This window comes from Actinomadura sp. B10D3, from assembly GCF_039871695.1.
Classification (GTDB): Bacteria; Actinomycetota; Actinomycetes; order Streptosporangiales; family Streptosporangiaceae; genus Spirillospora; species Spirillospora madurae.
In genome coordinates, this window is record NZ_JBDPLY010000045.1 from 1 (window position 1) to 46,969 (window position 46,969).

51 protein-coding genes and 1 riboswitch are annotated in these 46,969 nt (G+C 70.1%); of the genes, 13 read left to right on the plus strand and 38 right to left on the minus strand.

Annotated elements, in window-relative coordinates:
• Positions 1-509 precede the first annotated feature (509 nt).
• From ABGB11_RS39680 to ABGB11_RS39745, 14 genes are all read right to left on the minus strand, one after another.
• Entirely contained in the window at positions 510-857 is a 348-nt protein-coding gene (locus ABGB11_RS39680; protein ID WP_347640702.1) for a hypothetical protein, read from the minus strand.
• 68 nt (positions 858-925) lie between these two features.
• Positions 926-1,516 carry a phospholipid scramblase-related protein gene (locus ABGB11_RS39685; RefSeq protein WP_347640704.1) on the minus strand — a complete coding sequence of 197 codons (591 nt, stop codon included), beginning with the start codon at positions 1,514-1,516 and terminating at the stop codon, positions 926-928.
• Between the two features lie 74 nt (positions 1,517-1,590).
• The gene (locus ABGB11_RS39690; RefSeq protein ID WP_347640706.1) at positions 1,591-2,175 is read right to left on the minus strand and encodes a phospholipid scramblase-related protein; all 585 of its coding nucleotides are present in this window, start codon (positions 2,173-2,175) and stop codon (positions 1,591-1,593) included.
• 94 nt (positions 2,176-2,269) lie between these two features.
• Positions 2,270-3,901, minus strand: a complete 1,632-nt coding sequence (gene groL / locus ABGB11_RS39695) for a chaperonin GroEL (protein ID WP_347640707.1) — start codon at positions 3,899-3,901, stop codon at positions 2,270-2,272.
• 174 nt (positions 3,902-4,075) lie between these two features.
• Positions 4,076-5,665 (minus strand): tyrosine-type recombinase/integrase, encoded by a 1,590-nt coding sequence (locus ABGB11_RS39700; protein ID WP_347640708.1) that lies wholly within the window; start codon positions 5,663-5,665, stop codon positions 4,076-4,078.
• Positions 5,662-5,862 (minus strand): helix-turn-helix domain-containing protein, encoded by a 201-nt coding sequence (locus tag ABGB11_RS39705; protein ID WP_347640709.1) that lies wholly within the window; start codon positions 5,860-5,862, stop codon positions 5,662-5,664. Before ABGB11_RS39705 ends, ABGB11_RS39700 begins: the two co-directional genes overlap by 4 nt.
• Positions 5,859-7,562 (minus strand): replication initiator, encoded by a 1,704-nt coding sequence (locus ABGB11_RS39710; RefSeq protein WP_347640711.1) that lies wholly within the window; start codon positions 7,560-7,562, stop codon positions 5,859-5,861. Before ABGB11_RS39710 ends, ABGB11_RS39705 begins: the two co-directional genes overlap by 4 nt.
• Positions 7,559-9,025, minus strand: a complete 1,467-nt coding sequence (locus tag ABGB11_RS39715; protein ID WP_347640712.1) for an FtsK/SpoIIIE domain-containing protein — start codon at positions 9,023-9,025, stop codon at positions 7,559-7,561. The genes ABGB11_RS39710 and ABGB11_RS39715 overlap by 4 nt, the downstream gene beginning before the upstream one ends.
• Before the next feature lie 81 nt (positions 9,026-9,106).
• Positions 9,107-9,400 (minus strand): hypothetical protein, encoded by a 294-nt coding sequence (locus tag ABGB11_RS39720; RefSeq protein WP_347640713.1) that lies wholly within the window; start codon positions 9,398-9,400, stop codon positions 9,107-9,109.
• Positions 9,400-9,693 (minus strand): hypothetical protein, encoded by a 294-nt coding sequence (locus tag ABGB11_RS39725; protein WP_347640714.1) that lies wholly within the window; start codon positions 9,691-9,693, stop codon positions 9,400-9,402. The genes ABGB11_RS39720 and ABGB11_RS39725 overlap by 1 nt, the downstream gene beginning before the upstream one ends.
• Positions 9,693-10,118 (minus strand): plasmid replication, integration and excision activator, encoded by a 426-nt coding sequence (locus ABGB11_RS39730; protein WP_347640715.1) that lies wholly within the window; start codon positions 10,116-10,118, stop codon positions 9,693-9,695. Before ABGB11_RS39730 ends, ABGB11_RS39725 begins: the two co-directional genes overlap by 1 nt.
• A 144-nt stretch (positions 10,119-10,262) precedes the next feature.
• Positions 10,263-10,994 carry a GntR family transcriptional regulator gene (locus ABGB11_RS39735; RefSeq protein WP_347640717.1) on the minus strand — a complete coding sequence of 244 codons (732 nt, stop codon included), beginning with the start codon at positions 10,992-10,994 and terminating at the stop codon, positions 10,263-10,265.
• A 130-nt stretch (positions 10,995-11,124) separates the two neighbouring features.
• Positions 11,125-11,343 (minus strand): hypothetical protein, encoded by a 219-nt coding sequence (locus tag ABGB11_RS39740; protein WP_347640718.1) that lies wholly within the window; start codon positions 11,341-11,343, stop codon positions 11,125-11,127.
• A complete protein-coding gene (locus ABGB11_RS39745; RefSeq protein WP_347640720.1) occupies positions 11,343-11,744 on the minus strand; it encodes a hypothetical protein in 402 nt (133 codons plus the stop codon). Before ABGB11_RS39745 ends, ABGB11_RS39740 begins: the two co-directional genes overlap by 1 nt.
• A 491-nt stretch (positions 11,745-12,235) precedes the next feature.
• Between ABGB11_RS39745 and ABGB11_RS39750 the strand changes: the two genes are divergently transcribed.
• Both ABGB11_RS39750 and ABGB11_RS39755 read left to right on the plus strand, forming a co-directional pair.
• Positions 12,236-13,546: a helix-turn-helix transcriptional regulator gene (locus tag ABGB11_RS39750; RefSeq protein WP_347640721.1), complete on the plus strand. Its 1,311-nt coding sequence runs from the start codon at positions 12,236-12,238 to the stop codon at positions 13,544-13,546.
• Entirely contained in the window at positions 13,543-14,193 is a 651-nt protein-coding gene (locus ABGB11_RS39755) for a 2'-5' RNA ligase family protein (protein WP_347640722.1), read from the plus strand. Before ABGB11_RS39750 ends, ABGB11_RS39755 begins: the two co-directional genes overlap by 4 nt.
• A 17-nt stretch (positions 14,194-14,210) precedes the next feature.
• Here the strand turns inward: ABGB11_RS39755 and ABGB11_RS39760 are convergent, their stop codons facing one another.
• Positions 14,211-14,831, minus strand: a complete 621-nt coding sequence (locus ABGB11_RS39760) for a hypothetical protein (protein ID WP_347640724.1) — start codon at positions 14,829-14,831, stop codon at positions 14,211-14,213.
• Between the two features lie 825 nt (positions 14,832-15,656).
• Here ABGB11_RS39760 and ABGB11_RS39765 point away from each other — a divergent pair.
• From ABGB11_RS39765 to ABGB11_RS39775, 3 genes are all read left to right on the plus strand, one after another.
• Entirely contained in the window at positions 15,657-16,067 is a 411-nt protein-coding gene (locus ABGB11_RS39765; protein ID WP_347640725.1) for a RidA family protein, read from the plus strand.
• 541 nt (positions 16,068-16,608) lie between these two features.
• Positions 16,609-16,926, plus strand: coding sequence for a hypothetical protein (locus tag ABGB11_RS39770; protein WP_347640726.1), 318 nt, complete (start codon positions 16,609-16,611; stop codon positions 16,924-16,926).
• Positions 16,927-17,014: 88 nt separating this feature from the next.
• Positions 17,015-17,296, plus strand: a complete 282-nt coding sequence (locus ABGB11_RS39775; protein ID WP_347640727.1) for an SDR family oxidoreductase — start codon at positions 17,015-17,017, stop codon at positions 17,294-17,296.
• A 64-nt stretch (positions 17,297-17,360) separates the two neighbouring features.
• Here ABGB11_RS39775 and ABGB11_RS39780 read toward each other — a convergent pair whose 3' ends face one another.
• From ABGB11_RS39780 to ABGB11_RS39800, 5 genes are all read right to left on the minus strand, one after another.
• A complete protein-coding gene (locus ABGB11_RS39780; protein ID WP_347640728.1) occupies positions 17,361-17,753 on the minus strand; it encodes an SgcJ/EcaC family oxidoreductase in 393 nt (130 codons plus the stop codon).
• 300 nt (positions 17,754-18,053) lie between these two features.
• Positions 18,054-18,503, minus strand: coding sequence for a hypothetical protein (locus ABGB11_RS39785; protein ID WP_347640729.1), 450 nt, complete (start codon positions 18,501-18,503; stop codon positions 18,054-18,056).
• Positions 18,504-18,554: 51 nt separating this feature from the next.
• On the minus strand, positions 18,555-18,833 hold the full coding sequence (locus ABGB11_RS39790; RefSeq protein WP_347640730.1) for a MoaD/ThiS family protein: 279 nt from the start codon (positions 18,831-18,833) through the stop codon (positions 18,555-18,557).
• A gap of 15 nt (positions 18,834-18,848) precedes the next feature.
• Positions 18,849-20,093, minus strand: coding sequence for a threonine synthase (gene thrC, locus ABGB11_RS39795; protein WP_347640731.1), 1,245 nt, complete (start codon positions 20,091-20,093; stop codon positions 18,849-18,851).
• A 16-nt stretch (positions 20,094-20,109) separates the two neighbouring features.
• Positions 20,110-20,251, minus strand: a riboswitch (SAM riboswitch).
• Between the two features lie 98 nt (positions 20,252-20,349).
• Entirely contained in the window at positions 20,350-21,309 is a 960-nt protein-coding gene (locus ABGB11_RS39800; RefSeq protein WP_347640732.1) for a cation diffusion facilitator family transporter, read from the minus strand.
• Between the two features lie 110 nt (positions 21,310-21,419).
• Between ABGB11_RS39800 and ABGB11_RS39805 the strand changes: the two genes are divergently transcribed.
• Positions 21,420-22,922 carry a trehalose-6-phosphate synthase gene (locus ABGB11_RS39805; protein WP_347640733.1) on the plus strand — a complete coding sequence of 501 codons (1,503 nt, stop codon included), beginning with the start codon at positions 21,420-21,422 and terminating at the stop codon, positions 22,920-22,922.
• Between the two features lie 47 nt (positions 22,923-22,969).
• Here ABGB11_RS39805 and ABGB11_RS39810 read toward each other — a convergent pair whose 3' ends face one another.
• The gene (locus ABGB11_RS39810; protein WP_347640734.1) at positions 22,970-23,995 is read right to left on the minus strand and encodes a sulfotransferase; all 1,026 of its coding nucleotides are present in this window, start codon (positions 23,993-23,995) and stop codon (positions 22,970-22,972) included.
• 90 nt (positions 23,996-24,085) lie between these two features.
• Positions 24,086-24,637, minus strand: coding sequence for an RNA polymerase sigma factor (locus tag ABGB11_RS39815; RefSeq protein WP_021596209.1), 552 nt, complete (start codon positions 24,635-24,637; stop codon positions 24,086-24,088).
• Between ABGB11_RS39815 and ABGB11_RS39820 the strand changes: the two genes are divergently transcribed.
• Both ABGB11_RS39820 and ABGB11_RS39825 read left to right on the plus strand, forming a co-directional pair.
• Complete coding sequence (locus tag ABGB11_RS39820; protein ID WP_347640736.1) at positions 24,631-26,709, plus strand: serine/threonine-protein kinase; 2,079 nt, start codon at positions 24,631-24,633, stop codon at positions 26,707-26,709. The genes ABGB11_RS39815 and ABGB11_RS39820 overlap by 7 nt on opposite strands.
• 635 nt (positions 26,710-27,344) lie before the next feature.
• Entirely contained in the window at positions 27,345-27,788 is a 444-nt protein-coding gene (locus tag ABGB11_RS39825) for a PadR family transcriptional regulator (protein WP_347640737.1), read from the plus strand.
• Positions 27,789-27,795: 7 nt separating this feature from the next.
• On the opposite strand, the gene ABGB11_RS39830 is transcribed toward ABGB11_RS39825, so the two are convergent.
• The 3 genes from ABGB11_RS39830 to ABGB11_RS39840 form a co-directional block, all read right to left on the minus strand.
• On the minus strand, positions 27,796-28,833 hold the full coding sequence (locus tag ABGB11_RS39830; protein ID WP_347640738.1) for a hypothetical protein: 1,038 nt from the start codon (positions 28,831-28,833) through the stop codon (positions 27,796-27,798).
• A 209-nt stretch (positions 28,834-29,042) separates the two neighbouring features.
• Positions 29,043-29,876 (minus strand): trehalose-phosphatase, encoded by an 834-nt coding sequence (otsB, locus tag ABGB11_RS39835; protein WP_347640739.1) that lies wholly within the window; start codon positions 29,874-29,876, stop codon positions 29,043-29,045.
• Between the two features lie 19 nt (positions 29,877-29,895).
• On the minus strand, positions 29,896-30,192 hold the full coding sequence (locus tag ABGB11_RS39840) for a DUF3263 domain-containing protein (RefSeq protein ID WP_347640764.1): 297 nt from the start codon (positions 30,190-30,192) through the stop codon (positions 29,896-29,898).
• A 374-nt stretch (positions 30,193-30,566) separates the two neighbouring features.
• On the opposite strand from ABGB11_RS39840, the gene ABGB11_RS39845 reads away from it, so the two are divergent.
• A complete protein-coding gene (locus ABGB11_RS39845) occupies positions 30,567-31,166 on the plus strand; it encodes a MarR family winged helix-turn-helix transcriptional regulator (protein ID WP_347640741.1) in 600 nt (199 codons plus the stop codon).
• Between the two features lie 8 nt (positions 31,167-31,174).
• On the opposite strand, the gene ABGB11_RS39850 is transcribed toward ABGB11_RS39845, so the two are convergent.
• The 4 genes from ABGB11_RS39850 to ABGB11_RS39865 form a co-directional block, all read right to left on the minus strand.
• Positions 31,175-31,462 carry an SHOCT domain-containing protein gene (locus tag ABGB11_RS39850; RefSeq protein ID WP_218163944.1) on the minus strand — a complete coding sequence of 96 codons (288 nt, stop codon included), beginning with the start codon at positions 31,460-31,462 and terminating at the stop codon, positions 31,175-31,177.
• A 118-nt stretch (positions 31,463-31,580) separates the two neighbouring features.
• The gene (locus ABGB11_RS39855) at positions 31,581-33,692 is read right to left on the minus strand and encodes a S8 family serine peptidase (RefSeq protein WP_347640743.1); all 2,112 of its coding nucleotides are present in this window, start codon (positions 33,690-33,692) and stop codon (positions 31,581-31,583) included.
• A gap of 298 nt (positions 33,693-33,990) precedes the next feature.
• Positions 33,991-34,275: a GlsB/YeaQ/YmgE family stress response membrane protein gene (locus ABGB11_RS39860; protein WP_347640745.1), complete on the minus strand. Its 285-nt coding sequence runs from the start codon at positions 34,273-34,275 to the stop codon at positions 33,991-33,993.
• 30 nt (positions 34,276-34,305) lie between these two features.
• The gene (locus tag ABGB11_RS39865) at positions 34,306-34,953 is read right to left on the minus strand and encodes a TetR/AcrR family transcriptional regulator (RefSeq protein ID WP_347640747.1); all 648 of its coding nucleotides are present in this window, start codon (positions 34,951-34,953) and stop codon (positions 34,306-34,308) included.
• A gap of 91 nt (positions 34,954-35,044) precedes the next feature.
• Between ABGB11_RS39865 and ABGB11_RS39870 the strand changes: the two genes are divergently transcribed.
• A complete protein-coding gene (locus ABGB11_RS39870) occupies positions 35,045-36,220 on the plus strand; it encodes an FAD-binding oxidoreductase (protein ID WP_347640748.1) in 1,176 nt (391 codons plus the stop codon).
• 17 nt (positions 36,221-36,237) lie between these two features.
• Positions 36,238-37,704, plus strand: coding sequence for an MDR family MFS transporter (locus ABGB11_RS39875; RefSeq protein ID WP_347640750.1), 1,467 nt, complete (start codon positions 36,238-36,240; stop codon positions 37,702-37,704).
• On the opposite strand, the gene ABGB11_RS39880 is transcribed toward ABGB11_RS39875, so the two are convergent.
• The 3 genes from ABGB11_RS39880 to ABGB11_RS39890 all read right to left on the minus strand — a co-directional run bounded on the left by ABGB11_RS39880 (position 37,691) and on the right by ABGB11_RS39890 (position 40,150).
• Positions 37,691-38,992 carry a cytochrome P450 gene (locus ABGB11_RS39880; RefSeq protein ID WP_347640751.1) on the minus strand — a complete coding sequence of 434 codons (1,302 nt, stop codon included), beginning with the start codon at positions 38,990-38,992 and terminating at the stop codon, positions 37,691-37,693. The genes ABGB11_RS39875 and ABGB11_RS39880 overlap by 14 nt on opposite strands.
• A gap of 105 nt (positions 38,993-39,097) precedes the next feature.
• Positions 39,098-39,391, minus strand: a complete 294-nt coding sequence (locus tag ABGB11_RS39885; protein ID WP_347640753.1) for a hypothetical protein — start codon at positions 39,389-39,391, stop codon at positions 39,098-39,100.
• Between the two features lie 78 nt (positions 39,392-39,469).
• Positions 39,470-40,150, minus strand: coding sequence for a hypothetical protein (locus ABGB11_RS39890; RefSeq protein ID WP_347640754.1), 681 nt, complete (start codon positions 40,148-40,150; stop codon positions 39,470-39,472).
• A 510-nt stretch (positions 40,151-40,660) separates the two neighbouring features.
• Between ABGB11_RS39890 and ABGB11_RS39895 the strand changes: the two genes are divergently transcribed.
• Positions 40,661-41,797 (plus strand): serine hydrolase domain-containing protein, encoded by a 1,137-nt coding sequence (locus ABGB11_RS39895; RefSeq protein WP_347640755.1) that lies wholly within the window; start codon positions 40,661-40,663, stop codon positions 41,795-41,797.
• 134 nt (positions 41,798-41,931) lie between these two features.
• On the opposite strand, the gene ABGB11_RS39900 is transcribed toward ABGB11_RS39895, so the two are convergent.
• From ABGB11_RS39900 to ABGB11_RS39920, 5 genes are all read right to left on the minus strand, one after another.
• Positions 41,932-42,414 carry a hypothetical protein gene (locus ABGB11_RS39900; protein WP_347640756.1) on the minus strand — a complete coding sequence of 161 codons (483 nt, stop codon included), beginning with the start codon at positions 42,412-42,414 and terminating at the stop codon, positions 41,932-41,934.
• Between the two features lie 96 nt (positions 42,415-42,510).
• Entirely contained in the window at positions 42,511-43,152 is a 642-nt protein-coding gene (locus ABGB11_RS39905) for an SMI1/KNR4 family protein (RefSeq protein WP_347640757.1), read from the minus strand.
• A 146-nt stretch (positions 43,153-43,298) separates the two neighbouring features.
• Positions 43,299-43,751: a hypothetical protein gene (locus tag ABGB11_RS39910; RefSeq protein WP_347640758.1), complete on the minus strand. Its 453-nt coding sequence runs from the start codon at positions 43,749-43,751 to the stop codon at positions 43,299-43,301.
• Between the two features lie 142 nt (positions 43,752-43,893).
• Complete coding sequence (locus ABGB11_RS39915; protein WP_347640759.1) at positions 43,894-44,406, minus strand: hypothetical protein; 513 nt, start codon at positions 44,404-44,406, stop codon at positions 43,894-43,896.
• Between the two features lie 411 nt (positions 44,407-44,817).
• Entirely contained in the window at positions 44,818-45,699 is an 882-nt protein-coding gene (locus tag ABGB11_RS39920; RefSeq protein WP_347640760.1) for an NAD(P)H-binding protein, read from the minus strand.
• Positions 45,700-45,743: 44 nt separating this feature from the next.
• On the opposite strand from ABGB11_RS39920, the gene ABGB11_RS39925 reads away from it, so the two are divergent.
• A complete protein-coding gene (locus tag ABGB11_RS39925; protein WP_347640761.1) occupies positions 45,744-46,685 on the plus strand; it encodes an AraC family transcriptional regulator in 942 nt (313 codons plus the stop codon).
• An 85-nt stretch (positions 46,686-46,770) separates the two neighbouring features.
• Here the strand turns inward: ABGB11_RS39925 and ABGB11_RS39930 are convergent.
• On the minus strand, positions 46,771-46,969 hold a 199-nt coding region (locus ABGB11_RS39930; protein ID WP_347640763.1), incomplete at its 5' end, for a hypothetical protein.

Below are 46,969 nucleotides of genomic sequence, written 5' to 3' on the forward strand. Positions count from 1 at the left end.
CACCCACCGCGCTGGATCCGCTTTCGCGTTTCCCGCTCCGGGGCGACTCGTCTTACTTTATCGGATTCTTCCGGGCTGTCAATTTCCCGGCTTCTCCGATACACCTTTCCGTTGCCGCTTGCGCGGCCCCTTCCGGGCGGTGGAGCTATTTCATCAGATCCGGCCCGATTGTCAAAACGAGCCTTTCCGACCCACCATGACTGACCCGGCGCGACGAAGCCGCGTCGGTTGGTCGGTTGGTGGTTCCCCGCAGGCCGGCCGCCGTGAGGCGTCCCGCACTCCCGTGGGGCGAAGTGAACAGTATGCCCAAGGCGAGGGGACGTCAAACCGGCGCGCCCGCGCGAATGTGCCGCGCTTCGTCCTCCGGCTCGGACCGCTTGAGGCCGCACGCGCTCCGGCACGCCGCCTACCTTGGGCTTTGTCCGGCTATCGCCCGTCCGAACGACCTTTGGAACGCATACCGCGCGACAAATATTTCGTTTCGGCAACGCCCATCCGGGTGGCGTGTCTCACGGCTTGGCGATGTACCCGCCGATGAACAGGACGCCCTCGGCCAGCACCCAGATGAACGCGGCCGCGGTGAGGAGAACGTCCAGCCGGTCGGGCCTGCGCCGGACACCGGGCATGGACCACGCGGTCACCGCGACCGCCGCGGCGATGACGGCCACCGGTGCCGAGAGGCGGACGGTGTCGTCGAATCCCGCGGCGCACCCGGGATCCCGCAGCTCGCCCTCGCCGCAGAAGGCGGCGTCACCCCAGCCGCCGAGGGCGGAGAAGCCCCACAGCACGGCCAGCGCGCAGTTCGCGATCGTCGGAATGGCCGGCGATATCCACCAGCCGTTCGGACGTCGGGGCATGGCCTGCACGCACGGAAGGTACCTCGCCGCGCCGGAGCCCGGAAGTCCCAACGTGGACGATGGCCAGGTCAGGTGATCTCTTTCGACTCGTGCAGGTTCATGTCCATCACGATCGCCGTCATGACCGCCAGTGTCCGCAGCGGTTCCCGGACCGGATCGGAGATCTCCACGGCGTACTTGTCGGCCGTCGTCAGCAGATGCGTGGCGAGACCCGCCCATCTCTTGCGGACATGGGCGACCTTGCCGCCGTCGGCGTCCTTCACCTCGAAGTTGTTGCGCGGCACGTCCACGTCGACGGCGCCGATGAGCGTCCCGTCGTCGTCGTAGAGGACGTACCGGCGGCCGACCCTTTCGGTGACGAACGAGCCGACGCGCTCCCCGTCCGGCCGGAGGACCTCGGTGTACTCCCGGCCGCTTTCCTTGTCCACGACGAGCAGCGGATCTCCGTCCGGCGTCGTCAGCAGGACGGCCCGCGCATCGAGATTCGACTTGCCCGGAAACAGTCCGCGCATGACCGCGCTGTGCCCCTGGTCCTCGGTCGGCGCCGCGATCGCGATGACGGCTCCGTCACCGTCCAGCACCTTGTACCGCGACTTGGCGAACGGTCCCCGGCGAGGCTGTTCGACCCTGAGTACGGAGGAACTGAAAGGGTCGGTCATGCATTCTCCTAGCCTTGTCGTCAGGCACCCGTCCCGCACGGCCCACGGTACGCGAAAGTCCCTTCGCGGACGGGCTATCCGACGGGCCAGTCCTTGCCCTCGTACAGCATCAGATCGATCGCGAGCGGCGCCGCGACCACCAGGACCCGAAGCGGATCCGGGAGGGGCTGGAAGATCTCGACCGAGTACCTGTCCGCGGTGGTCAGCAGCTCGGTGGCGGCACCCTTCCATTTCTTCTCGATTTGGGCGACATGGTGGCCGTGGCCGTCGAGCACCCGGAATTTACGCCCGACACGGTTGCCGCCCAAACTGCCGATCTGACGCTCCGCCGCGTCCAAAAGCGCGTATTCGTACAGCCGGACGTTCCGCAATGTCCCATGCAAATGCCCGTCGGGCGTGCTCACCCGGGTATTGCGCGCGTTCTGTTTCTCCACCGTGAGCAGCGGCGTGCCCTGCCCGTTCTCGACATGGACGGTGCGGGCGGCGTCGCTGCCGCCGAAAGCGGTCCTGGCCGTCTGGCGGGCCAGCGAGACGCCACGCTCTTCGCCGATGGCGAGCAGCGTCCCGTCCCCGTCGTAGACCCTGTACCGGGACCGGGCCGCAGGGGCGCCGCGAGGCTGATCCACTCGCAACACCGGAGAGCCGAACAGATCGCTCATGGATCGGCATCATGGCAGGCGCCTCGGACAGCGGGCACGCGAAAGGGGCGGCCCCGGAGGACCGCCCCTTGGGCTTTGCCGCGATGGACTCCGCTCAGAAGTCCATGCCGCCCATGCCGCCGGACGGGTCGCCCGCCGGGGCCGGGGTCTTCTCCGGCTTCTCGGCGATGACGGCCTCGGTGGTCAGGAACAGCGCGGCGATCGACGAGGCGTTCTGCAGCGCGGACCGGGTCACCTTGGCCGGGTCGAGAATCCCGGAGTCGAACATGTTGACGTACTCGCCGGTGGCGGCGTTCAGGCCCTCACCCGGGGTCAGGTTGCGGACCCGCTCCACCACGACGCCGCCCTCGAGGCCGGCGTTCACGGCGATCTGCTTCAGCGGCTCCTCCAGAGCGCGCTTGACGATGTTGGCACCGGTGGCCTCGTCGCCCGCGAGTTCCAGCTTGTCGAACGCCTTGGTGCCGGCCTGCAGCAGCGCGACGCCACCGCCGGGGACGATGCCCTCCTCGACCGCGGCCTTGGCATTGCGGACGGCGTCCTCGATGCGGTGCTTGCGCTCCTTGAGCTCGACCTCCGTCGCGGCGCCGGCCTTGATGACCGCGACACCGCCCGCGAGCTTGGCCAGGCGCTCCTGGAGCTTCTCGCGGTCGTAGTCGGAGTCGGTGTTGTCGATCTCGGTGCGGATCTGGTTGACCCGGCCCGCGATCTCGTTGGCGTCACCGGCGCCGTCCACGATGGTGGTCTCGTCCTTGGTGACGACGACCTTGCGGGCGCGGCCCAGCATGTCGGTCGTGGTGTTCTCCAGCTTGAGACCCACGTCCTCGCTGATGACCTGGCCGCCGGTCAGCGTGGCGATGTCGCCCAGCATGGCCTTGCGGCGGTCGCCGAAGCCCGGCGCCTTCACGGCCACGGACTTGAAGATGCCGCGGATCTTGTTGACGACCAGGGTGGCCAGGGCCTCGCCCTCGACGTCCTCCGCGATGATCAGCAGCGGCTTGCCGGACTGCATGACGCCCTCGAGGACGGGCAGCAGGTCCTTGTTGGCCGACGCCTTGCCCTGAACGATCAGGATGTACGGGTCCTCGAGGGTCGCCTCCATCCGCTCGGGGTCGGTCACGAAGTAGTGCGAGATGTAGCCCTTGTCGAAGCGCATCCCCTCGGTCAGCTCGAGCTCCAGACCGAACGTCTGGCTCTCCTCGACCGTGATGACGCCTTCCTTACCGACCTTGTCCATCGCCTCGGCGATCATCTCGCCGATCTGCGGGTCGCCCGCGGAGATGGACGCCGTGGAGGCGATCTGCTCCTTGGTCTCCACGTCCTTGGCGAGCTTGGACAGCTCCTCGCTGACCCGCTCGACCGCGGCCTCGATGCCCCTCTTCAGCGACATCGGGTTCGCGCCGGCCGCCACGTTGCGCAGGCCCTCGCGCACCAGCGCCTGGGCCAGCACGGTCGCGGTGGTGGTGCCGTCACCCGCGACGTCGTCGGTCTTCTTCGCTACTTCCTTGACGAGCTCCGCGCCGATCTTCTCCCACGCGTCCTCGAGCTCGATCTCCTTGGCGATCGACACGCCGTCGTTGGTGATCGTGGGGGCGCCCCACTTCTTCTCCAGCACGACGTTGCGGCCCTTGGGACCAAGGGTCACCTTCACGGCGTCGGCGAGCTGGTTCATGCCGCGCTCGAGACCGCGGCGGGCCTCCTCGTCGAACGCGATCATCTTTGCAGCCATAGGCTCCAGTCCTCCCGGAACAAGGTGGCTTATACGGATCGAGCCGACGCCCGCGACGGACGGCCACCGCCGACGACTGCCATTCCGCCGCCGGACTGAGGCCTCATCGCCCCGACCCAGACTGTGTGAAGTTGTCACTCTCCACAGCAGAGTGCCAACCGTTTGTTTAGCACTCTACCCCGCCGAGTGCAAGCGCCACACATCCGCGCCCGGCCCCGTCTCCCCCACCTGCTCCGACCTGTCCTGACCAGGTGCAGGACGCTCAGCCGGGCTGTCCGGGATGTGCCACTGTGATCCGCCGTGCGTGACCGTACGCCGGTATTCGCGGAACGATCGCGGAACACGTGCACGGGGGTGGGAGGTCGGAGACACGGTCTGTTCCGCGCGTTCCGCGACGGGGGTAGGAGGAGCCCCGAGCGCTGCATCGATGCGCCGGTTCATGATCTCCTCGTCACCGTCGATGCAGTGAGCATATGTGCTCTGGAGCATGGCGACCGAGTGCCCGGCACGAGCCGCCACGTTCACCGCGGGAACACCGCCGTTGAGCCACAGCGACAGGCACGCGTGGCGCAGGTCGTAGGGCCGTTCCGCCAGAGGCGTAGCGAGCTGCGCAGCCGTCAGGACATGTTTGCGAGCCCGCCGCCAAACGGACTCGTAACTGACAGGTGCCAGCCGGTTGCCGCGCTGACTGCGGAACAGACGACCATCGTCAGCCGCGCCGAACTGGTCGACGTGCGCCCGGAGGATGGCGACCAACTCAGGACAGGCCGGGACTGGTCGTTTCACGCCCTGGGCGCGAGCCTTGAGGCTCCGAGGCTGGTGGTACTGGCCGTCGTCGGTCCATTGCTTGCCGGCAGCCGGGCTTGACCCGGCCAGGAGCAGACGGCCCCAGCCAGTTGCCGGAAGTTCGCAGTCATCCAGCGTCAGCGCTACCGCCTCCGAGGGACGCAGGCCCGCGAAGTACAGGCAGGCGAAGAACCCAAGGAGGTGTTGGCCCACCCGAGGAGCGATAACCGGCACCGCCGCCAGAAGCGCGCGAGCTTGGTCCGGGTTGGGCACTTGCCGAGGGTCGACCTGGACAACGGTTTTGGGCAGTTCCCACCGCACTTCGTTAAGCGGATTCACCGGGAACACCTTGAGTTCAACGGCATGGTCCAGACAGGAGCGGAACACCGAGTGACGCCGCTTAATGGACTTCGCCGCCGCCGTCTTTCCGTCGAGGTTCACGGCCATTGCGTCGAGGCCCCGCCGGAGAACCTGCGGATCTCCCATGTGGGCCAGGGGTACGGACTTCTTGGCCAGCCATGCCAGAGCATTTGTGATCTCTGGCGGGGGTTCCTGCCGCTCCATGCGATGCCGGTTGAAGGCCCACGTCGCGAGGGCACGATGGAGGACCTCAGCGCTCGGAGCGCCCCGCTCGTCGACCACCAGGCCCCGAGTGACCGAGGCGAGGCAGTCAGCTACCGTCGCGCGAGTTTTCGCAGCACTACCAGGCCATTGCCGAGCAACGTAGGCCCGAGCGTGGTCGTACCAGGACCCGGTCTTGTGGGTCCGTAGCATCGACTCAGGAAGACCGGTCACGGTGTCGAAGGGCTCGCCACGCCGAGCCGCCTGGACAAGTTCCGAGCGGTAATGCTCGGCCAGGGTTTTCGTGACGAACCATTCCGACTTCTCTTGCCCGTCCACGAGCCAGCGCACACCGAACGGACGACGGCGATTCTTCACGGTCTTAATCGACCAGAACCGCACCTGATACGACATCATGCCGCCGCGCTCCCCTGCTCAAGAGAGTCGATCCACGCGAGCACCTCGGACCGCCGGAAACGGAGTTCCCCATTGGGCAGCTTGAGTCCAACAGGAGCGCGACCGGTGGAGCGCCAGCGGTAGAAGACGTTCCGGCTAACGTTTCCGCCCAGTTCGGCGAGCACTTCTTTTGTGGTCATCAACTCACTGCGCTTCACGCTGCCTCCGCAGTTGCCGAAAGTTCTAGGGTGGGGTTGTGGGTCGCGGCGTCGAGCTGGCGGCGCCGTTGAATGCGTTCGTTGATCAGCAGTAGGAGCCGTTGCTCTGTCGGCTTGACGTCGGGGTCACCAGGCCCCGCCCGTTCCCAGACGTGGATCGCTTGCGGGTCGGCCGGGTTGGTGACCGGGATTCCGGCCTCGGCGAGCCGGGCGAGGACCCATGCTTTGCGGTCGGCTTTGTGGTCGGCGAGGGTCTTGCCGGACCATTTGCGGGAGACCAGGACGCGGCGGCCGCCGTAGCCGAGGTGTTCGCGTCGGTGTGCCTTGCCCTTGCAGTAGCCGGGCGTGAGGCCTTTGCGGGGGTTCTTGGGTTGGATGCCGTAGCGCAGCCAGTTCGCGCAGGTGGGCGAGCACGGTTCGTAGCGAAGCGCTTCGGCCATCCGGTCGACGTGCTCACGCTGCGCGCTCGTTTCGGCGGTGTGGCATTCGGCTACGCCCTTGACCAGGTACTTGGTCAGGTAGCCGATGCAGCGCCGGGAGTCGGCCGAGTCGGCGAGGACGCCCTGCGCGTCGATCTGCCGACCGAACTTCACCACGTGGAGCGGTTCGGCGTCCTGGTCCTGGCCGAGGGCGTCTAGCGCTTCATCCCAGGTGGGCAGGACCTCCCCGGTGGTGGGGTCGAGGTAGCCGCCGCCGTTGTCGCCCGCAACGTCATCCCAGACGGGCAGGTTGTCTCCCTCGAAGACGACACGGTCGGTCGAGGGCCACCACACTTGGTGATATGTCGCGGCCACCACTTGCCGCAGCTCTGCCCGGGAGATGGTGCCGCGTATGGCCATGTGCAGGTGGGGCGCGAGACGGCGTTGGGGTTCGACGGTGGCGAAGTACTGGACGTCGTAGCCGACGAACCGGCGCAGGTTCTGCACGAACCGGTCCACCAGCTTGGAGAAGTGCAACGCGTCCCGCGCCGCCCGGGTGTAGTCGTACGACGTCGGGTCGACGGGCGTTCCGTCCGAGCGCACCCGCCCGTAGGAGTCCAGGGTCAGGGTCAGGAACAGTGACGGCCGGAACGTCTTGCCGTCGCGGCCGCGGAACACCTTGCCGACCGTGCGGGAGTCGACCGGCCGCCGGGGAAGGTCCGGAGCATCCTGCCGCCGCCGAGTCGACCGAGTGCGCCGGCCCCTGCTCTGCTCACCGGTCTTGAGCGAGCCGCGCACCCCGGAGCGTTCGAGTTCGATGTCGAGGTCACGGACCACGGCATCCCAGAACTCCGGCCCTTCTCCGTCCGCCGCCCCCTCCTCGGCCGCACGATCCCGAGCCGCCTGAGCCTGCGCCCGCAGTTCCGTCCACGCGCGTTGCTCGTCATCGGGATCGGCGCGGGTGATGACCGGTTCTTCGGTCAGGTGCCAGCCCTGGCGGCATTGCACGGCCCTCAGCTTGCGCTTGCGTTCGGCGCACGACGGGCACACCGAAGCCAGCGTGTGACCGCACGGGACATACACCACCTCCGCCGCGCCCGTGGTCAGGTCCACCCGCCGCATGGGGACGGGGCGGATGCACACGCCGTGTTCGACCGCGACCGCTTCCAGCACCCCACGCGCCAGCGGAGCGAGAGTCTTGACCACCGGTTCCGGTGCTGAGCCCTCCACCTCGGCGCCGTCGAGGGTGGGTTGGACGACGGTGGGACCCGCTTTGGTCACGCAGCCCCCTTGATGTCGAGGTCAGGCAGCCCGAGCGCGACCATGTCCCGGATGTCGTCATCGGAGACGTACGCGGCCCGCACCCGGACCGGATCCGGTGTGGTCTCCAGCCGGACGAAGCCCACGCCCGCGCCGATCTCCGGGACCGAGGAGATCTGATCAGCGAGAGCGCCGCGGTCGCGGGCACCGTCACCGAGCACCATGTCCACCTGTTCGTCTTCATCCAGTCGCAGGGCGATGCGGTCGGGGAACAGGTTGCGCAGGTTGTTGACCTCTTTGCGGGCGTCCTGCTGCGCGCCGATCACGCAATAGCCGACCGACCGGCCTTGTGAGGTGAGGACGGCCAGCGCGGACTCGGCGCGCTTGCGTAGGTCGCGGTCGGGGCAGTAGGCGGTCAGGAACGCCAGCTCATCCACCACGATCACCCGGAACGGGTGCTCATGGCTGGGCGTGAACGAGCGGGTGACTCCGGCGAAGCGTTCGGCGCGGGCGTTCATGTCCTCGGCCGCGGCCTCCAGCAGTTCGACCATGCCACCCTTGGGGTCGTCGCTGTAGCGCCCGTACCGTTCGAACAGCGCCCGCCCGAAGGACAGTTCCATGCGTTTGGGGTCGATGGCCCACACCTCCACCAGCCCGCCGAGCAGCAGCGGCAGGAGTGCGCGGATGGTGGACCAGATGACCGAGCCCTTGCCGGCCCCCGTCGCGCCCGCGATCAGGACATGGGTTCCCAGGAGGCGTAGCCGCCAGGGTGAGCCATCCTCGGCCCGTCCGATCTCCAGCCCGGACAGGTCGACCTCGGACGGGTCGGGGACGGGGAGTGCGGGGATGGGGACGGCGAGGGCATCGCGGCGGACGAACTCCAGCCAGATCCGTCCCGGACGGTCCCCGTCCCGGACGCGGACCAAGGTTGCGCCGAAGCCGTGCGCGAGGTTGACCGCGACCCGTTCCCACGCCTCCGGAGCCTGCCCCTTGAGCATCTTCACCAGCACCCGGTCAGACGTCGCGCCGGACCGCACGCGGACCAGGGAGGGCAGGTACTCCCGTCCCTTGTGGACCTTGGTCAGCCCAGCCGTGACGAGGACGGGTTGCCAGTGCCGCCGGTACACCGCGATGAGCCGCCATCGGGACTGGGCGGGACGGGCGACCCAGCGGACGAAGGACGGATTGTCCACCAGCGCCCACACGCTCAGGCCTTGGAGGACGAGGGCCAGGACGACGGCGAGGACCGGCCATCCGAACCGGTAGCCGAGCCAGCCAAGCCCGGACAGGACGGTGACGGGGACGATATGGCGGGCCAGGAACGCGACCGTCCGGACGAGGACGCGGACGGCGTTGACGATGAGCACCAGGCCCTCGGGCATGTGCCACACCGGCGGCGCCCACTTCGGGGGCGCGAACGGGTCGCGCTGTGCTTCTACGGCGACGTTGTCGCCGGGACGGAGCTTGCGGAACTCCCATGCCATGATGGATGACCTCTTCTTTTGCGTGTTTCAGGGAGAGGAAGCGGGGCGGCCGGAGGTACCAGCTCCAGCCGCCCCACCTGTTCAGGCCGCAGACTCAGCGGACTGCGCCGCGATGTGCAGCCGTTCCACCTCGGCCGCGTACCGCGCGAACAACTCGGCGAGCCGACGCGCAACGGCGAGGTCTTCGGCGGTCGGGGCCGCCGGGTTGGTCGGAGTGATGCACACGTCCGCCCGTGCGTGCGAGATCGCAAGCTGCGCACGGCCACGGTCACGCACGCACAGCAGCGAGACCTGCTCATCCGGACGCAAGGTCACGTGCACCGCCGCCGTCCCGTCCGGGTCGACCGTGAGCGTGGTGTAGCTGTAGGCCTCCATCAGGCAGCCACCCCCTTCCCCACCGACCGGCCCGAGGGACGACCCGACGAGGAAGGACGACGGCCGAAGCGGTACAGCCGCTCCACCTCCACCGCGTACGCCGCCGCCTGCTCAGCCAGCGCCCGCGCGAACTCCACATCCCCCGCGCCCAGCCGCTCGGGAAGGGTCAAGGTGACCAGCACCCGCCCCGCCTTGACCGTGAACAGCGGCGTACGCGCCCGGAACGGCTTGAACTGCACCGCCGCCGAGGTGTCGACGGGCAGCGCCAGCGCCGACATGCGCCCGCCCGCCATCACGCCGCATCCTTCGCCGCGCTGTCCTTGCCGCTGTTGCGGCCCGCGCCGCCCTTGAAGTTGGCCGGACGCACCGCCGCCGCCTTCAGCGAATAGGCCAGCCGCCCGGTACCGGAGTTGACGTACGGCGTCACCGCCAGCCCCTCGAACTCCACCGGCACGAACGGGAACCCCGCCGGAGCCTCCGGCACCACCGGCTGCACCGGCCCCGACAGCTTGACCTTGAACGTGCCCTTGGACTCCGGGTCAGCGTCCAGAACCTCGACCGCCCAGACGAGTTCACCGGTGTCCTTGTCCCGCGCCTGCACGAAGTTCTCCCGGGTCGACCGGTCGAAGTCCCGCACCGGCTCCACCCCGCCCTTGACGAACGCCCCGAACGGGAACACATCCCCGAACGCGACCTTGAACGGACCCTGCACCGCCATCGCGGCCACCTCCAAACATTCACCCATCCGCTTGTTCGGACGAGTGCATGTATTGAAAGTACCTCGCTCGCTTGACCGGACAAGCATTCTTTGAAGTGACCTGCATCACATTCCAGAGATGGGCAGGTCAGGCCGGGCTCCGGGTCAGTCCGGGACGCTGTACACGTCCTCCAGCTCATGCAGCGTCCCCGGCATCACAACCTGGGCCACGAACCGGACCGCGTCGGCAGCATCATGCAGGCTCGCCAGCACCGACAGCACCGGCTCCCCCTTCTTGATCCCCAGATGCCGGGTCTCGTCGCCGGCCGGAAGGCGCGCGGTCAGCCGCTCGACGATGTGGTCGATGCGCAGGTCTTTGACCGTGCGCAGATGCGCCCGCAGCCCGACCGGCAGGGCGTCAGGCTTGTCCAGGTCGGTGCCGTACACCAGTTCTTGCGGGAACCAGCACGTCACCACCTCTGAGGCGACCCCGTCCCGCTCGGTCACCCACCGCCGCGCCAACACCCGACCACCACCCACGCCCAGGAGTTCGGCGACCGGCGCCGGGGGATCGGCCGGGCCGACATCGATCAGCCGCACGCCCGCAGTGGTTCCGGGTTGGTCCAGTACCGCCAGGCCGGGACGAGACGGCCGCGCCGACGAGGCCGGGCGTCCCTTGACGAACGAGCCGCGCCCGTGTTCGCGGATGATCCATCCATCCTGCTGGAGCATCTGCAACGCCCGCACCACGGTAGTCCGCCCTACTGCGAACTCCCGCACGAGCTGTGATTCGGAGGGGAGCAGGGCGCCGGGCGGGTAGTCGCCGTTCTCGATCCGGCGGCGCAACTCCAGCACCACCCGCGCGTATTTCGGGGGTTCGAACTCCAGGCTCGACATGACGACCACCTGACGACTCTGACGCTTGACCACACAAGCGGCTTACGTGGCAGAGTAGCGCCCGCAGTCTCAGCCGTCACGCCCCCGGAACCACGCCGACCACCATCAACACGCTGCGCCCCTTACCCGGTCACCTCGGCCACGGCCAGCCGCGCGCATGCACGATCGCCTCCCGCAACTCCCGCGGGCTCACCGCCTCCACCAACCGCGCCTTGTCACGCAGGCGGACCATCGCCCACCATGCGCCAGTGGCTTGCCCGTACCAGGCCACCACCCCGGAGAACTCCCGCTCAATCCGCGCGACCGCCGCGCTGGTCTCCTCGGCCGACGCGATCCACGAGACACCCATCACCGGCACCCGCCCGGCACCCCGCCCGACGACAGGTTCGGCGAGCTGGCGAAGGGCACAGCCAGTACCCGTGTGATGCGCTCCACCGCGACCGCGGCGTCAGCAACCGGGCACAACGGCTCCAACTCCGGCGGAGACGTGCGGGTCGGTCCCGACCACACCCACAACCACCACAGCACCCCGTCGCGACGGCGGCACACCACCTCCTGCCCCAGCCCAGGACCGAACCCCTGGCCCTGCGGGTCGCCGGGGTCGGGTTCACCGGCCGGGTTACGCACCCGTAGCGCACCGTGCCCCATCACCCTGGCCAGCAGGCCGCGCCGCTCCAACTCGGCCACCAACGCCAACGCGGCCGGACGCCACGCGCCATCCACCGTTCGAGCCCTCACCGGCTCACGCATACGCCACCACTCCCTACGAGAAACAGAAGCGGGACCGGCAGGCCAGGCGACCCGGAGTGACCCACACCCCTAGTCAGGGCAACCGCACCCCACACCGGCACGACCACACCGACAGCCACCACCAACGCCTACCGGCCCCGCAGCTTGTTGGACTACGCCGCACGCGCCCCGCCCACCGGCACACACCACCGGCACGGCCTGCGCTCGACCTCCGGACCCGAACCACCCGGCAGACCCACCAGCACCGCCCGCCGAGGGTGCACGAACTTCCACCCACGGCCACCACAAGAGCCGCAGTCCGCCTTGCCCGTTGCCTGCTGCTGCGTCATGCCGACCAACATCTGCCAGATTTCGGCCGGGACCCATTCCCAGGCGGTATCCCGCCACGGGATATACGCTCAGCGATGACGAGTCACGCGGAGGGAGACCCGATGTCGGGACGGGCGTCAGACCCGATCGCCATCCCCGCATCACTGTGGGACCACCCGCAGATGACCAAGGCCCTGACCTCCCGAGACATCCGCACCGTCTTCCACCTGTTGCGCCAGTACGCAGGCGCCAGCCAAACCCAGATCGCCATCGCCTGCGGCATGTCCCAAGGCAAGGTCAGCGAGACCATGAAGGGCACTCGCCAGGTCACCACCCTGGAAGTCTTCGAGCGCATCGCCGACGGCCTCCACATGCCCGACACCGCCCGCATAACCCTGGGCCTGGCACCACGACGGCGCCCGAGCACGCCAGCCGTCACCGTCCCCCGACCGCGGTCAGGCACTCAAACGACGCCCACACACGGCACGGCCGCCAAGGCGCCAGAGTCGACCGCCGCCGATGACATCTCTCGCTTGACCCGGTGGCTCACCGCCAGCGACACCACCGACGAGACGATCGAAGGACTCGCACGATCAACCTCGTCCCTGGCCACCGCGCACACACAAGTGCCGGCCAAACGGCTCCTCCCCCAAGTGCTGCACCTTCACCGCCGCACACAAAGCCTGCTAGAGAGCCGCCGCCCTCGGCCGCGCCACACCCGCGAACTACTACGCATCAACGCCGATCTACTCGCACACGCAGCCGTGATCTTCGGCGACGTCGACATGGACGCCCAGGCCGAGCAGTACGGAACCATCGCGCTCATGCTCGCCCGGGAGGCCGGAGCCAACGAGTCGTACGCCTGGTACGCCCAAGCCAAGACGGCCCGCTGGCAAGACCGCCTCATCGAAGCCGCCGACCTCTCCCGACAGGGCTACGAGGCCAGCCCGCACACGCCGATGAAGACACAACTCGCGTGGTACGAGGCCAACGCGGCCGCCATCGTCGGAGACAAGAACAGGGCACGTGAGGCCGTCACCCGCGCCGAACAGTCCGTCGAGACCCTCCACGACGGCACCGCGGATCTATCGGTCTGGTCCTTCCCCGGCGAGCGCCAGGCCCTCTTTGCCTTGTCCGTGGCCAACCGGACAGGCGATCCCGACGCCGCACTACGGGCCGCCGCGATGGCTGACACCGCGTGGGCGAACGGCGCCCCAGTCGCGCCAGCGATCTGGGCTCAGATCCGCGTCGGAACCGGAGTGGCGCATCTACTCAAAGGCGACCTCGAAGGCACCGCTGAACAACTCGCCGAGTTGCTGACGCTCGACCCCGGAATGCGCCTGACAACCGTCACGCGCTACCTAGCCGACCTGGACCGCCGCCTCAGCCATCCCCGCTACCGGGACATTCCTCTCGCAGTCCAACTACGACAGCAGATCCGCGACTTCAACGCCGCCGCCCTGACCGACGATCCCGATCTGGAGAGTTCATGAGCCCTCTGCCTACGCAGATGATCAACCGTTGGCAGAACCGCGAAGAACCCGGCCCCGGCCAGGGCACGATCTATTGGCACATCCTCCTCGGCGACCAACCCGAAGCCCGCAACACCGCCCAAACCGCTCGGAAGCGACTCGCCAGCTTCACCGGCCTTCACATGCCCCCACCCGAGTGGCTCCACATCACCACACTGGTAGTCGGCCCCACTGACGAGATCACCACCGAGCAGCAAGAAGACATGCTCACCGCAGCATCCAAACTACTCGCCAAACTCCCACCCATCGCCGTAACTCTCAGCCGAATCCTCTACCACCCCGAAGCGATTGCCGCAGAAGTCCGGCCCGTCGGCCCCTTGAGCCAGATCCGCAACGCCATCCAAACGGCCACCCTCCAAGTGACCGGCCGCGAAGGGCACACCGAGGGCCCCACGCAGTGGCTCCCACACATGACACTCGCCTACAGCGAAACCGACCAACCCGCCGAACCACTCATAACTGCGCTAGGCCGAGAACTCTCGCCCACCGAGTTCACGATCAACGCCGTAACCCTCGTCGACCAACAAGGCCCCGAACGCCTTTGGGACTGGCATCCCTTGGGATGTGTCCCTCTCGCCGGACGCCGTTCACGAGCCGACTCTTTTTGAGATCAGTTAGAGCGAGACTACAAGTAGCCCACCAAGGCCGCCATAATTGCTATGAGCAAAACGGGACCTACTGCAAGAAGAACCCTTGCCACCGCGGATTTCTTGGGTATGTTGAATTCGTCCAACAGGATTGAATTTGTTATTATCCATCCCAGGATTGGGTATGTTATAACAGCAAACATGGCCAATGTAACGAAAGTGACAGCTATATCGCCTGCCCACACTGGGAGCTTTGCGCCGTCTGCCGCATACAGTGATAGTGTTTCGCAAGCACCGAGAATGACCAGGGTGGCACCATAGAAGGATATTAGAAATAGCACAATGAGTGAATTCTTTTTCCGGGCACCATTAAGGCGGTCTCGTTGCGACCTAGAGCGCTCTAACATGTCCCGCATGTCTTGAATTCTGCGCTGCACTGTATAAGCATTTATCGAGTCTCCATGTGATTCAGCCTCGGCAACCAATCGCTCGGCACTCGCTATATTCCTTTCCAACTCTCTAGAGGTCTCATCAATTTCATTCTTGAGTTCTTCCCCTTCCTTGAGAGGGCGACTAACCATGTTGCCCAATTCAAGAATCAGGGCAAGCATAATCACTGGAATCACCTGAGCAAGGAGTGTGGCGAAATCTTTGGACATCTTTCAACCTTTATGCTCTCGTCCTCTGATGCTGCAACGTGGGTCGCTACACCTTAGCTTGGTGCCTCGTATCTGCTGCCGAATTGGGCTGTTTTGGATCAAGAGGCGGCGGCGCTTGGGCCGCTGGCGCGGCCCCGCGCCTGGCCGCCCGGAGCGTGCGGCGTGGGCGCCGGTCACCGGACGGCCGCGCCGGGCCGCGCATCGCGAAGCCTCCGCCCGTCCGCCAGCCGCCGGCGGTCACCGGGTCGCGCCGCCGTCCAGAGCTGGCGCAGGTCCAGCCGACGACGAGGCATCTCCGGTACAGGGACGTCGCCAACTGGACTGGAATGGCACAGGGCTCCCCCGACCCGATGTCTTGAGGATGGCGGCGGCCGGAACCTGTCAAGGGCGCCCTTCGGGCGTCACGCTGTGATGGCTTCGCCACCCTTGACAGAACCCGTCCGCCGCTAGGTACAGGTCTCGTCGGGTCGGGGGAGGAAGGTGGGGGAGAACGCCTATGGGCAGCGCAAGAAACCGCATGGCGGGCGGGTGCGGGTCAGCGCGCGGAACAATCACGGAACGGACGGCCCCGATCGTGCTGGGTGAGGCCGCCCGTTCGCAGGTCAGGGTCTAGCTACTCGTCTTCTTGGTCACTCCACCCCGCCGAGTGCAAGCGCCACACATCCCTGCCCGCGCCAGCCTCCCCATCCACCCCAACCCACCCTGACCAGGCCCAGGACGCTCAAACGCGCGATCTGGGACGTACCACCACTCAGCTCGTTGCTTGACCTCAGGCGGGAGGAAAATGTGGTGCGTGCTGCCACCACGCTGGCCAGACTTGCGGGCATGACTGAGAAGATCACCCGCATCAACCCCGAACTGCTGCATGAGACGCCCGGCTACCACCACATCACGGTGGTGGAGGCAGGGCGTACGGCCCACCTGGCTGGACAGTGCCCGCTCGATCGCAACGGTGACCTCGTCGGCGCCGGTTCCCTTGAGAAGCAGGTCGACCAGGTGATCGCGAACGCGCTCACCGCCCTGGCAGCGGTGAGCGCCCAGCCGCACCACGTGGTGCGGTCGGTGATCTACGTGCGAAGCGACGAAAGGGGCGACCTCGGAGCCGTATGGAGTCGGCTCACCGAGTCCGCCCTGGGTCCGGCCTTCACCACGGCGAGCACGCTCTTGGGCGTTTCCCAGCTGGGCTTCACCGGACAGCTCGTCGAGGTGGATCTCACCGTGGCGCTGCCTGACTGATTCCGAGCGACGCATCGAGCTGAGTAGCCAAGCCCACGAGCCGAGGCTCGCCGTCAGAAGCCACACGCTCATCAGTGATCAGGCCGACGGCGGCGAGCGCTTGCAGATCCCACATCAACCAAGACAGCCGCGCCACGGGGAGACAAACCCGGGATGGGCACGAAGCGGCCTCCGCTCTCGGGTCGAGGCGGTGGCGACTGCCATCGGAGTTGAGCCGGCCGTCTACGCGGCATAGCCCTTTCGCGTCGGCATCATGCCGCACATGGTGACACGGACCTGCTCTCAAGCCCACTTCTTAAGCAAAGAGGTCACAGGGGCGGGCACCCCGCGAACCGGTCTTCCGAGGCTGGTGCTACGGCCGGCATCCGTCCGTTGTTTGCCCACTCTTGGGCTTGAACCAGCCAGCGGCAGACAACTCAAGTCAGTCATTGAAAGCTTGCTGTCATTTAGTAAAGGCGGGACCAGGAAAAGCGCACGAGCCCATGGCTTGCGAAACGGACACCGGGGCGAGATCATGCGAAGAAACCGGGAGGTCTAGGGCGTGTGGTCGCAACTGGTGCTTGCCGTGTTCGGGCTCTTTGGTGTGGGGCTTATCGGATTGAGCGTGTCAACGGCTCGTTCGCTACCCGAGCGAGGCCGTCCGGAATCCATGAGCCTCTACATGCAGCACGTCTTCATGTGCTGCATGTTCTTCCTGGTCGGCGCCGCGTTTCTGGGCATGGCCATCGCCGCCCTCTTCGGCGGATTCTCCATCGAGGTGGCGGCTTGGCAGCAATTCGCCGCAGCCGGGCTGTGCGGTCTCGGGGTGATCGGAGTGAACCGCGTATGGAAAAGGCTACGCAAACGCTACTGGCGATAACACAGCCCCGTACGCAGGTTGAGCTCTGAGTGATACGTCGAATACGCAGGTATCGTGCATCTGGTCTGTTCATTTGCGGCCGCGACCGGTGGCGGCATCGTCGAAGGCGGCGCTTGAGGGCTTCAGCCGGGGCGCGGCCCGCGATCTGGCGCACCGGGGCATCACGGTCAACATCATCCAACCCGGGTTCATCGACACCGACGGGAACCCTGCCGACGGCCCGGCCTCATCCATGTTCCTTCCGACCACGGCGATGGGGCGGTACGGCAGGCCGGAGGAGATCGCCGCATGGCCGGCCGCGCAGTCGACGGCGTCCGACCACGGACGGCGGCCCCCCACAGTCCAGACCCTCGTGATCGTCTGCGCATGATCAGGTTGGCTGTCCACGGCCCGTAGCTTCTTGGGGCAGTGTTCCAGGGTGGGCGCGTGTGGGGTCAGTCGCTGGGGTGGACGGCGGTGTTCTGGCAGGCGGTCAGGTACCAGTGGTCGTCTTCCTTGGCCATGACGAACAGTGGTGTGCCGACTTCTTCGCCGTTGGCGGTCCGGTATGTCTGGAGGACCTTGACGGCTGCGACGTCGGGACGGACGAACAAGACGTGTTCCACCTCGAAGGTGACCGTCGTCCCGCGCATGGCGCCGGGGAGGACCTGGTGGGTGAAGGCGGAGATCGCGTCGCGTCCGTAGAGGCGCTTGCCGCCGCCTGTCGTCCAGATGGCGTCGGCTCGGAACAGGGCGGCGAACTCGTCCGGTAGCTCGTTGTTCTGGGAGTGCTCGACCGTGGCGACGACCTGCTTGATCGCCTCGATGTCGACGTCCGGTGCGCTCATAAGTTCAGCGTCCATCCTCAAGGAAGCTTGAGGTCAAGCGCGGCGCCGCGTCCTCGAAAGCCGACTAGGTTGTCCGGATGACGCTCGCATATACCTTCTCGGCTGTGGCGGGGCTTATGGCCGCCGTTTGCCTCTTGCAGGTCATCACCGGTCGTGAAGTCGTCAGGCTTTCGCGGACGAGGCATCCACCTGGACGGGTGAGGCTCATGTACGTCGGCCCGACGCTGATCGGGGCCGGTGGCGCGCTCCTGGCCGCGGGCCTGGCCGTCGGCGTGGGGATGGGACTGCTCTGGGGCGGGCTCATCCTGACGCTGGCCACGACGGCGCGGGGCCGGCGCTCCTGACCTGGGTCGAGCCGACCCCGCAGGGTGGGCTCCCGACGCTGGATATGTCGGAGCCGGGGAAGCTGAAGTGGTCGAGCGTCTTCATGCCCGCGGGGAAGAGGGCGAGGACGGCCAGCGCCGACGCCGGGTAGCAGAGGGTGCGGGCCCAGGTCGGGGATCTTCTGCCGGCCGCGAGGACGGCCACGGCGAGGACCGCGGCCAGGGCCGCCCCCGCGAGGACGGCGACGGGGAGCCAGGCGCCGTAGCCGTGGCTCCACTGGGCGGCGCGGCCGTGGAGGCAGTCGAGTTCGCGGGCCCGGTCGGCGCGGGCCTGCAAGGCGGACATGGCCCAGAGTCCGAGGAGGCACGAACAGGTGAGGGTGGGAGCGAGGGCGCCGAGCGCCCCCCACGTCGTTCGCCGGGGCATGGCAGGGAGCTTAGGCGGGCCCGGGGTGGGGCCGGGCCCGCCGGAACGCCGTCAGCCGCCGGCCACCGCGGGGATGATGGAGATCTGGGCGCCCTCGGGCGTGGGGGTGTCCAGGCCGTCGGCGAAGCGGACGTCCTCGTCGCCCACGTAGACGTTGACGAAGCGGCGGATCTTGCCGGAGTCGTCGAGGATGCGGGCGGAGATGCCGGAGTAGCTGGCCTCCAGGTCGGCGACGACGGCGCGGAGGGTGGCGCCCTCGGCCTTGACCTCGGCCTCGCCGCCGGTGTAGGTCCGCAGGATCGTCGGGATACGGACGGACACGCTGCTCATGCTGCTCCTTCGTTCTCAGGCGAGGTTCGCGGCGCGGAACGCCTCGAGGGACGGGGCGATGTTCGCGGACGGGGCGACGACGGGTGCGACGGCGTCCAGGGTCTTGAGGCCGTCCCCGGAGTTGATGATCACGGTTTCGGCGGACGGGTCGAGGGTGCCGGCCTCGATGAGCTTGCGAAGCGTCGCCACGGTGACGCCGCCGGCGGTCTCGCCGAAGATCCCCTCGGTGCGGGCCAGGAGGCGGATGCCCTCGACGACCTCGGCGTCGGTGACGTCCTCGACGGCGCCGCCGGTGCGGCGGGCGACGTCCAGGACGTACGGGCCGTCGGCGGGGTTGCCGATGGCGAGGGACTTGGCGATCGTGTCGGGCTTCACCGGGCGGACGACGTCGTGCCCGGCCTTGAACGCGGCGGCGACCGGGTCGCAGCCCGCGGCCTGGGCGCCGAACACTCGGTACGGCCTGTCCTCGACCAGGCCGAGCTTGATCAGCTCCTGGAAGGCCTTGTCGATCTTGGTGAGCTGGGAGCCGGACGCGACCGGGACGACGATCTGGTCCGGCAGCCGCCAGCCGAGCTGCTCGGCGATCTCGTAGCCGAGCGTCTTGGAGCCCTCGGCGTAGTAGGGCCGGACGTTGACGTTCACGAACGCCCAGTCGTCCTGCTCGCCGGCGATCTCGGACGCGAGCCGGTTCACGTCGTCGTAGTTGCCGTCGACCGTCACGAACGTCCCGCCGTACACGGCCGTCGTGATGATCTTCTGGGTCTCCAGGTTGGACGGGACGAACACCGCGCTGCGGATCCCGGCGCGGGCCGCCGCGGCGGCGACGGCGTTGGCGAGGTTCCCGGTGGACGGGCAGGCCAGCACCTTGAAGCCCAGCTCGCGGGCGGCGGCGAGCGCGACGGCGACGACGCGGTCCTTGAACGAGTGGGTCGGGTTGCCGCTGTCGTCCTTCACCCACAGGCTCTGCAGGCCGAGGCTCTCGGCGAGGTTGTCGGCGCGGACGAGCCGGGTCAGGCCGGGCTCGGTGTTGGGCGTCTCGGCGACCGCGGACGGGACGGGCAGCAGCCCGCGGTACCGCCAGATGTTGCGCGGACCGGACTCGATGCCCGCGCGGGTGACGCCGCTGAAGTCGTAGGCGATCTCCAGGGGGCCGAAACACTCCTCGCAGGCGTAGAAGGGCCCGAGATCGCGAGTGGAGCCGCATTCGCGGCAGACGAGGGCGGTTGCCGGTCCGAGGTCTGTGGCAGGCGTGAGTGCCATGAGGGCGAGGCCTTTCTCCCCATCTTTCCTGCGCCACCTTGGTCGCAGGCCGGAGTTGGCACCATCTCCCGGCCGGCCTCGCAGGATCGCGAGTGCGCCTCAGCCGGGTGGTTGCCGGGGCTTCACAGGGCCGGTCCCTCCACCCCTCTGGATGAGCGGTATTCAGTTGTCGAGAACCGCGAGCGGTTTGAACTCGTATGCGTGACTTTACATGAACTGACCGGATGCCAGACAGGTGGGTCCGCCGATTGAGACGTTACCCGGGCGAGTTCTTGATCACGCGGCCGGGCTCCGGCGGGACGGTCCGCTGCGTGGGGTCGAGGAACACGTGCCGGACGACCGGGAGCCGTTCCCGGAGCCTCCGGTCGATCTCGCCGGCGACGTCCTCGGCCTGGTCGGCGCTGATGGCGTCCGAGAAGTGGACCTTGGCGGCGACGAGGAGCTGCTCGGGGCCGAAGTGCATGGTGAGCAGCTCGTCCACGCCGGTCACGCCGGGCGCGCCGAGGATCTCCGCGCGGATCTCGCGCTGCGCCGCGGGGTCGGCGGCCTGGCCGATGAGCAGGCGCACGCTCTCGTGGCCGATCGAGAACGCGAGGACGACGAGCAGGACGCCGATGAGGACGGACGCGAGCCCGTCCCAGAAGTCCGAGCCGGTGATCTGCCGCAGCACCAGCCCGGCGGCGGCGAGCGCGAGGCCGATCATCGCGGCGGTGTCCTCGAACAGCGCGGTCTTGAACGTCACGTCGGGCGACTTGCGGACGTGCTCCACGAGGTCGCGCCCGTTGTCGCGGGTCTCCTTGCGGGCCTGGTGGAAGGCGCGGACCCAGGACGTCCCCTCCAGCACCGCCGCGAGGGCGAGGACGGCGTAGGCGAGCCACACGGCCGTCCCCGTGCCGCCGTGGCCGGTCATGGTCAGGATGCCCTCGAAGATCGAGAAACCGGCGCCGGCCACGAAGATCCCGAACGCGGCGAGCAGCGACCACACGTACCGCTCGTTGCCGTATCCGAAGGGGTGGCGCCGGTCGGGGGGCCGTTCGCTGCGCCGCAGCGAGGCGAGGAGAAAGCCCTGGTTGAGGGTGTCCGCCACGGAGTGCGCGCCCTCCGCGAGCATCGCGCTGGACCCGGCCAGCAGGCCGGCGACCAGCTTGGTGATCGCAAGGATGAGGTTCGCGGCACCGGCGACGAGCACGGTCTTCGTCGTCTCGGACCTGCTCATGCCGCACGGTTACCCGGCGCTCCGCGGGCTAACCGGCGGCGGGGCGCGCGGTGACGCATGCCACGCGGGTCACTTTGAAGGGCCTCGGCCTCAACTGAGACCCTGCCGTCATGAGCCAAGTGCTGGTGGCATCGAACCGGGGGCCGGTCTCGTTCTCGCTGTCGGAGGACGGGGAGCTCACCATGCGGCGCGGGGGCGGCGGGCTGGTGTCGGGGCTCGCCGCCGTCACGGGCGCGCCGCGCGACCCCGGGCCGCCGCGCCCGGCCGGCACGCACGCGGAACCGGCCGGCCGGGATCCGGACGTCCTCTGGGTGTGCGCGAGCCTCGGAGAGGCCGATCGGACGGCCGCTCGCCGGTCACCGGACGGCCGCCTGGACCTCGCGGGTTACGAGACCGGCGGCGCCGCGGTGCGGATGCTCGACATCCCCGAGGCGACGTTCCACCGTGCGTACAACGCCGTCGCCAACTCGACGCTGTGGTTCGTCCACCACCTTCTGTACGACACACCGCGCAGCCCGCATTTCGATGCTCGCTCACGGCGCGACTGGCAGTCCTACGAGGCGTACAACGCGGCCTTCGCGAACGCTCTCGCACGGGACGCCTCCCAGGGCGCGAAGGCGGCCGTGCAGGACTATCACCTGTCGCTGGCACCGCGGATGTTGCGTGACCGCCGTCCCGATCTGAGGATCGTCCACTTCTCTCACACGCCGTGGGCGCCGCCTGAGTACTACAGGCTTCTCCCAGAGGACATCGGTACGCAGATCCTTCTCGGCATCCTCGGCGCTGACCACGCAGGGTTCCTCACCGAGCGGTGGGCGTCGGCGTTCCTCGACTGCTGCGAGTTTCTACCTGGGGCGCGCGTCGATCGGTCTGCCCGCACGGTCACCTGTGCAGGACACACCACTCACGTGGGCGTGCATGGTCTCGGCGTGGACGGGACGGCGTTGCGCCAGCGCGCGGCAGAACAAGACGTCACCGAACGGGCGCGCGCACTGCGCGAGCAGGTGGGCGATCGGCAGCTCATCGTGCGGATCGACAGGACGGAACTGTCCAAGAACATCGTGCGAGGGCTCGCCGCGTACCGCGAACTGCTCGTCAACCATCCGGAATGGCGCGGCCGCGTGGTCCACCTGGCGTTCGCGTACCCGTCCCGCTACGACCTTCCCGAGTACCGGGAGTACACGGCGGCCGTCCAGCGGATGGCGAAGCAGATCTCCGACGAGTTCGGCACGCCCGACTGGGATCCCCTGATCCTGCAGGTGAACGACGACTACCCGCGTTCCCTCGCCGCCTACGGTCTGGCTGACGTCCTGCTCGTCAACCCGATCCGCGACGGCATGAACCTCGTCGCGAAGGAGGGGCCCGTCCTGTCGCGGCACGGCTGCGCGCTGGTGCTGTCCCGGGAGGCGGGCGCGGCGGCGGAGCTGTCCGAGGACGCGCTGATGGTCAACCCGTACGACGTGTCGCAGACGGCGGAGACCCTCCATCAGGCCCTGCTCATGCCGCGCGCCCGGCGGGCCGAACGCTGCGCCCGGCTCGCGGCGGCGGCGACGGCGCTGCCTCCGCAGCGCTGGTTCGCCGACCAGCTCGCCGCCCTGGACCCGGCCGGGTAGCGGCGCGCCGTCCACCGGGCGATGAGGGCGGCGCGCCGCGAGCCGGGTCAGGGCGCGCTGCTGGTGGACCGTTCGGCGGACAGGAGGGACGCGACCGGGTTGGGTTCGTGGTGCTGCTTCCAGCGTTCGCGCAGCGCGGCCTTGCTCTGCGCCATGCGGCGGTGGGCGGCGGTCCGCGTGAAGCGGGCGAGCTGGGCCGGGGGCGGCTTCGGCAGGCCGCTCGGCTCGTACCCGTACTCGGCGAGCCGCTCGCCGAACGCCGCCTCGGCCAGGCTGATCTCCCAGGGGTCGAGGCGTTCCGCCCACGCCCCGATGCGGCTGGTGGTGACGGCCTCGTGGGTCCGCTCGTGCCATCGCTTGCGGGACGGGACGATCCGCTTCGCGAGCCCTTCGGGGTGCGTCATCGCCGGGTCGAAGTCCTCGTCGAGGAACGTGCAGAGCCGGGTCAGCTCGTCGCCCGGGTCGGCGACGAGACGCTCGTACTGCAGCTCGTAGTAGGTGTCGGGGCCGAGGCGCTCGGCGAGCCGCCGGCCCCGGTCGATCGTCTCCCGCCAGGCGCAGACCGCGTGGTGGACGTCTCCGTCGAACCACGGCATCTCCAGCAGCGACGCGACGCAGTCCCTCCCGTCCCGGACGAGGTGGACGAACTGGGCGTCGGGGAACAGGCGCAGCAGCGTCGGGACGTGCTGGGAGTAGCTCGGGCGCTTGTCGCCCCAGCGCTGCTTGCCGTGCAGGCGGGCATAGGCGCGGAACACGATGCCGATCGCCGAGCCGAGCGTCGGCGGCCCGGCTTCGATCTCCTCGATGAGCCGGTCGGGGTCCATGCCGAGCGCGTGCACCTTGGTGGACCGGTCCCCGATGATCCACTCGGCGAGCCGCCGCCTGTTCTTGCTCTCCTGGAGGTCACCGAACTCGCACCGCGCCGTATAGGCGGGCAGGACGAACTTCGTCTCCGCGGGGATCGCCAGGCGGGGATGCGAGTGGAGCATCAGCCGCAGCAGCGTCGTCCCCGAGCGGGGGCAGCCGAAGATGAAGAGCGGGCGGTCGTGGCAGGGCGCCTGTCCAGGTGACATGCACCGCATGCTGGTGCAGAGACCCAGCTCACAGCCCCGGTCCTGGACGCACCGTTGCCGCCCGATGACCGACCTTTGACGGGCGTCCGGTCAGGTGTAGGACTCCCCGAGCGTCTGCCGGACCTGCTTGCGGGCTTCGTGGATACGGGACTTGACCGTGCCGAGCGGGAGCTTCAGCTGCTCGGCGATCTCGGCGTACTCCAGCTGGGAGACGTCCCGCAGCACCAGTGCCTGGATGAGGTCGGGCTTGCGGGCCTCCAGGTCCTCCATGGCGTCCAGGATGTCGACCCGGGACCCGGCGATGACGCTGGTCCGGCGCGGGTCGGGGCGCTGCTGCGGGAGCTCGCCGGCCTGCTCGACCGAGCGGCGCTTCAGCGACCGGTAGGTGGAGCGGGCGGAGTTGGCGACGACGACGTGCAGCCAGGTGCTGAACCGCGACCTGCCCTCGAACCGGTGGATGTTCCGTGCCACCTGCAGCAGCGCGTCCTGGCAGGCCTCTTCGGCGTCCTGCCGGCAGGGCAGGAACCGGGAGCTGTGCCGCAGCACGTCAGGCTCGATCCTGCGGAGGAGCTCGTTGAGGGCACCCTGGTCGCCCTGGGCCGCCCGAACCGCCAGCTCCTCAGTCCTTTCGTCGAATGCCATGCCGCCTCAATGCTCGTTCGCGCGCTCACCCCGTTTGCTGGGATGATACGGGAGTGTCGTTCCCACCTTCAGTAGGCCGCTACCGAATCGATCGCGTCCTGGGTTCGGGTGCGTTCGCCTCTGTGTGGCTGGGCCAGGATGACGCCCTGGATTCCCAGGTCGCCATAAAGGTCCTGAACGAGAGCCTGATCGACGATCTCGACGTGCGCAACCGTTTCCTGGAGGAGGCCCGGATCCTGCGCCGCGCCGACTCCGAGCGGCTGGTCCGCGTCCACGACATCGGCGAGCTGCCCGACGGGCGCCCTTACTTCGTGATGTCGTACGCGGACCGCGGCACGCTCGGCGACCGGATGCGCGAACGGCCACTTCCGGTCAACGAGGCCATTGCGCTCGCCGAGCAGATCGCCTACGGCGTCGAGGTGATCAACACCCTCGGCGTGATCCACCGGGACCTCAAGCCCTCCAACGTGCTGTTCCAGTCGACACCGGACGGCGGCGAGAAGCTCCTCATCGCCGACCTCGGCCTCGCCAAGGCGCTCGCGCACGCGTCCGGCGCCTTCACCCTGCCGGTCGGCACGCCCGGCTACATGTCGCCGGAGCAGGCGCGTTTCGGCGGCGGGCTGGACGTCCGCGCCGACGTGTACGGGCTCGGCGCGCTGACGTACCACATGGTCACCGGACGCCCCCCGGGCCCGGCGCCCGTGAAGAAGGCGCCGAGCGAGATGCGCGAGGGACTGTCCCCGGCGTTCGACCAGGTCGTCCTGCGGGCGCTGGAAGTCGAGCGGGAGAAGCGGTGGCCGACCGCCGAGGCGTTCGCCGAGGCGCTGTCCACGCTGCGGCCGACGTCCGCACCGGCCCCCGCCGCGCCGGGTCCGGCCGCGCCGGGTCCGGCCGCGCAGGCGCCGGCGCAGGTGCCCGCCTACACGCCGCAGCTCGACGCGGACGCGACCGTCCAGGACTTCTACCGCGACGGCAGCCAGGCCCAGCCGCCGCAGCCCGCGCCGCAGCCCACCCCCCAGCCCGCGCCGCAGCCGGGCCCCGGCCCGGGCGTCCCGCCCGCCACGCGGTTCGACCGTCCCGGCGAGGACGACGTCCACACCTCCGAGATGCGCGTCCCGCAAAGGCCGCAGGACGGCGAGGCCACCATCGTGGACGGCCCGAGCGGGCGCGCCACGCCGTTCGGGCAGGCGGAGCAGCCCACCGCCCCCGACAACGACAATGACCGCACGATCGCGTACCAGGCCCAGCCGCAGGCGCCGGTGCCGCGCGACGACAAGACCTCGGTGTTCCCGACCCAGCCGCCCCCGCAGAACGGCGCCCCGCAAGGCGCCCCGCAGGGCGTCCCGATGCAGCAGCCGATGGGCCAGGGCGGCGGACAGCCCTTCGGCCCGCCGCCCACCGGCTTCCAGCCGCCGCCTCCCGGCCCCGTCCAGGGCGGCGGGCAGCAGGGCGGCGGCGCGCCGAAGAAGTTCGTCACGCCGCTGATCATCACGGTCGTCGTGCTGGTGGTCGCGCTGATCGGCGGGCTGATGCTCGGCCTGCTGTTCTCCGGCGACGACGGCGAGAAGGAAGAGAAGAAGACCCCCGCGATCCCGAAGGACTTCGTGGCCGTCTCCGACGCCGCGGGCAAGATCAAGACGGCGGTGCCGAAGGCTTGGCCGAAGCAGAACCAGGAGCAGACGTGGACCCCGTCCACCGTCAACCTGAACGACGCCCAGCCGCGGCCCGTCCTGCGGGCGACACCGAACAAGGCCGCGTTCCTGGGCAACGGCAAGGGCCCCGGCGTCTTCGTCGGCGTGACCACTGACGTGCGTCCCGGCCAGCTCCCCCCGCCGAGCGCCGCCCAGCACTCCCAGTGCACGAAGGCCGCCCCGGAGAACTACACCACCCCCGACGGCGCCCTCAGCGGAACGATCACCCGTTTCACCGCCTGCAAGACCGGCACCCCCTCGGTCACCGAGGTCGGCCTCAAGGACAAGTCCGGCAAGTTCGGCCTGTGGATCCGCGTCAAGGAAACCGACGACCGGGACGCCACCAAGGACATCCTCGACAACCTGAAGGCGGCTCTTTAACCCAGGGGGGCGACCCCCTGGAACCCCCGTTGCGGGCGGGCAACCGTTTCCCGATCCGCTGGCGCGTCTCGTGAACCGGCTCCCCGCCCGTCGGGTCGGGCGACCTCCGGGCGCAGAGCGCCCTCCGGCCGCCCGACCCGCGAGTCACGGGCTGAGCCCCGCGCCCACGCTCACCACCACTCCAAGAGCCCAACGAGCGTGCACTACAAAGAGCGCTCTCAAAGCAGACGCGATGGCTTGGTTTGGGGTTCGAAGCTCAGCCGGGGGCACAGGCAGGCGCGTGGGGCGAGTGCAGCGGGCGGAACGCGCATGCCCGTCGACGCAGGCGATCGCAGCGACGCCGCGCATGTCAGAACGGGCACGACAGTCCGCAACCGCGGCGGGAGGATCGCCTGCGCCGTAACGGGATATCCAGGAGGTCGCCCCCATGGGTCAACGCAACTGGACATCATCCTGTCAGCGATATATCGTTGATGCGTCGCAACCGATCGATAGTTAAGGAGACTGCGATGCATGAGCACATGATGAGAGGACGTGGCGGCGGGTTCCGGGGGCCCAAGGAGCGTGGGCGGCGCGGAGATCCGTTCGGGGCCTGGGGGCCCGGGCATCGGGGCCGTGGTGGGCGCGGACGGCGGATGCGGCGCGGGAACGTCCGGGCCGCCCTGCTGGCCCTGCTCGCCGAGCGGGCCATGCACGGCTACGAGATGATCCAGCAGCTGGACGAGCGCACCGGTGGTGTCTGGCGGCCGAGCCCCGGGTCGGTCTATCCGACCCTGCAGATGCTGGAGGACGAGGGCCTGGTCAGCAGCGAGGAGGACGGCGGCAAGCGGCTGTTCTCCCTCACCGATGCGGGACGCGAGGAGGCGTCGGCGCAGACCACCGCCCCCTGGGACGAGGTCACCGAGGCCGCCGGCGAGAACGTCCTGCGCGGGCGTGAGGCGATCGGCCAGCTGATGGTCGCCCTGCAGCAGGTGATGGCCGTCGGCAGCGAGGCGCAGAAGGCGCGTGCGCTGGAGGTCGTCAACAACTCCCGCCGCCGCCTGTACGGGATCCTCGCCGACGACCCCGAGGCGGAGTGAGCCGGTTTCACCGTCCGTTCGGGAAGGGGGCCTGCTTGGCGAGCTGGTCGGCCATGTAGAGCTGCTTCCACACGTACAGGCCCATGTCCGAGCGCTTGACGCTCTGGTCGACGGGGACGTCGACCGTGGCGCGCACCAGGTACGCGGCGCCCGGCGGGATGTACTTGTCGCCGCCCTCGCCCGGGATGAGCGCGCCGCCGGAGAGGCGCCGGACGACCTGGCTCCTGGTCGGCGGCGTGCACATTTCCTCGGGGACGCCGGCCTGCGGCATGCAGCGCCCGCGGGCATTCGGGGCGACGAGGTCGCCCTTGACGAACACGTCGCCCGGGAAGTCGAGGAGGACCTTCTGCGACGTCGGGTTGCTGAGGATGTACTCGATGTAGGGGAACGACGTCCCGGACGGCGGGGTGGACTGGAACGTCGTCACGACGCCCTCGCTGACCCCGGACGTCACGGTCGCGATCCGGTACTTGGAGCCGTCGGCGGTGCCGACGGTGATCGGGGTGCCCGCGGGGGGCAGCTCGCCGCCGGCGCCGGGAGGCCGCCCGCCGGCGGCCGCGGCGTCCAGCCCGGAGTCGCCGCCGGAGCCGGGGGTCAGCACGAGCCCGGCCGTGACCAGGCCGGCCAGGGCGAGCACGCCCGCCGCGACGAGACCGCCGCGGCGCCCCGCGCGCCGGCGCGCCTGGCGCTGCCGCTCGCGCTCCCGCGAGCCCAGCCGCACCTGGACGCCGCTGGTCTCGTGGACGCCCATCGGTCCCGTGGTGGAGTTGCGCTCCTTCTGGACGTCTCTGACGGTGGCTCGCGTCGTGCGCTCGGGCGGTGACTGCGGAGGCGTCCCCCAGACGCGCGGCGGCGTCTGCGCGGGCCGCGGCGTCTGCGCGGACGGCGGCGTCTGGACGATCGGGCGCTGCGGGGCGTCCGGCGGGATCGGTGCGCCCGGCGGCCGTACGGGGGTCCCCTCCCGCGGCGTGGCCTTCGGTATGCCCTGGGAAGGCGTGTGCCTGATCTCGCCTGGACGGCGCGGAAGTCCCGCCTGGGTGTCCACCGTCTAGCCTCCCCATGTCGTCCGTGTGGCTTCCCCGTCACACCACACTTACCGCAATTCACCATATTTTGGCTCAATTGGACCGCTGGTCCACCGCCGCCCGCAGAGTCGCGCGAGATACGACAAGTGCGATCACGACTCTTGTCACTCCGCCAACAATCCGGGCGGCCCGGGGCGGCCCAGTCAGGGCGTGCGGTAAGGCCCGTCCTTCAGGAGAGGGAGCCGGCGAGCGTCTCCAGGAGTTCGACGACGCCCGCCGGGCCGTCGGTCACCACGTCCGCCCGCTCGGCGAGCGCGGTCACCTCGGCCGAGCCGCTGCAGACCAGCACGCCGGGGACGCCCTCCGCGCGCAGCGCGTCGACGGCGTCGAACGCGGCCAGGTCGCCCAGGTCGTCGCCCGCGAACAGCACGGCGGACGGGCGGGCGCCCCGCGCGCCGGTGAACTCGTCGACGTACGAGCGCAGCGCCTTGCCCTTGTCCATGCCGTGCGGGCGCAGTTCGAGGACGAGCCGTCCGGGCTCCACGGTGAGCCCGGTGCGCTCGGCGAGCGCGGCGATGATGCTCCGCAGCCGTTCGAGCGCGACCTCCGGTTCGGCGCACCGCCGGGTGTGCACGGCGAGCGCCTGCCCCTTGTCCTCGACGAACGTCTCCGGCGGCGCGCCCGCCGCGGCGAGGACGCCGGGTAGCTTGGCGCGGGCCTCGGCGACGCCCGGGGGCGGCTCGGGCTCGGTCAGCACGCCGGACTCCCACCGTTCGAGCCCGTACTGCCCGAGGACGACGAGGCCGTCGATGCCCTCGAACCCGCCGTACTCGACGGCCACCGCGGCGGGACGTCCGGTGACGATCACCAGCGAGCCGACCAGCGGGGCCAGCCGGGCCAGGGCCGGGGCGGCGCCCGGATGGGCCCTCGCGGACGCCGGGTCGGCCACGATCGGCGCGAGCGTGCCGTCGAAGTCGAAGCCGAGCACGGCCCCGGCCGGATTCTTACCGATCGCGTCAAGGCCGTCCGCACCGGCGGCCGTCACAGAGCGGGGAGAGTTCACGTGACCAGTGTCGGTCAGGTCAGGGCCGGATTCCGAGTCGGCGCGCGGCGCGGCTCCGCTGCCGCTGTGTCCGCATCCGGCGGAGGCGCTTGACGAGCATGGGGTCGCACTCCAGCGCCTCGGGTCGGTCGATCAGGATGTTGAGGAGCTGGTAGTACCGCGTCGCCGACATGTCGAACAGCTCGCGGATGGCCTGCTCCTTGGCTCCGGCGTACTTCCACCACTGCCGCTCGAAGGCGAGGATCTGGCGGTCGCGCTCGGACAGCCGGCCGGCACTGAAGGCGGCGTCGTCCGCGCCGCCCTCCTCGTCGCCGATGCCGGGTTCGGCCGGGGGTCTCGGGGGTGCGTGGTCCGTGGATCCGTCCCGCGGGGGGACGTCACCAGGGGGGCCACCGGGGGCGTTCGCCGCTCGCATCAGGTCCCCTCTGTGGTTACTGATCCCGGGTCGTCCGGGTTCGGGCGGGTGCCATGCTACGCGTCCGGGCCGACAAGTACCGGCGTTCGCCGGGAACCGGAACCGGTGGTTCAGTGCATCACATCCCTGCTCACCTGGGGCTCTTTCGCGTCGTGTGTCTCGTGGGGAAGGAGTGCCCCGGCGGTGCGCAGTAAATATGCACACTACATGCGTTACAGTGGGTGGTCCGCAGCGTCCGGCGCCCGGCCACGGCGACCATGGAACGGAGACCTGACATGGCGACGGAGACTCCCGCCACGGGACGGCCCGCCGAGCCGGACGCGCCGCCGGACGGGAACGACCCCGACCTCTCCGACATCGCCACCGCGCTGTTCCGGCTGCGCCGCGTCTGGGCCAAGCCCGACCTCGTGAAGCGGATCCGCGCGCAGACGTCCGCCTGCGCCGACGGGCGCCCGCTGCAGCTGTCGAACCTCATGGTGGTCAACGCCGTCGCCGCGCTCGGCGACGACGCCCCCGCCGACGCGGAGGAGGCGGGCGAGGTGACCGTCGGCGCCGTCGCGGAGCGGCTGGAGATCGACCCGTCCACCGCGAGCCGGCTCGTCGGGCACGCCATCGACGCCGGCCTGGTGTCGCGGCGCCCGTCCCCCGTGGACGCGCGCCGCGCCAACCTCGGGCTGACCGAGGCCGGGCGGCGCGTCAAGCAGGTCTCCGACCGGTTCCGCCGCGCCTACCTCGACGAGCTCATGGCGGGCTGGCCGGCGCGGGACCGGGCCGAGTTCGCGCGGCTGCTCACCCGCTTCGCCGACGCGGCCGTCCGGGCACCGATGTACCCGGACGGCGTCGACCGGATCTTCCAGGAGGCGGGCGCCGAGTAGGCGCCGCGTCAGTCCCCGTTCCGCAGCGCCGACATGCGCATCAGGTACTCGTCCTCGTCGATCTCGCCGCGGGCGAACCGCTCGGCGAGCACCGACCGCGCCTTGGCCATCGGGTCCGCCGCCGCGGCGGCGGCCGTGGCGGTCGTGTTCATCCTGCGGCGGATGAAGTAGAACGCGGTCCCCAGCACGGCCAGCCAGAACAGGCCGAACGTGATCGGGAAGACCGGCCAGAACGCGGGGGCGTCGCCGTCGTGCCAACCGCCCGGACCCATCTCCGTCACCTGCGTCGCCAACATCGTCAACATGGTTCATCGACCCTTCCTGTGTTCGGATACGTCGATGCTCGGCGACGGGTACGGGCCCCCGCATCGTCTGGCCGGAGGCACCCGCGCTACGCCCGCCGGAGTACCGCGGTCACCACCAGGGTGGCCGGTAGTCCTCGTCGTCGGCGGGACGCGCACCGCGCGAGTGCCGGCCGCGCGGCTCGTCACCGGCCTGGTCCTGCGGCGGGAGGGGCCCGTCCGGCGGCCCATGGTCGGTGGCGCCGGGCGGCGGGACGGCGGGGAAGGCCCCGGTGGACGGCTCGTCCGCCGGAGGTACGGGCGGGGGCGGCGGCTCGTCGGCCGGCTCCGGGGATACCGCGGAGAGCGGAGCGGTGCCGCCCTCGGGGACGCCCGGCATGTCGAGGGCGCCGCGGCGGAACGCCTCCCAGTCGTCGTCATCGAGCGCCGACGGCTCGCTCCTCGCCGGGGAGCCGTTCAGGCCGGCACCGTTCAGGGCGGCGCCGTCGCCGCCGGTCCCGTTGTGGCCGTTGCCGTTGAGGACGTCGTGGCCGTTCCGGACCCCGTTCCCGTTCCCGCCGTTCACCCGGAACTCGCCGGGGACGAAGGGGCGCAACTCGCCCGGCATCACCGGTGGCCCCTTCGGCTCGATGGGCGGGAGCGGCTCCTGCCCGTCCCACGGGGAACCGCCCGGGTCGGGGTCGGCCGGAGCCGGAGCGGGGTCGGCCGGGACGTCCCAGAGCGGCGCGTCCAGCGGGCTGGGGGCGGGCTGGGGCACCTCCCGCGCGTCCGGCGACGGGGCCTCCTCGCCGAAGGCGGGCCCCGGGTACACCTCGTTGTTCTGGAACAGCGGCGCGTTGACGGGCGCGACGGTGGGCGCCGGGCGGGGCGCCGCCGGCGTGGACGCCCCGGACGGAACGGCGGACACCGGCGCGCGCGGGGCGGACGGCAGCCCGTAGTCGGCGACCGCGTCGGTGTCGCCGGTGTCCTCCTCCGGGCGGCGCCGCTGCCGCCAGCCGAGCACCAGCCCGAGGACGATCAGCAGCCCACCGCCGCCGAGGACGAGCGGGAGCAGGACGCCGGAGTCGCGCACCGGCGACGCCGCGGCGGGCTCCGGCGTGGAGGCCGGGGGCGGCGGCGTCTCCACCGGGCCGCTGGAGGTCTTGTTGATCTCGTTGGCGGCGACGAGGGTGCGCACGGCGTCGACCGTCCCGCGGCAGGTGGCCGAGCCGGTCGGGCGGCCGGCGCGGGCCGGGGACCCCTGGATGAGCGCGCGCCTGACCTCGTCCGGGCTGAGCCGCGGGTAGCGGGCGCGCACGAGGGCGGCGACCCCGGCGACCATCGCCGACGAGGCGCTGGTGCCCGTCCCGACGACGTAGCCGTTGCTGGCGTCGGCGCTGACGATCTCGACGCCGGGCGCGCAGACGGCCGCGCCGGAGCGCCGGTTGCTGTCCTTCCAGAGGCGCAGCCTGCGGTCGAGCGCCCCGACGGCGATCACACCCGGGTAGGCGGCGGGGAAGTTCCTGCGGTTCGCGCCGGAGCCGTCGTTGCCCGCCGAGGCGATCAGCACGACGCCCTTGCCGAGCGCGTACCTGATCGCCTTCTCCTGGGACGGCGTGCCGTTGTAGGACTGCCGCCCGCCGCCGAGGGACATGTTGATGATCTGGGCGCCGTGGTCGACGGCGTACCGGATGCCCTGCGCGACGGCGTCGCGGTCACCGGTGCCGGCCTGCTGGCCGTTGTCGCGCCGCAGCGGGTCGTCGTTCTCCAGCGTGACGCGGATGGACAGGACGCGGCTGAGCGGCGCGACGCCCATCATCCCCTGCGCCAGGCCCGGCCCGTGGCCGTGGCCGGAGATGATGCTCGCCATCGACGTCCCGTGCAGGCCCCAGTAGCGGCTGCCGGGCTTGCGCAGGCCGCCGGTGAGATCGGGCCCGTTGATCACGTGCCCGGTGAGGTCGGGGTGGCGCCGGTCGACGCCGGTGTCGAGGACGGCGATGGTGACACCGCGCCCCCGGGAGTACCGCCACGCCTTCTGGGCGCGCAGCGCGTCCAGGTGCCATTCGCGGGAGCGGATCTGGTCGGTCGGCGCGGCGCGCAGCGGTGCGGCGGCACCGGCCGCGGCCCCGCGGACGGCGTGCCCTCCGACGGGGGCGCCGGGGATCATCGCCACCGGCACCGCCACGGCGGCGCCGAGCGTGACGGCGGTCAGGGCCGCGGTCGCGCGGGATCCGAGCCGGGGCACCGGGCGTGCCGGGCGCGGGTGCGTCCGCCGGGTACGCGCAGGACGGCGTCGACCGGCTCCGGACACGCCGCCGCACCTCCCTCCGGCAGACCGCCGCGCTCCACGGCGGGTGACATTCTGCCACGCGAACCTGCCACGGCCCGGGCACTCGGCACATTAGGGCACGGTCCGGGACAGCCCGGATCGCCCCCCTCGCCCTGGCCGGCCGGGCTTCTCGCTACCCGCCGGTAACCCGGACCGCGAGGGAATGTTAACCCGCCCACATGGGCGTGTCGGCGCGTCCCCGCCGGGCCGGGGCTCAGCGTTCGTAGCGGCGGTGCCTGCGGCGGTTCCGGAAGCTCGCCACGATCGCGACGCCGATCATGGCCAGGCCGATCTGGAAGACCAGCTCGATCCAGTCGATCCCGTTGGTGGTGTCCACGCCGACCTGCTGCGCGATGGCCGTCCCGGCGATCGCGGCGACGATGCCGACGACCACGGTCATGATGACGCCGATCGACTGGCGTCCGGGCAGCAGCAGCCGGCCGAGCGCACCGATGATCGCGCCGATGACGATCGCGGTGATGATCCCTGTGATGTTCATGCCCTGCCTGTGCCCAATCCAGGCGGGTCGTCACGTGGCCGGGTCGTCCCGCATGGACCGCAGGTCGTCGAAGGTCAGGGCGGGTCCGCCGAGCTCGGACGGCCGTCCGCCGCGCAGCCCGTCGACGATCAGGTCCAGGTGCCGGTGCGCCAGCTCCGCGCCCGTCTCCGGCGGCATCGGTCCGGGCATCGGGCGCGACAGCCGGACGAGCATCATCCCGACGTCGGCATGGGTGACGTCCGGGCGCAGGTCGCCGTCCTTCTGGGCGGTGGTGACGAGCTCGCGCATGACGGCGACGCCCTCGTCGCGGACGGCCGCGATCTCCTCGTCGTCGAACGGGATCTCGTTGAGCAGGACGGGGAACACGGCGCCGATGCCGATGTCCAGGACGCGGTGCATGTACCGGACGAGCGCGGCGAAGGCGCTCGGCTCCTCGTCCCGGGCGCACATGACCTCCTCGGTCGTGCGCCGCAGCGCGTCCAGCGCGACCGCCCTGATCAGCGCCTTCCGGTCGGGGAAGCGCCGGTAGAGGGTGGCGATGCCGGTGCCGGCGCGCCGCGAGACGTCCTCCAGGGGCGCGCCCGGCCCCTGCTCGACGAACACCTCCCGGGCGGCGGCGAGGATCCGTTCACGGTTGTCGCGCGCGTCGGCCCGCAGCGGCCGCTCCTTCGTTCCCATGCGCCGAGCGTAGCAAATAAGTGGAGACAAATCCTCCGGACCGTGTTACGGTGCTTGAAAGTGGAGAAAAATCCTCCGGAAGGAAGCCGCCATGAGCACCGCCACCGCCCTCGGAACCGCCGCCCGCTCCGCCGGCCCGCTGGTCGTCGAGGCGACCGGGTCCGCCGACGTCCGCGCCGCGGTCCTCGCCTCCCGCGAGCTGGGCGTCCCGCTCACCGTCCAGGCCACCGGGCACGGCACGGTCGTCCCGCCGGACGAGGGGATGCTGCTGAAGACGTCCCGGATGTCCCGGGTGCTGGTCGACCCGTCCCGCCGCGTGGCCCGGGCCGGCGCCGGGGCCCGCTGGAGCGACGTGATCGCCGCCGCCGCGCCGGTCGGGCTCTCCCCGCTGTCGGGCTCGCACGCGTCGGTCGGCGTCACCGGCTTCACCCTCGGCGGCGGCGTCGGCTGGCTGTCCCGCCGGTACGGGTTCGCCGCCGACCACCTGCTGCGCGCCGAGATCGTCACCGCGGACGGACGGCACCTGACCGCCGACGCCGGCCACCACGGCGACCTGTTCTGGGCGCTGCGCGGCGGCAGCGGCAACTTCGGCGTCGTGACGTCACTGGAGTTCCGGCTCCAGCCCGTCTCGACGGTCTACGCGGGGGTCGCGCTCCACCCCGCCGAACGGGCCGCCGCCGTCCTCACCCGGTTCCGGGACGAGGCGGACCTCCGCCCGGACGCCCTCTCCGTCTCGGTCGCGCTCACCGACCACCCCGCGCACGGCCGGGTCGTCGCCGTCCGCGGCGTGTACGCGGGGTCCGCGGCGGACGGCGCGCGGGCGCTGCGATCACTGCGGAACGCCGCCGGACCTCCCCTGGAGGACACCTTCCGGACGATGCCGTACGCCGAGACCGAGTCGCTCGGCGGCACCCCGCCGCAGCACTTCCACCTGTACGCCGACCTGCCCGACGCGCTGATCGACGCGATCGCCTCCAGCGACGCGGCCGGGATCGAGGTCAAGCACTGGGGCGGCGCGATGGCCCGTCCGGGCGCGGACGCGGGTCCCGTCGGGCACCGCGGCGTCCCCTTCTCCCTCACCGTCGACGGCCCCGACGCGGGGCTCGCCCCGTACGCGACCGGCGGCTCGTTCCTGAACTTCCTGCACGACACGTCCAGGACGGCCGACGCCTACACCCCGGAGAACCTCCGGCGGCTGCGCGAGGTCAAGCGCGCCTACGACCCGCAGAACGTGTTCCACCGCAACCACAACATCCAGCCCGCCTGAAATGCGAGGAACCTGCCATGACCACGCTCACCTCCGCCCCTGCCTCGTCCGGGAAGCTCGACCGCAACCTCGTCACGATCGGCCTGGTCGTCGTGCTCGGCGCCGTCATGTCGGTGATCGACGCGACCGCCGTCAACGTCGCCACCCGGACGCTCGCCGAGGACTTCGGCGCCTCGATCACGTCCGTCCAATGGGTCCTGACCGGCTACATGCTGGGCCTGGCCGCCGTCATCCCGGTCACCGGCTGGGCGACCGAGCGGTTCGGGGCCCGCCGCGTCTGGATCGGCGCGCTGGGGCTGTTCCTCCTCGGCTCCGCGCTGGCCGGCCTCGCCTGGTCGATGCCCGCCCTGATCGGCTTCCGCGTGCTGCAGGGCATCGGCGGCGGCATGATCATCCCGGTCGCGCAGACGATCCTCGCGCAGGCCGCGGGGCCCTCCCGGATGGGCCGCATGATGGGCTTCATCGGCCTGCCCATGCTGCTCGGGTCGGTCGCCGGGCCGATCGTCGGCGGCCTGATCATCTCGACCGGCGGCTGGCGCTGGATCTTCCTCGTCAACCTGCCGCTCGGGGCCGCCGCCATCGCCGCCGCACTGCGCCTGCTGCCCGCCGCGCAGGGGCGGCCCGCCCGGCTGGACGTCCGGGGCCTGATCCTGCTGTGCGGCGGCGTGACGGCGTTCGTCTACGGCACCACCGAGGCCGGACGTCCCGGCGCCCTCGACGCCGTCCGCACCTGGACGATCCTGGGCACCGCCGTCGCGCTCGTCGTCCTGTACGTCCTGCACGCGCGGGGCCGTTCCGCCCTGATCGACATCGCGCTGTTCCGCGAGCGGGGCTTCGCCGCGGCCGCCGTCACCAACGTCGTCGTCGCGGTCGCGCTGTTCGGCGTCCTGGTCCTGCTGCCGCTGTACTGGCAGGTCGTCCGCGGCCACGGCCCGCTGGCCACCGGCCTGCTCCTCGCGCCGCAGGCGCTGGGCGCGGCCGTCGCCATGCCGCTGGCCGGACGGGTGACCGACCGCGTCGGCGCCGGCCTCGTCGTCCCCGCGGGGGTCGTCCTCGGCCTGCTGGGCACCGTCGCCTACACGCAGATCCACGCGGACACCTCGCCCGTCCTGCTGGCCGCGGCCCTGTTCGTCATCGGTCTCGGCCTCGGCGCGACGATCATGCCGTCGATGGCGGCCGCCTACCATGGCCTGCCGCCGGCGATGATCCCGCGGGCGACCAGCGCGATCAACACCCTGCAGCGGATGGGCGCCTCCGTCGGGACCACCGCCCTCGCCGTGATCCTGCAGCACGAGATCACCGCGCAGGCGCCCGCGACGGCCGGCGCCGCCCTGGCCCCGCTGCCGGACGCGGCCCGGACCGCCGTCGCCCCGCTCCTCGCGACCGCCTTCGGGCACGCCTTCTGGGCCGCCCTCGCGATCGGGGCCCTGGCCGTCGTCCCTGCGCTGCTGCTGCCGCGGCGCGCGGCGCCTACCTCCGGATGACCCGCACGGGAACCGGCCCGGCCGGGCGGAACGTGATCTCCGCCCGGCCGGGCACGCGCGTGCCCGGCAGAAGGTCGAGCCGGTGCGTCCGGCTGATCGTGGCGAGCACCAGGGTCGCCTCCAGCATCGCGAAACCGGCGCCCACGCAGATCCGCCGCCCGCCTCCGAACGGCAGGTACGCGTAGCGGGAGCGCCGCTGCTCGCCCATGAACCGCTCCGGCTGGAAACCTTCGGGATTGGGCCAGACGCCGGGATTGCGATGGATCAGATAGGGCGGGACGGCCAGGGTCGCTCCGGCCGGGACGGGCACCCCGGCGAGCTCGTCGTCATCGACGGCATCGCGCTCGATCGTCCAGGCGGGCGGGCACAGGCGCATGGCCTCCGACAGGACGGCCTTCGTCCAGGGCAGCTGGTCGACGTCCTCGGCTTTCGGCTCCCTGCCGCCGAGAACGTCATCGACCTCGCTCTCCAGCCGTTCCCTGGCGGCCGGATACCTCGACAGCAGCATGAACGTCCAGGCCAGCGAGGCCGCCGTCGTCTCGTGGCCCGCCAGGAGGAGCGTCAGGACCTCGTCCCGCAATTCCTCTTCGTCGAACTGCCCGCTCTCTTTGAGCAGGTTCAGCAGTTCTCCACCGGACGGCCCCCGGACGACCCGCTGCACCATCTCCTCAAGATGGCCGAGAGCGCCGCCGAGGCCGGGCACCCGCCGGTAAACGCCTCGCTTCGCGGTCGCTCTCGGCAGGAACGTCCCGACGACGGCTCCTCGTTGAAGGGCCTCAAGGGCGCGGCCCGTCCGTCCGGCCTCGCCGCTCAGCTCACTTCCGAACAGGGCGCGGCCCACGATTCCGAGCGTCAGTTTCCGCATTTCGGCCGCCACGTCGAGCGCCACTCCGTCCGGCCATCGCCGCACGATCTGCTCGGTCGTCTCCACCATCTGCGGCGCGAACCCGACGACGTGCCGGTGCGAGAAGACCGGCTGGACGACGCGCCGGTGCCGCCGCCACGTCTCCCCCTCGCTCGTCAGCAGGCCGTCCCCGAGAACGGCGCGCAACGGCCGATAGGTGAACGCCTTCACGTAGTTGTCCTGATTGGCGACGAGAACGCGCTCGGCATGCTCGGGCCGCGACAACAGGTAGAACGCGCGCCTCACCCCGAACGGCACCCGGACGGCGTCCCCGTACCGGGCCGAAAGGTCGACGTACGTCCGCAGCGGATTCCGGGCCATCCGCCCCCACCACCGAAGTGCGTCCACGCCCGCGGCCGGCCCCGCAACACCCGTCTGCGTCATGCCCCAACCGTAGGAAGCGGCCCAGCCGCCGACAACCCCGCGGTGGTCCCGGGCATTGGCCGCGCACACCATTGAGATGCGGTGCCCGGCTACGGTGTCCGCGGTTCAGAGGGCTCGTGCCGGCGGCACGATCTCGCCCACGGCACCCGAGGCCTCCAGCCGGACCACCGTGGCGCCGCGCTCGCACTCCCACGTGGTCACGTTCGCGAAGGTCGTCTCCCCGTGGCGCCAGAGCCCGCCGTCCTGGTGGATGTGGCCGAACATGTGCAGCTTGGGACGGACCTCCCGCACCCGGGCCAGCAGATCCTCACACCCGTGCCGTCCCGGGTAGGCGTTCGCGTCGCCGATCCCGAGCGGCGGCCCGTGCGTGACCAGGACGTCGACACCGTCCGGAATCATGGCCCATTTCTCCGCGAGACCGCTGAAGCGTTCACGCCGATGAAGTCCCGGACGGCCCGCGGGGGTTGCCGGCTTGGATCAGCGCAGAAGGGTGTTGCGCAGCGTAATGCTGTGCCGGAGTCGCAGCCTGCGCAATTCGTAGTAGGCGAGCGCGGACACCGTCAGCGGCGCGCCCAGCAACAGCGCTGTGGCCAGGGTGCCCGGCACGCCCTCATAGGCGTTGGTGAACAAGTTGACCACCGCCATCACCCAGGACGCCGACACGCTGACCAGCGGCGGGACCAACTCGTGAATGTCGGCCGTCCGGAACACGTTCGTCAGCGACAGGACGATTCCGTACAGCGCGAAAGGCGCCATCCACAGGAACAGGATCACGCCTCCGGGGATCAGGACGATCGGCCCGGCCGCGTCTCGCAGGCCTTCGAACTCGGGCGCCATCGCGAGCGCGAAGGTGAACATGGAGCCGAACATCGCCCCGACCGCGATCAGCGGGTAGCGGAGCCTGCGCGCGAACGCGCCCCGGTTCGGCGGCCGGGCGGCCATGATGAAACCGCCCACCACCAGCGGGAGCGCGCAGGTGAGGATCAGCACGTTGAGCCAGGCGTCGTTGAACCGCTCGCTCGCCAGTGCGTCGGGAGCGGTGGCCTTGTAGACCACGGCCACGGCGAGTGTCACGACGATGCCCGCCCAGGCGCGGGCGACCTGGAGCTTCCGGACCCGCGAGTCGGTGATCAGGTCCGGGCGCGACGGCCGGAACACCGCCCGTGCCGCGAGAAAGGGGTTCAGCCTCCGGATGCCTCGTGCACCACGGGACGGCGGTGGCGGGTAGGGCCCGGGCGGGCGCGGCGGAGGCGGCGGTGGCGGACCCTGCTCCCAGGGCGGCGCCCCGTAAGGCCCGCGCGGGGGCGGCGGAAGCGGCGGCGGAACGGGCGGCGGCCGTCGTCCGCCCTGGCTCCATGGCGGCGGACCGGCGGGACCTGTCACTGGAACTCCTCCGGCGGGTGTCGTCACAGACTCCCGGAGGACACCCCGGAAAGCGACTCGGGAATATAGTGCATGATCCCGAGCGGTAAGCGAAGTCCATTTGCAGGAGACGCCGTGCTCACGGCCCTTCTGGGTCGGACAGGTGATCAACCGTGTCGCTCCGGTCTAACTCCCCCGGGTGTCTCCCACTCCCCTTCGGGTGTGAGCGCGCGAATGGCTCACACGATGGATGTGCGGCCGATGCGCCGATACGTAGCGTGACGATCCATGATCACAAGGAAAGTCTTGCTCCAGAGTACGGCCGCGGCGGCGCTGGCCGTGGCGGTCACGGCCTCCACCGTCATGGCGGAGACGTCCGCCCCGGCGGAGGCGTCCGGCCACTCGAAGCTGCGGCAGGCCGTGCACCGGCTCACCGGACCGGACGGAGCGCCGGGCGCGCTCGCGCGGGTCGACACCGACCGGGACCACGAGCTGGTGATCACCAGCGGCGTCTCCGACATCGAGACGAACGCGCCGGTTGACCCCCGCAGCCACTTCCGGATCGGAAGCCTGACCAAGCCGTTCACGGCCACCACGGTGCTCCAGCTCGTCGGCGAGGGCCGGATCGATCTCGACGCCCCGGTGGAGCGCTACCTGCCCGGTGTGGTGCGCGGCGCCGACAACGACGGGCGGGAGATCACCGTCCGCCAGCTGCTCCAGCACAGGAGCGGGCTGCCGGACGTGCTGAAGTACATGCCCCCGCTGGACGTCCTCGAGGACCCGCTCCGGCACTGGGAGGCACGGGAACTCGTGGACATCGCCCTCCCCCACCCCCGGGAGTTCCGTCCCGGCGAGAAGTTCGGCTACTCCAACACGAACTACCTCCTGGCCGGCATGATCATCGAAAGGGTCACCGGGAAGACGTATGGCGAGGAGATCCGGCGGCGCATCATCGACCCGCTCGAACTGGACGACACCGAAGTGCCGACCGACGTGCCCGACCTCCCTCTCCCTCACACTGAGGGGTACGTGCGGCCGGGGGACGACCTCGTGAACATCACCCGCCTCAACCCGACCGTCGGCGGAGCAGCAGGCGGAATGGTCTCCAGCGCCTCGGACATCAACCGCTTCCTTTCGGTCCTGCTGCATGGACGCCTTCTGAAGCCGGCCCAACTCCACGAGATGATGGACGCTCTTCCCACAGGACGGACATCGGGCTCGAAGTACGGGCTGGGTCTGGAATGGTTCCCCGTCAAGGGCTCCGCGGCCTGTAAGAAGGGCTTCTGGGGACACAACGGCGACATGCTCGGATTCAGCGTCCGCGCAGGCGCCATCAAGCACCGCAAGCAGGCCACGGTGATGGTCAACCTGAACCCAGGCGGCGGCCCGACGCTGGACGAGGCCATGGAGAAGGTGCTCCCCACCGCCCTCTGCGACAACTGACCAGCGCTCGCGAGTCCTCTGGTGCATCGCGCAGCGCCCCGGCCGTCCGGCCAACGCCCAGGAAGCTCCGGCCTCGTGCCGTTGGCCGAGGCCGGGGCTCGCTTTCGGGGCCGGACGATCGGCCGGGGCTGAACTCAGGCGTTCCGAGGCCTGCGGAACTCTTCGACCAGCACGGGATACTGCTCCCCGGCGTGCCCGGCGGCGATCGAGCGGTCGGCGATCGCCTTGAACAGCTTCGGCATTTCGGCGTTGACGCCCACCGCCTCGCTCTCCTCGATCAGGTGCGTCATCGCCCGGACGTCCGTCTCCAGCGCTGACACCTCAGCCGGGTAGGAGCCGCTGTCGACCTGCTCGGCATATCCGGGGAGCCACTCGACCACAACGGACGCGAGTTGCTGGGCGAAGGGCGTGAACGTCGCGGCGTCGACGCCGGCCGTCCCGAGCAAGGCGGTTCCTTGGAGCCAGGCGTTCAGAATGCCCCACATCATGGTCAGTCCGGCCACGTCGTAGAGCGATGCCAACCCATGGTCGGCACCCAGGTAGGTGGTGCTGCCGAGCGCGCCGAGCATGGCCTTGTGCGCCTCGAAGTCTGCTTGCGGTCCGCTGAACAGGATCAACGCCTCCGCGGTTCCGATCGCGGGCGGGACGGCCATGATGGCGCCGTCCAGGTAACGTGCCCCGCTGCTGCGCCTACCAGCAAGCGCCTAGGGCGTTCAGCCACATAGCAGGTCTTCCCAAGTGGCCTGTTCGTCCGTTGGTACCACCGCGTCATAACTCTCGGCGTCATAGCGCGCCTCACCGCGTTCGAGGAGGTCTGCGTACCGGCTCAGGAAATCCGCGAAGTCCGAGCCCGCCACCGAGAATGAACATTCGTCCCTGGTGTAGATGACCTGACCACGGTTGCCCGCCGGGCCGGGAACCAGGTCGAGGTACATGTAGGAGATCCCCTCGTTCTGGGCCATCGGCAGACGGCCGGCCGCGGTCACAGTCGGGAAGTCACGAACGCGGTCGGACTCGCCGGTGTCCTCCTCCATCCCCTCGAAGTCTCCTTCGTTGCCGAACCGGGTCTCAGCGGCCCGCTCCTCCCGCCACAGCGCCACGGTCTCCCGCAGTGTGAGCAGGTACATCCCGTTTGGCAACCACTCGTGCGGCACGTAGCCGGTCTCGATCTGACCGTCGTGCACGAGCAATGACGCTCGATATGACGCCGGGAACGAATGGCCAAGCGCCCGTTCCGCCGCATCAATCTCCGTCAACGCCGCAGGCGGGTTGAACATCTCCTCCACCGGGGGCAGCGCAGGCTCGGACGCTATCCAGCGCTCAATACGCCGCCACGACTCTCGCACCACGTCCACCCGCCGCTCCACGTCCAGTAACAGAGGACGGCCCTCCGTCCATGATCACGAAGGTTCATGCTGCCACGATCAGGACAAGAAGGTCACCGGCGCCAGTTCCGCAAGCCCAACCTCAGGTTTCGTCGCGCTCGAGATGCCGGCGGGCATCATCGGCCCGCGCGACCCACGCGGGATCCGGCATCCGCTGGAAGCGGTGCTGGGGATTGCGGTGGTAGCGACAAACTGGGGTCGGTGGCGGCCGATCTGCCCAAGCACCTGCTGCGGCTGCCGGACGCCCCTTGGGACTGCGCGCGCCGCCGGTTCACCGCGTCGAGTGCCGCCACGCTACGACGGGTACCGAGCGCATTGACGCTGACGTGCAGCTCGCTAAGGAACCGACTAGTGCGCTTCGGCGGGTCGCCATTAGGCTCGCACCCGGTCGACACACCCCACGGGGTGTCCACGGCGAACGGGACATCGCCATCGCCGCCCAATAGCAGGAGCCCTCGCGGTTCAGCCGCCTCGCTCGCCGCACTGTGCCGCAGCAGCTTCTCGAAGGCGGCGAGGTCGCGGTCGGCCACAGCGACCCGCCACATATCGTCGATCTCCTCGATTTCCATGATCGCGACACTAGCCACCGGCGCTGCCGGCGACTCACTGCAATCGCCCTGCCCCAGACCGGCGTTGTTTGTCGCCGGTCAACCCGCAAGCAGGGCGGCCACCCAGACCGCCCGGTCGTCCGACCGCAGCGGCGGGGCCTGTTCAGAGCCTCGTGCGAGTCCGACGCCGGTAGTAGGCGACGGTGACGGCGGCGAGGAGAGGCCCCCAAGCGACCAACGGCACGTAGCAGACGATGGCGACGATGCCCTGCCAGGTGTCGGTGTTGAGAGGAGCGTTGGCCCCCAACGGACGTCCCGCCACATTTCGTCCAAGCGCCAATGCGACGCATGACCACGTCCACAGGATGGTCAGGATGGTTGCGCCGAGAGCCGCCGGCACCACGGCCACGGGCGTCGGCACCCGGCGTCCACGCAGGAAGGGAATCCACCGAGGGAACACCTCGCCCCATGTCGCGACGAGCCCCACGGCGGTGAACGCGAGCAACTCCGAGAACACCGAGAGCAGCACCACGTATAGCTCCAGCGGCATCCACGACGGTAGGTCACCACTGGCGTCCGGCCCCACGTCCTTCATGATCGGCAAGTGGAGGGTGACCGCCGCGATCCGCCACAGGCTGGACGGCAACACGGTGAGCGGAACGAGCAGCGCAGCCACTCGCGCCCAGCGCGGTACCCCGGCCACAGGTGCGTGCGCACCAGCCCAGACAGCCCGCAACCGAGGCAACCACGGCTTACGAGGAGCGACAGCGAAATCAGTCATGCCTCGAAGATCGCGTGCAAGGCCAGGTCCTCGCCTCCCCCACCGGCACGACCACCATCCCCCACCAGAGGGATCTCCTACGACAAGCCCCGCCAACGCCTCCGGCCTCCGACGGCGACCGCTCGACGATGAGAAGCACGCCGGCCCCGCAGGTGGTGCCGATGAAACCGGCCCCGCGCGCGGGTGTCACTGTGGAACCGTTGATCATTGTCCCTGCTCAGCGGCGCCCTCCATCCGCGTGGATCGCGGTGCTGCTGGAAGCCGGACGGTGGCTTGACGACCGACGGTCGTCCTCAGATGGGGAACTCAGACCTGCCAACCGCCTGCGGCGGCGGTGGACTTGGCGAACTCGGCGAAGGTCCGCGGTGGGCGGCCGAGGGCGCGCTGCACTCCGTCGGAAACGTACTCGTCCTTGCCCTCCCTCAGGGGCTCGATGACGTCCGCGAAGCTTGCGGCGTCTGCGGGCGACCATCCCTGCTGGACGAGTTCGGCGACGTAGTCCTGGACGGCGAGCGGCACGTAGCGGACTTCGCGGCCGGCGGCCTCGGAGATCGTGGCGGCCGCCTCGGTCAGCGTCACCGCCCGAGGGCCGGACAGCTCATAGATCTGGCCCGCGTGCCGATCCTCGGTCAGCGCGGCGACCACCACCGCGGCGATGTCCTCTGCGTCGACGAAGGCGGCCGCCCCGTCGCCCGCGGGCAGCCGCAGCTCACCGGCACGAACGGCATCGGCGAAGAAGCCCTCGCTGAAGTTCTGCGCGAACCAGCCCGGCCGGCTGATCGTCCACTCCAGGCCGCTGTCGCGTACAGCGTCCTCGCTGTCAAGCATGCCTTTCAGGACGCCACCGTCGTCCTTGACGTAATTGGGCCGGTCGATCCCGCGCCCAGAGGCCAGCACGAGCCGCCGGACCCCGTGCCTCACCGCACGCTCGACGAAGGGGCGAACGAACTTCGTGCCGTCCAGTTGGACGATGTATACGGCGCGCACGCCCTCCAGTGCTGCATCCCAGGTGCCGCGGTCGCTCCAGTCGAAGGGGTGCTCACCGTTGCGGGTGGCCGCGCGGACCGCTAGGCCCTTGGCCCGCAACTGCTCGACGACGCGGCGGCCGGACTTCCCCGTGGCCCCGGTAACCAGGATCGGATGTTCAGTCATGGCCCCAGCCAACCGGCTACCGCCGAGACGATCCATGGTCGGAAAGCTCCACTTGATGTCTAGGCGTCTACAGTGGGCCTGTGGACGCGGTCTCAGAGCTCTTGGCTGACGTACGGGCGCGCGGCGCGGTCTTCCGGCGGCCCATCATGCGACCGCCCTGGGCCCTGCGGATGGCCGGCGGCGCCCCGCTGACTCTGGCCACGATGCTGAACGGCCACGCCTGGATCGTCCCCGACCAGCACGAACCGGCGCCCATCGGTGTAGGCGACATCGCCGTCATCCGCGGCGACGTGCCCTACACAGTGGCCGACGACCCCGCGACCACCCCCTCGCTCGTGGTGACCAGCGCCGACTACTGCCCAGGCGCCGCAGGCGTCGAGGACGCCTCCGGACCCGCCCGGACCTGTGGAACGCTCACCGACGCGGCGGCAGTACTGATCAGCGGGTCTTTCGAGCGTCGGGGAGAACTCAGCGACCGACTGCTACGGGTCCTGCCCGCCGTGCTGCTGGTGCCGGCCGAGCAAAGTCAGAACCCACCGGTGGAGATGATGGCCGCTGAGGTGGTCAAGGAGCGTCCAGGACAGCAGCTGGTGCTGGACCGTCTGCTGGACCTCATGCTGGTCTCCGCGCTGCGCACCTGGTTCGACAGCCCCGGCTCCGGCGCCCCGGCGTGGTGCCGCGCACTGGACGACCCGGTCGCAGGCGCCGCACTGCGGCTGCTGCACGACTCGCCCGCCCACCCGTGGACGGTGGCAGACCTGGCCTCCAAGGTGGGCGTCTCCCGGGCGGCGCTAGCCCGCCGGTTCACCGCGCTGGTCGGCGAACCGCCGATGTCCTACCTCGCGAGCTGGCGGATCGCCCTGGCCGCCGACCTGCTGCGCGAGACCGACCAGACGGTGGACACGATCGCGAAGAAGGTGGGCTACGCCAACGCCTTCGCACTGAGCGTGGCATTCAAGCGCCTACGCGGCACGCGCCCTAGTGACCACCGAACCCCAGAACGCGCCCGGCAATCCCGCTGAGGCCCACCAGAAACGAACCTGGAGGTGGGCATCCGCGGCGACGGAGGTTGGCATCCAGATGCGGCACCCTGCCCAGCGCAAGCATCTAACGGATGCCGCCTAGCGGATCGTCCGCCAACTCATTCACGATTCTGGCGACGGGATGCTCGGCACGAGGGTGTGCTTCCCCTCGTAGCGTGGAGACCTGAACCAGAGAGATGGTTGGGTCGTGGGAGACAAGAGACGCCGGTTTGATCCGGAGTTCCGCGAGGGAGCGGTGCGGATCGTCAAGGAGACCGGCAAGC

What these genes read in the sequence shown, in the direction of transcription:
- ABGB11_RS39720 (WP_347640713.1), bottom strand. Translation starts at nt 9,400, where the DNA reads ATGGAGGCCTACAGCTACACCACGCTCACGGTCGACCCGGACGGGACG.
- ABGB11_RS39865 (WP_347640747.1), bottom strand. Translation starts at nt 34,953, where the DNA reads ATGGGAACGAAGGAGCGGCCGCTGCGGGCCGACGCGCGCGACAACCGT.
- thrC (WP_347640731.1), bottom strand. Translation starts at nt 20,093, where the DNA reads ATGGCACTCACGCCTGCCACAGACCTCGGACCGGCAACCGCCCTCGTC.
- ABGB11_RS39800 (WP_347640732.1), bottom strand. Translation starts at nt 21,309, where the DNA reads ATGAGCAGGTCCGAGACGACGAAGACCGTGCTCGTCGCCGGTGCCGCG.
- ABGB11_RS39785 (WP_347640729.1), bottom strand. Translation starts at nt 18,503, where the DNA reads ATGCCCCGGCGAACGACGTGGGGGGCGCTCGGCGCCCTCGCTCCCACC.
- ABGB11_RS39875 (WP_347640750.1), top strand. Translation starts at nt 36,238, where the DNA reads ATGACCACGCTCACCTCCGCCCCTGCCTCGTCCGGGAAGCTCGACCGC.
- ABGB11_RS39820 (WP_347640736.1), top strand. Translation starts at nt 24,631, where the DNA reads ATGCCATGCCGCCTCAATGCTCGTTCGCGCGCTCACCCCGTTTGCTGG.
- ABGB11_RS39765 (WP_347640725.1), top strand. Translation starts at nt 15,657, where the DNA reads ATGACTGAGAAGATCACCCGCATCAACCCCGAACTGCTGCATGAGACG.
- ABGB11_RS39700 (WP_347640708.1), bottom strand. Translation starts at nt 5,665, where the DNA reads ATGATGTCGTATCAGGTGCGGTTCTGGTCGATTAAGACCGTGAAGAAT.
- ABGB11_RS39805 (WP_347640733.1), top strand. Translation starts at nt 21,420, where the DNA reads ATGAGCCAAGTGCTGGTGGCATCGAACCGGGGGCCGGTCTCGTTCTCG.
- ABGB11_RS39920 (WP_347640760.1), bottom strand. Translation starts at nt 45,699, where the DNA reads ATGGATCGTCTCGGCGGTAGCCGGTTGGCTGGGGCCATGACTGAACAT.
- ABGB11_RS39760 (WP_347640724.1), bottom strand. Translation starts at nt 14,831, where the DNA reads ATGTCCAAAGATTTCGCCACACTCCTTGCTCAGGTGATTCCAGTGATT.
- ABGB11_RS39860 (WP_347640745.1), bottom strand. Translation starts at nt 34,275, where the DNA reads ATGAACATCACAGGGATCATCACCGCGATCGTCATCGGCGCGATCATC.
- ABGB11_RS39845 (WP_347640741.1), top strand. Translation starts at nt 30,567, where the DNA reads ATGGCGACGGAGACTCCCGCCACGGGACGGCCCGCCGAGCCGGACGCG.
- ABGB11_RS39790 (WP_347640730.1), bottom strand. Translation starts at nt 18,833, where the DNA reads ATGAGCAGCGTGTCCGTCCGTATCCCGACGATCCTGCGGACCTACACC.
- ABGB11_RS39680 (WP_347640702.1), bottom strand. Translation starts at nt 857, where the DNA reads ATGCCCCGACGTCCGAACGGCTGGTGGATATCGCCGGCCATTCCGACG.
- ABGB11_RS39715 (WP_347640712.1), bottom strand. Translation starts at nt 9,025, where the DNA reads ATGGCATGGGAGTTCCGCAAGCTCCGTCCCGGCGACAACGTCGCCGTA.
- ABGB11_RS39870 (WP_347640748.1), top strand. Translation starts at nt 35,045, where the DNA reads ATGAGCACCGCCACCGCCCTCGGAACCGCCGCCCGCTCCGCCGGCCCG.
- ABGB11_RS39810 (WP_347640734.1), bottom strand. Translation starts at nt 23,995, where the DNA reads ATGTCACCTGGACAGGCGCCCTGCCACGACCGCCCGCTCTTCATCTTC.
- ABGB11_RS39755 (WP_347640722.1), top strand. Translation starts at nt 13,543, where the DNA reads ATGAGCCCTCTGCCTACGCAGATGATCAACCGTTGGCAGAACCGCGAA.
- ABGB11_RS39850 (WP_218163944.1), bottom strand. Translation starts at nt 31,462, where the DNA reads ATGTTGGCGACGCAGGTGACGGAGATGGGTCCGGGCGGTTGGCACGAC.
- ABGB11_RS39740 (WP_347640718.1), bottom strand. Translation starts at nt 11,343, where the DNA reads ATGGGTGTCTCGTGGATCGCGTCGGCCGAGGAGACCAGCGCGGCGGTC.
- ABGB11_RS39780 (WP_347640728.1), bottom strand. Translation starts at nt 17,753, where the DNA reads ATGAGCGCACCGGACGTCGACATCGAGGCGATCAAGCAGGTCGTCGCC.
- ABGB11_RS39745 (WP_347640720.1), bottom strand. Translation starts at nt 11,744, where the DNA reads ATGCGTGAGCCGGTGAGGGCTCGAACGGTGGATGGCGCGTGGCGTCCG.
- ABGB11_RS39880 (WP_347640751.1), bottom strand. Translation starts at nt 38,992, where the DNA reads ATGACGCAGACGGGTGTTGCGGGGCCGGCCGCGGGCGTGGACGCACTT.
- ABGB11_RS39825 (WP_347640737.1), top strand. Translation starts at nt 27,345, where the DNA reads ATGCGGCGCGGGAACGTCCGGGCCGCCCTGCTGGCCCTGCTCGCCGAG.
- ABGB11_RS39730 (WP_347640715.1), bottom strand. Translation starts at nt 10,118, where the DNA reads ATGGCGGTGCAGGGTCCGTTCAAGGTCGCGTTCGGGGATGTGTTCCCG.
- ABGB11_RS39885 (WP_347640753.1), bottom strand. Translation starts at nt 39,391, where the DNA reads ATGATTCCGGACGGTGTCGACGTCCTGGTCACGCACGGGCCGCCGCTC.
- ABGB11_RS39910 (WP_347640758.1), bottom strand. Translation starts at nt 43,751, where the DNA reads ATGGAAATCGAGGAGATCGACGATATGTGGCGGGTCGCTGTGGCCGAC.
- ABGB11_RS39685 (WP_347640704.1), bottom strand. Translation starts at nt 1,516, where the DNA reads ATGACCGACCCTTTCAGTTCCTCCGTACTCAGGGTCGAACAGCCTCGC.
- ABGB11_RS39690 (WP_347640706.1), bottom strand. Translation starts at nt 2,175, where the DNA reads ATGAGCGATCTGTTCGGCTCTCCGGTGTTGCGAGTGGATCAGCCTCGC.
- ABGB11_RS39725 (WP_347640714.1), bottom strand. Translation starts at nt 9,693, where the DNA reads ATGGCGGGCGGGCGCATGTCGGCGCTGGCGCTGCCCGTCGACACCTCG.
- ABGB11_RS39815 (WP_021596209.1), bottom strand. Translation starts at nt 24,637, where the DNA reads ATGGCATTCGACGAAAGGACTGAGGAGCTGGCGGTTCGGGCGGCCCAG.
- ABGB11_RS39750 (WP_347640721.1), top strand. Translation starts at nt 12,236, where the DNA reads ATGACCAAGGCCCTGACCTCCCGAGACATCCGCACCGTCTTCCACCTG.
- ABGB11_RS39735 (WP_347640717.1), bottom strand. Translation starts at nt 10,994, where the DNA reads ATGTCGAGCCTGGAGTTCGAACCCCCGAAATACGCGCGGGTGGTGCTG.
- groL (WP_347640707.1), bottom strand. Translation starts at nt 3,901, where the DNA reads ATGGCTGCAAAGATGATCGCGTTCGACGAGGAGGCCCGCCGCGGTCTC.